Raw genomic sequence first — 57,202 nt, 5'->3', positions numbered from 1 at the left:
CCGCCGCCTGTGCACTCAACCCGCAGCGCGACGAGATCGAGATCGCCAGAAAGATCCGCGCGGCCTCGCCGATCGCCTCGCCGAACCGGCGCATTGTCAGCCTTGCCGACCGCGCGTTGGGGCGCAACGGCCGCATGTTGCGCGCGCTCGACGAGATGGGACCGGGCGCGATGATGGTCGAGGGCCGCCCTTTCGCGATCGCGCTCGAATGACAGTGGCGCGCCACATCGTAAGTGCGCTCCCTCTCCCGCTTGCGGGGGAGGGTTGGGGTGGGGGTGCTTCCGCAATGAACGCTCCCCGAGTGGAGAGAGCCCCCACCCGGATCGCATCTTGCGATGCGATCCGACCTCCCCCGCAAGCGGGAGAGGTGCAGCGAGTTCGTGGACAAGCCGTTCCAACGAATCGGCGAACTGTTCTCATGACCTTCGCGACATCAGCCGCATGAGCGACAAGCTGCTGACGCCGATCGAGATCGGCCTGACCGCCGCGATCGTCGCGATCGAGGACCATGAGCCGCGGATCCTTACCGCGCGCGGCGACGACGGGCTTATCGGCCTGCCGTTCGGTCCGTTCGATGCGCTGAGCCATCGCACCTTCGAGATCGGCCTGCGCGCCTGGGTCGAGGCGCAGACGGCCTTGAGGCTCGGCTATGTCGAGCAGCTCTACACGTTCGGCGATCGCGGCCGCCATGCGGAGGCAGCCGACACCGGCGCGCACATCGTGTCGATCGGCTATCTCGCGCTCACGCGCGCCGTCGACGGCGCGGTCGCCGCGACGGCGGCGAGCTTCGAGCCCTGGTACCGGTTCTTTCCCTGGGAGGACTGGCGCGAGGCGCCGCCCGCGATCATCGCCCGCGACATCATCCCGGCGCTGAGCGCCTGGGCCGAGGCAGAGACGCCGGAGACGACGCGCGCGCTGCCGCGCAAGGATCGCGTGCGGCTCTATTTCGGCCTCGACGGCGCGGCCTGGGACGAGGAGCGCGTGCTCGACCGCTACGAGCTGCTCTATGAAGCCGGCCTGATCGAGGAAGCGCGGCGCGACGGCCGTCCTGCGGCATTAGCACGCAAGACGCTTCCCGCGCTCGGCACCTCGATGCGGTACGACCACCGCCGGATCCTCGCCACCGCCATTGCGCGGCTGCGCGCAAAACTGAAGTATCGTCCTGTCGTCTTTGAACTTTTGCCTGCCGAGTTCACACTCACGGAATTGCAGCACACGGTGGAGGCGATCTCCGGCCGGCACCTGCACAAGCAGAATTTCCGCCGCCTGGTCGAGACGGAAGCCCTGGTCGAACCAACTGGGGTGATGTCGACACAGACCGGCGGACGGCCGGCAGCGCTCTATCGCTTCCGCCGCGAAGTGCTCCAGGAGCGGCCGGCGCCCGGCTTGCGCATGCGCTCCCGGCGCTAGACCAAGATTTGCGCGATCGGTTGATTGCGCGCCGATCGCCTGGAGGCCTTATGTTCGACGCCCCGTTCGACGTCTTTGCGGTGATGCTCGCGGTCGCCGCCTTCCTGATCGCGATGAAGGCCTCCAATCAGGCGACCGAATTGCGCAGGCGGCTGAGCACGCTGGAAGCCGCGCTGCAAGGCCAACGGCCAGCGCAGCCGCCGCCGCTGATGCCTTTCCAGGAGGAAGCCTCGGCGCCTGGGGAAGCCACGCCAGAGCCGCCGCCCATCACGTCCGAGGCCGAACTGGCACCGCCGCTCGTTGCCGATCCCGTCGCACCGCCGCCGCTCGAGCCAAGCGCTGAGGCGCCGCCGCCGATACCGGCCTCCGCACCCGGATTCGAGGAGCGCCTCGGCACGCGCTGGGTGGTGTGGATCGGCGGGCTTGCGCTCGCGCTCGGCGGATTCTTCATGGTGCGCTATTCGATCGAGGCCGGCCTCGTCGGCCCAGGCGTGCGCGTCGCGCTCGGCGGCCTGTTCGCGCTGGCGCTGCTCGGCGCCGGGGAGTGGACGCGCCGCAAGGAGAGCATCTCCAACATCCAGGCGCTGCCGATCGCCAACATTCCGGCGATCCTCACCGCGGCCGGAACGGCGGTGGCGTTTGCGACCATCTACGCTGCCTACGCGCTCTACGACTTCCTTGTTCCCGCCACCGCCTTCGTGCTGCTCGGCCTCGTCGCGCTCGGCACGCTCGCCGCTGCGCTGCTACATGGAGCCGCGCTCGCCGGCCTTGGCGTGGTCGGCGCGTTCATCACGCCTGCCCTCGTCTCCAGCGGCAAGCCGGACTTCTGGGCGCTCTACGTCTACCTCGCGATCGTCACCGCCGCGAGTTTCGGCCTCGCGCGTATCCGGCTGTGGCGCTGGCTCGCGGTAACGACCATCGTCTTCGCCGTGCTCTGGACCTTCCCGGGCCTCGATACCGGCGACTTGCAGGTCGCTCCGCACGCCTTCCATGTGATCGCGGGCTTCGTGCTCGCCGCGCTCCTCGTTGTCTGTGGCTTCATGTTCGGCCCCACAATCGAGGACGGACAGATCGAGCCGGTCTCGTCGAGCGCGCTCGCAGCCTATTTGTTCGGCGCGATGCTGATCGTACTGTCGAGCGCGCATGCCGATCTCGCGCTGATCGCCTTCACCCTTCTCGTCGGTGCGACGCTGTTCGTTGCCTGGCGCGCACCCGCGGCGACCGGTGCGCTGGGAGCGGCCAGCGCGACGGTCTTCATCGTGTTCGCGGAATGGGCCGTGCGCGCCAATCCGGACATGCTGGTGCTGCCGGGCGGCCCCCTGCCCGGCATCGGGCCGACCTCGACCGACAGCGCGGTGACGCTGCATCTCGTGATGGCGGCGATCTTCGCCGCCGGCCTCGGCATCGCCGGCTTCCTTGCGCAGGGCCGGTCGGGCTCGGCGATCATCGCGGTCGTGTGGTCGTCCACCGCGGTCGCGACGCCAATCGCGCTTCTCGTCGCGCTCTACGCACGCATTGCCCATCTTGACCGCTCGATCCCGTTTGCAATCCTCGCCGTATTGCTCGCCGCGGCGTTCGGCGCCGCTACCGAAGCCCTCACCCGCCGCGAGACCCGGCCGGGTGTTGCGATCTCCACCGCGCTGTTCGCTACCGGCACACTCGGTGCGCTGGCGCTGGCGCTGACCTTCGCGCTGGAGAAGGGTTGGCTCACGATTGCGCTGGCGCTGATGTCGCTCGGTACCGCCTGGATCTCGATGCAGCGGCCGATCCCGTTCCTGCGCTGGCTCGCCGCCATCTTCGCGGCGATCGTCACTGCGCGCATCGCCTATGATCCGCGCATCGTCGGCAGCGCCATCGGCACCACGCCAATCTTCAATTGGCTGCTGTGGGGCTACGGCCTGCCGGCGCTGTCGTTCTGGGCGGCGAGCCGCTTCCTGCGCCGCCGCGGCGACGACGCACCGCTGCGCATGGTGGAGGCCGCCGCGATCCTGTTCACCGCGCTGCTCGCCTTCATGGAGATCCGTCATCTCGCGACCGGCGGCCGCATGACGTCGCCGCCCTCGCTGCTCGAGTTCGCGCTCCAGGTCTGCATCACGCTCGCGATGGCGATCGGGCTGGAGCGGCTGCGGCTGAGGAGCCGCAGCGTCGTGCACAATGTCGGCGCGGTCGTGCTCACGGTGATCGCGGGACTTATCAGCGTGTTTGGCCTCCTGATCCTGGAGAACCCGTGGCTGCTCAGCAGCGTCGACGTCGGCGGCCTCGTGTTCAACCTGCTGTTGCTCGGCTACGCGCTGCCGGCGGTGCTGATGTTGCTGCTCTCCTATGCGGTGGCAGGGCATCGTCCCGTCGCCTACGCCAACACAATTGCGGGCGGCGCGCTGGTGTTCGCTCTCGCATACGTGACGCTGGAGATCCGCCGATTCTATCACGGACCGGTCCTGCTTTACGGCGGGACCACGGGCGCCGAGCAATACACCTATTCGATCGGCTGGCTCGCCTTCGGCGTGGCTCTGCTCGGCGTCGGCATCCTCGTCAATTCGGAGCGTGCGCGGCTCGCCTCCGCCATCGTGATCGCGCTCACGATCCTGAAAGCCTTCGTCGTCGACATGTCGACGCTGACGGGCGTCTACCGCGCGCTATCGTTCATGTGCCTCGGCATCGTTCTGGTCGCGATCGGCTGGCTCTACCAGCGCATCCTGTTCCGGCGGCAGGCCACGCCGCCGGCCGCACAGACAAGCGCGTAGGCGGCTACAAGTCTGTCGCCTGGGCGTTCACCTCTCCCCAACGGAGAGAGGTCGGATTGCAATGCAATCCGGGTGAGGGGCCGCGGCGCTCAGAGAGACTGTAGCCCTCACCCGAATCGCATCTTGCGATGCGATCCGACCTCTCCCTACGGGAGAGGTGAATCACAATCCTGGGCTTGCACCGATTAAATCAAGATTGATCCTGCTCAGGCCGCGCGGACCGACTCCAGGAACTGCGCGACTTCGACCTTGAGCCGCGTGCTGTCGCTCGCGAGCGACTTGGCGGCCGACAGCACCTGCGTCGAGGCCGAGCCGGTCTCGATCGCACCGCGCTGCACGTCGGTGATGTTCGACGAAACCTCCTGCGTGCCGAGCGACGCCTGCTGCACGTTGCGCGAAATCTCCTGCGTGGCTGCGCCCTGCTCCTCGACGGCCGCAGCAATGGCGGAGGACACCTCGGACAGCCTTTCGATGGTGCCGCCGATCTCCTGGATGGCGCTGACGGACTCCTGCGTCGCCGCCTGGATGCCCGCGACCTGCTGGCCGATCTCGCCGGTCGCCTTCGCGGTCTGCTCGGCCAACGCCTTGACCTCGGAGGCGACCACGGCGAAGCCGCGACCGGCTTCGCCCGCGCGGGCCGCCTCGATGGTCGCGTTCAGAGCGAGGAGGTTGGTCTGACCCGCGATCGTGTTGATGAGCTCGACGACATCGCCGATGCGGGACGCCGCCTGCGACAGCGCATTGACGCGCTCGTTGGTGCGGGTCGCCTGTTCGACGGCCTCCGCTGCCATCCGCGCCGAGTCCTGCACGCGGCGGCTGATCTCGGTGATCGAGGATGACAGCTCTTCTGACGCAGACGCCACGGACTGGACGTTGGTGGATGCCTCTTCGGAAGCCGCGGCGACGACGGTCGCGAGTTCCCTTCCGCGCTGCGCAGTGCCGCTCAGGGTGGCGGCGGACGCCTCGAGTTCGGTCGAGGCCGAGGACACAGTCTCGACGACCTCGCCGATCATGATCTCGAAATTGCGGGTGATGGCGTCGACACGGCGCCCGCGCTCGATCTTGGCCTCGGCATCGCGCGCCGCGGCCTCGTCGGCTGCCTTCTTGGCGATCAGTGCCTCCTTGAAGATCTGGAGCGCATCGGCCATCGAGCCGATCTCGGTGTTCTCGCCGCGATGCGGCACCTCGGCCGAGAGCTCACCGTCGCCGAGCGCCTGCATGGGACGGATGATCGAGGCGATGCCGTGCGAGACGTCGCGCACGAGATAGTAGGCGGCGCCGATCGCGATGACGACGGAAGCCACGATGATGCCGACCAGCACGCGGAAGATGGTGGCGTAGCTGTTGGCCGCCTCCTTCGTTTCCATCTCGGCGCCCTGGTTGTTGAGCTCGATGTCCTTCAGAAGCAGCGGATCTGCCGCCTGGGCCATCTTCGCGACTTTGGTCTGCAACAGCTCATTTGCGTCAGCCGGGAAGTGGCCGGTGCCCTTGCGCGACAGCGCCATCACGTCCTGCACGCCGTTCAGATATTCCGCCCACGCCTTCGTCCATTGCTCATAGAGGGCACGCTCTTCGGGCGACGCGATGAGGGGCTCGTAGACCTTGCGCGTCTTCTCGATGCGCTCACGCAGCGAGGCGAGCCGCTTCTCGGCGGCGTCCTTGCCCTCAGCGGTATCCTGCATCAGGTGCAGGCGAAGCGCGACGCGCAGCTCGTTGATGTCGGCGCGGAGCGAGCCCAGCGCGCGCACACTCGGCAGCCAGCTCTGCGCGATCTCGACAGTGTGGGCATTGATGCTCTGCATGGTGCTGATCGCCATCACGCCGACGCCGGCGAGCGAGAGCACGAGGACTGACAATACGGTCAGAATCTTGAAACGGATCGACAACTTCGACATCACAAAAGTCCCCGCAGATGAACGATACCTAGCAACGCGCAAATCACCTGCGCCGCGATCGCCACGACGGGCGACGCGACGGAAGTCGGTTCAACAATGCTGGCTGGTTCTTATCCGGTAAGATTGCCCCGATAGTTGCAAACAGCCGTTAACGGGAACCTCCGTAAAATTACCGACATTTCTCGCCTCAGGCCGCGCGCACCGAGTCCAGGAGCGCGCAACCTCGCTCTTGAGCCGGCTGCGCTCGCGCGACGGCGATTGCGCGGCCGTCTTGGAGGAAGCGGGAAAGACGAAGCCAACGACGAGTTGTCAGCGTCGCGCCACGCGCGCGACGCCGCGCGCTCAGTCGATGCGGTTGGGAAGCGGCTGCGTCTCGCCGACGAGGCTGATACGAAAGACGGGCCTCTTGTTCTCGTCGAGCAGCTCCATGCGCCAATTCGCGTTCGGTTTCAGGTTGCGCGCAATGCCGCCGAGCAGGTTGGCGCAGACCTCGGTCATCTCGGTCCAGGCGGCTGCGCGATCCTCGAACTCGTACGGCTGATCGGCGGCGCCGGAATAGCGGCCGGTACTGATGCGAAAGAAATAAAGCGGCATCGTTGAACCCATTCATCGGGCCACGCCTCCGGCCGTCACGCAACCTGTGGCGCCAGTCGCTACCAAGACATGAAAGCCGCCGCCCGTATGACTACGGCGCGGCGGCTTGATGGCTGCTGGATGTTGTCAACAGGAAGCGCGCAATCGCCGGTGCGCGCGGCCAAACATTCAGTCGGTCGAACGGCGCAGTTCGAGCGGCCCTTCGTTCTTGGCGGGCTCCGACTTCACCGGCTCGAGCCGGCCGCTCTCGACGCGCGGCGTCTCGACGCGTGCGGCGACTTCGGTGCTCGACGTGCCGGCCGAACCGGTACGCTCCGACGAGCGCAGCGAGCGCGGCCGCGCAACGGCGCGCACCATCAGCATCTGGTTGCCGCCCTGGTGATGGAAGTCGCAATAGGCGAAGCCCATGCCCGACACCGAGCCGCGGAAGCTGCGCTCATCGGTCTTTTCGAGGTTGAAACACGGCTCGAACGGAATGCCCTTGATCGAGGCGCAGACGTTCTGGCCGCGGATCTGGAGCGTGTTGCCGGGCAGGCGGATGTGGCGCACCGGACCTGCGCCTGAGAACTGCACCGCGCCGGCGGCGCCGAGATCGTCGAGAATGCGGCCTGCGCCGCGGGTGCCGTCGAAGCAGGTGAAGGCGAAGACCTTGCCGGCAACGAAACGGCGCGCCTCATCGGCATTCATGCTTCCAGCAATGGCCGGCGCAAACGTCGCTGCCGCCGTGACAGCCCCCAACACAATACGCGCAAGCATGCTCAAACTCCGAACAACCCCAACAGCGGGCGAGCCTGATCTCTTTACCCGCTGCTTACCATACTAACCATGGCAACATTGGAGCAGCTTGGTTGGTAAAGTCTGAACGCCGTTAGACAATTTTTACCACGATCCGGCCGCGGACCTGGCCCGCGAGAATTTTCGGACCCCATTCGATGGCCTCGCCGAGCGAAATTTCATTAGTGATTTCAGATAGTTTTGTCCGATCTAGATCGGAGGCCAGGCGCTGCCAGGCGGCCTTCCGCGGCGGCAGCGGGCACATCACCGAATCGATGCCGAGAAGGCACACTCCGCGCAAAATAAACGGCGCGACCGAGGATGGCAGGTCCATGCCGGCGGCGAGGCCGCAGGCCGCGATCGCTCCGCCATACTTGGTCATCGACAGGAGGTTGGCGAGCGTGGTCGAGCCGACGCTGTCGACGCCGCCCGCCCAGCGCTCCTTGGCGAGGGGCTTTGCGGGTGCCGACAATTCGTTGCGGTCGATGACTTCGGCTGCTCCGAGGTCCTTGAGATAATCGGCCTCGGAGGCGCGGCCGGTTGAGGCGATGACATGATAGCCGAGCTTCGACAGCACGGCCGTTGCGACCGAGCCGACACCGCCGGCCGCACCGGTCACCACTATCGGGCCGCTCTTCGGCGAAAGCCCGTGCTTCTCCAGAGCCAGCACCGAGAGCATCGCGGTAAAGCCCGCGGTGCCGATCGCCATGGCGTCGCGCGCCGACAGGCCTTGCGGCAGGGCGACCAGCCAGTCGCCTTTCACCCGCGCTTTCTCGGCATAGGCGCCGAGATGGGTCTCGCTCATGCCCCAGCCGGTGCAGACCACCTTGTCGCCCGCCTTCCATTGCGGATGGGAGGATTGCTCGACCGTGCCGGCAAAGTCGATGCCTGCTATCATCGGGAAACGCCGCACCACCGGCGCCTTGCCGGTGAGCGCGAGCCCGTCCTTGTAATTCAGCGTCGACCATTCCACGCGGACGGTGACGTCGCCGTCCATCAGTTCGGCTTCGTCAAACTGCGTGAGCGCGGCGGTGGTGCCCTTGTCCGCCTTGTCGATCCGGATCGCCTTGAACGTTGCCACGACTGAACTCCCTGGCTTGTTTCAGGGATGTTTAGCCGATCAGGCAGGCTGCGCAACCGCTCTGGAGACAGGTTTCTCCACGATCGGAAGGTTGATCAGCGCCGAGAGCACGCCGAACAGGATCGAGAGCCACCAGATCGGCGTATAGGAACCGAACCGCTCGAACACGATGCCGCCGAGCCAGACGCCGAGGAAGCCGCCGACCTGATGGCTGACGAAGGCAAAGCCGTAGAGCGTTGCAAGCCAGCGCGTGCCGAACATCAACGCCACCAGTGCCGAGGTCGGCGGCACCGTCGACAGCCAGGTGAGTCCGGAGATCGCGCCGAATGCGATCGCCGAGAACGGCGTGATCGGGAATGAGATGAAGGCGAACGTCGCGAGCGCCCGGGTGAGGTAGATCGTGGAGAGGATGTAGCGCTTGGGCAGGTAGTTCTGGAGATAGCCGACGCTGAGCGAGCCCATGATGTTGAACAGGCCAATCGCCGCGATGACCCAGCCGCCGGTTTGCGTCGAGATGCCGCGGTCGACCAGGAAGGCCGGCAAATGCACCGTGATGAAAGCGAGCTGGAAGCCGCAGGTGAAGAAGCCGAGCACCAGCAGCACATAGGAGCGATGACCGAAGGCCTCGGCGAGCGCCTTCGTGAAGGACTGCTCGTCCGCAGGCGCCGCGCTGGCGGAGCTTTCGACCGGTGGCGTGGAGAGCGCCAGCGATAGCGGAATGATCAGGAGCATCAGGAAGCCGAACACGGTGAGCGCCTGCTGCCAGCCGAAATTATCGATCAGCGCCACGCCGATCGGCGCGAACAGGAACTGGCCGAACGATCCCGCCGCGGTGCCGGCGCCGAGCGCCAAGCCGCGCTTTTCGGCCGGCAACAGCTTGCTGAATGCCGACAGCACCAGATTGAACGAGCAGCCGGCGAGACCAAAGCCGACCATCACGCCCGCGCCGATATTGAGCGACAGCGGCGTCGACGAATAGCGCATCAGCAACAGGCCGCCGGCGTAAAGCACGGCGCCGACGCACATCACCCGGAACAGGCCGAAGCGGTCGGCGATCGCGCCGGCGAACGGCTGACCCAGTCCCCACAACAGATTCTGCACCGCGATCGCAAGGCCGAACACGTCGCGGCCCCAGGCGAACTCATGGCTCATCGGCTGCACGAAGAAGCCGAGCGCTGAGCGCGGACCAAATCCAAGCGTGCCGATCGCGCAGCCGCAGAGAATGATGACGGCCGGCGTGCGCCAGCTGGAGGAACGTGAAGCCGAACCGAGCTCGCCCACTTGTGTCGACATGGAGTTCCTTATCTGTCGCTGGCCGATCCGGGATAGGCGGCCGCGCACAGCGCGTTTAATGCAATTGCATGAAAATCCCAAGTCGAAAATGATTGCGTCCTACGAAGAGCTTCCGCAGGAGCATTGCGTTTCAACGAGGCCTCGCCCGACGCGCGAGGCGCAACTTGACGAGAATGTGTGCGGCAGGACCTAGCAGCTCTCCGCGCGACGTGTTATCTTAGATTTACTCAGTTTGAGCATATTGGCGCTGGGATGAAAATCCAACCCGGCCTCTCGGCCGGATTTCTCAGGCTCTATATATACTCATACTGAGTATAATTAACATGCACGGGAGGCTTCGATGCCGATCACTGGAATTTACGGCCCCGACGATTTCACCAACCGGCCGCAGGGCCAGTCCACCACCGCCGCCCGCCCCGCGCCTGTTCGCACAGGGGCCGCGCTGCCGACGCCGTCGCTGGAATGGACGGCCGAGGTCGAAGCGGCCACCGCGCATCTCTACGACCGCGTCAAGCACGTCATCCCGCCGATAGAGTGGCCGCTGATGGCGCCGACCATCAAGGCGATCAACGAGCTGAAGAAGGCGCGCAACGCGGTGATCCTCGCGCACAACTACCAGGCGCCGGAGATCTTCCACTGCGTCGCCGACATCGGCGGCGACTCGCTCCAGCTCGCGGTCGAAGCGACCAAGGTGAAGGCCGACACCATCGTCCAGTGCGGCGTGCACTTCATGGCCGAGACCTCGAAACTGCTCAATCCCGACAAGACGGTTCTGATCCCCGACCCCCGTGCCGGCTGCTCGCTCGCCGCCAGCATCGCGGGTGCCGACGTGCGGCTGCTCCGCGGAAAATTTCCCGGCGTGCCCGTGGTCGCCTATGTCAACACGTCGGCGGAGGTGAAGGCCGAGGTCGACATCTGCTGCACCTCGTCGAACGCGGTGCAAGTGGTCGAGAGCCTGAACGCGCCAAGCGTGATTTTCCTGCCCGACCGCTATCTCGCGACCTATGTGGCCTCAAAAACCGACGTAAAGATCATCGCATGGAAGGGCGCGTGCGAGGTCCATGAGCGCTTCACCGGCGAGGAGCTGCGCGCCTTTCGCGAGGCCGATCCAACCGTGCAGATCATCGCGCATCCGGAATGTCCGCCGGACGTGTTGGCGGAAGCCGACTTCACAGGCTCGACCGCGCACATGATCAACTGGGTGCGCAACAAGCGGCCGCGACGGCTCGTGATGATCACCGAATGCTCGATGGCCGACAATGTGCGCGCCGAGCTCCCCGAGGTCGAGATGCTGCGTCCCTGCAATCTCTGCCCGCACATGAAGCGCATCACGCTCGCCAACATCTTGGACAGCCTGCTGACGCTCCGCGAGGAGGTGACGATCGATCCCGCGCTTGCGGAGCGCGCACGGAGATCGGTCGAGCGGATGATCAATCTGAAGAATTGAAGGCAACAAGCAGCAGCGAACAAAGCTGTCGTCCCGGGACCCATAACCACAGGGAAATGTCGTCGCGAAGAACGACGTCAAACAGCTTCGCACAACAACTACCGCCGCGGGTTATGGGTCCCGGCCTTCGCCGGGACGACGGTGGAGAACTCGGAGACGGCCATGACAAACAACATCCACAACCTCACCCGCACTACCGACGACGTCGTCATCGTCGGCGGCGGCCTTGCCGGGCTGTTCTGCGCGCTGAAGCTGGCACCACGTCCGGTGACGCTGATCTCGGTGGCGCCGCTCGGACAGGGCGCATCGTCTGCGTGGGCGCAAGGCGGCATCGCCGCGGCCGTTGCTGAAGGCGACAGCCCCGAGGCGCATGCCGCGGATACCGTCGCGGTCGGCGGCGGCCTCGTCGATGAAGCGGTCGCACTCGGGATCGCGCGCGAGGCCGCGCCGCGGATCCGCGACCTTCTCGCTTATGGCGTGCCGTTCGACCGGGACCTCGAAGGTAAACTCGCCGTCGGCCGCGAAGCGGCGCATTCGGCTCGGCGCATCGTGCATGTGCGCGGCGACGGGGCGGGCGCGGCGATCATCGCCGCCTTGAGCGAAGCCGTGCGCCGCACACCGTCGATCCGCATCATCGAGGGCTTTGCTGCCGAGGCGCTGCTGACCGAGGACGGTTACGTCACCGGCCTTCAGTTGCGGGAGGCCGGCAATTTCGCGGCCAGGCCGATGATGATCGCCTCGCGCGCAGTGGTGCTCGCAACCGGCGGCATCGGCCATCTCTATGGCGTCACCACCAACCCGGTCGAGGCCAGCGGTTCGGGCCTTGCGATCGCCGCGCGCGCCGGTGCGGTGATCGCCGACCCCGAATTCATGCAGTTCCATCCCACCGCCATCATGGTCGGGCGCGACCCGGCGCCGCTCGCAACCGAAGCGCTGCGCGGCGAAGGTGCGACGCTGATCAACGGCAATGGCGAGCGCTTCATGCTGGCGCGCCATCCGCTCGCCGAGCTCGCGCCGCGCGACATCGTAGCCCGCGGCGTGTTCGCCGAGATCGCGGCCGGGCGCGGTGCGTTCCTCGACGCGCGAGAGGCGCTGGGAGCGCGGTTCGCCGAGAAATTTCCGGCCGTGCATGCGAGCTGCATCGCCGCCGGCATCGATCCCGCCACCCAAGCAATCCCGATCGCACCGGCCGCGCACTACCACATGGGCGGCATCGCGGTGGACGCGCGCGGCCGCAGCTCGATCGACGGGCTCTGGGCCGGCGGCGAGGTATCCTCGACCGGCGCGCATGGCGCCAACCGGCTCGCCTCCAATTCGCTGCTTGAGGCGGTGGTCTATGCCGCGCGCATTGCCGACGACATTGCCGGCTGCGCGATCCCCTCGCCTGCCCGCCTTCCTGATGTGGTGGTGACGCCGCGCGGCGGAGCACCCGACATTCAAACCGTGAAGCGGCTGCGGTCGATGATGAGCTCGCGCGTCGGCGTCATCCGCGACGGCGATGGGCTTGCGGAGGCGGTGCGCCACTTTAGCGCGCTCGAGCGCGAGGCCACCAGCATCGCGCTGCGCAACATGGCGACAGCAGCCCTGCTCGTGGCGGCCGCGGCATGGACCCGGCGCGAGAGCCGCGGCGCGCACTTCCGCTCCGACCATCCGGCGGACGTTACCTCGCGCGCGCAACGGACCATGACCACGCTCTCAGCGGCGCGCGAGGTGGCCGAAAGCTTTGCCGAACATCCGCTGCCGCGAGTCGCGCAACCCATGATCGCCTGATGGAGCTCTTGATGATTTCGCCCACCTCTCTACTCAATCCCGACGCCTTCCTCTCGCCGCTCGCGATTGACGAAGCCGTGCACCGCGCACTCGATGAGGATCTCGGCCGCGCCGGAGACATCACCTCGCTTGCGACGATCCCGGAGGTTACGACGGCACAGGCCATCCTGGTCGCACGCCAGTCCGGCGTCATCGCCGGATTGCCGTTGGCGCTCGCGACGCTGCAAAAACTCTCGCCCGACGTCGAGGTCCGGGCGCATGTCCGCGACGCCGCGCGCGTTGCTCGCGGACAGCACGTGCTGACGATCACCGGTCCCGCGCGCGCCATTCTCACCGCGGAGCGAACCGCGCTGAACTTCGTCGGCCGCCTGTCGGGCATCGCGACGCTCACGGCCGACTACGTCCGCCGGACCGAGGGCACGAAGATGCGCATCTGTTGCACACGAAAGACCACACCGGGACTTCGGGCGCTGGAGAAATATGCCGTGCGCTGCGGCGGCGGCTTCAATCACCGCTTCGGCCTCGACGATGCGATCCTGATCAAGGACAACCACATCGCCGTCGCCGGCGGCATCCGCCCCGTGCTGGAGCGCGCCCGCGCCCATGCCGGCCATCTCGTCAAGATCGAGATCGAGGTCGATACGCTCGCGCAATTGCGCGAAGTGCTCGACACCAGTCTTGCCGACGCCGTGCTGCTCGACAACATGGACCTCGCGACGCTGCGCGAGGCAGTGAAGCTTGCGGCCGGCCGCGTCGCGCTGGAAGCGTCGGGCGGTGTAACGCAGGAGTCGATCGCGGCAATCGCAGCGACCGGCGTCGACTACGTCTCATCGGGTGCGCTGACGCATTCCGCGCCGAATTTCGACTGCGCGCTGGATATCGAGGCGTGAGGTTGTTTTTGCCTCTCCCCGCTTGCGGGCCGCTTGCGGGGAGAGGCCGGAATACGCGCGGCACGCGCGGATTCCGGGTGAGGGGGAGTCTCCACGAGTCCAGCCGCCCCTGTGGAGACTCCCCCTCACCCCAACCCTCTCCCCGCAAGCGGGGCGAGGGAGCGGACCTACACTGCGGCAAGTCTGATCGCACTACCGCCGCTCGCTCACACCCATCTCGGCGGAGCTCTTGGCTTCCTGGGCGAGCTCGGCCGACAGCGCGGCGGTCTGCGCCGGCGTGCCCCAGCTCGGCTCCTCGCTGCCATCGCCCCAGGCGCGCGGGCGGTAGAAGGTGTGCACGCCGAACTTGTACATCTTCTTCATCTCGGCGACCCAGGACGGGCGCACCCAATAGGCGTGATAATGCGTGGACTTGCCAACTTCGGGCAGCCAGATCTGGCCATCCAGCATCGCCTTCGCGATCCTCTTGGCGCGCTCCCACATCTCGGGCTCGCGGATCACGTCGGGATTGTTGTCGCAGGCAAAGGTGAACTGGCAGGCGAAGTGGCGGTACTTGTTCTGGTAGACCACGCCGCACACCGTGTCCGGATATTTGCCGGAGAACACGCGGTTCATCACGACTTGCGCCACCGCGATCTGGCCACGCACGGCTTCGCCGCGGGACTCGAAGTAGACGGCTTCCGCGAGACACTTCTCGGATTTCGCGCGCGCCTTCTCGTCGAGGGCGAGACGCTCGGCCGGAGACCTTGCGCGCTGGTCGTCGGCGTTGACCTCGCCCTTCGGCGCGACGCTCTCGCCGCCTTCGGTGACCTTGGCAACGTCCTCCGACGGCGGCGGCAGCGAGGCCATCACCTTCATGTCGGGATCGGGCACCACGATCAGCGGCTCGGCGCCGGGTTGCCAGCTCTCGATGCTCCCCAGGCTGCCGCCGAGCGAGGAACTGCCGAAAAACAGGTTCGACGTCTTCACGCTGAAAGGATCACGCGACGGCGCGGCCGCCACCGAAACTTGCTTCAGCGCGTCGAGCGGCTGGGCCGCCAGCGACAACGCAGTGTCGCCGGCTTTCGGCGGGTTGGAATATTGCGGCAGCGGCGGGGCGCGCAGCGCCTCCTGGAGCTCGGGATCGAGCGCAGCCGCGGACTCCGGTGACATCGGCTGTGGCAGCGCCGCGGTCTTGGCGCCGAACACCGAACTGTTGAAGGTCGCGGGATCTTCCTGCGCAGGCGGCGTCACCGTCTCGGGCGTCGGCGTTGGTGCCACGGTGACGAGGCGGTCACCCTTCAGCGATCGGTCGACCTTGGGAAAATCGGAGGCCTGATAGCGCGGCGGCGTCTGGAGCGCCGGATTGCGGGTGACCGTACCGGTGATGTCGCGGCCATCCAGGCTCGCGAGGCGATACATCGCGCTCTGCGGCACCGAGGTTCCGATCGGACGGGCAAAGCTGTAGGTGGCGAGTTGGATCGAGGACGCCGCCGAAAACACCTGCTTCTGCCAGCGCTCGGCGACGCCGGGTTGGCGCGCCAGCAACGAAGCAATGTCCTGATAGCCGGTCTCTCTCGGCATCAATGCGAAGATGCAGAGACCGATGCCGAAGGACGCGAACCGCGCGCCCCTCGGATGGTTACGCAACATAAACATCGATACGCTCACGCAACGCTTACGCTCGTTTGATCGAAGTCGGCACATCCGTGCAATTCGATCTTTATCGTCAGTATCCAATTTAGGTTGCCGGGGCGTTAATCGACGTTGCGCGCGCAACACACTCAAGCAATCGCAGGTGTTTTCACGGGGCGTTCGCGCCTGTTGGTAAATGCCCGCTCACGTGAAGCGGTAAACATTCGGTCAATGCGAATGGTGAAGGAACTCTTGACGGCACGTCTCATTGCGGGACAGACGCGGTTCCGTCGTCGCAGGTGTGCGCGCGTCCACATCATCACCGCTGTCATGCCCCGGCTTGACCGGGGCATCCAGTACGCCGCGGCCTATCCGTATCCTCGCGCTGTCTCTGGAATACTGGATCGCCCGCTCCAGTGCGCAATTGCGCACAAGGCGGGCGATGACACTGAGCGTGTGGCGCGTGTGTGCACCAATCTCGTCATTGCGAGCGCAGCGAAGCAATCCAGACTGTCTCCGCGGAGAGACTCTGGATTGCTTTGCTGCGCTCGCAATGACGCATGGATAGAGTGTCGCCTCAAAATAAAAGAGGCGGGGTTTGCCCCCGCCTCTCTCGCATCTCAAGTCTCAGTCTTCGCTCACGCCTGGCTCGCGACGGCCTTGCCGAGCGCGGCCTGCGCGCCGGCAAGGCGGGCGATCGGCACGCGATAGGGCGAGCAGGAGACATAGTCGAGACCGACCGCGTGGCAGAACGCGACGGAGGCGGGATCGCCGCCGTGCTCGCCGCAGATGCCGACCTTGAGCGAAGTGCGCGTCTTGCGGCCGCGCGCGACGCCGATCTTGACGAGCTCGCCGACGCCTTCCTGATCGAGCGCGATGAAGGGATCGATCTGCAGGATGCCCTTCGTCACGTAAGGCCCGAGGAAGCTCGCGGCGTCGTCGCGGCTGATGCCGTAGGTGGTCTGCGTGAGGTCGTTGGTGCCGAAGGAGAAGAACTCGGCGCTCTCCGCGATCTCGGCCGCGAGCAGGCAGGCGCGGGGCAACTCGATCATGGTGCCGACCTGATAGGCGAGCTTGGTGTTGGTCTCGCGCATCACGGACTTGGCGGTCGCATCGATCCGCGCCTTGACGAGGTCGAGCTCGGCCTTGGTCGCGATCAGCGGCACCATCACCTCGAGGCCAACGGCCTTGCCGGTGCGCTTCTCAGCCTCGACGGCGGCCTCGAAGATCGCGCGCGCCTGCATCTCTGCGATCTCCGGATAGGCGATCGCGATGCGGCAGCCGCGGAAGCCGAGCATCGGATTGAACTCCGAGAGCTCGCGCGCACGGTCAGCCAGGCGCCGCGGATCGGTGTTCATGGCACGCGCCACTTCTTCGATCTCGGCATGGGTGTGCGGCAGGAACTCATGGAGCGGGGGATCCAAAAGCCGGATCGTGACGGGCAGACCCTTCATGATCTCGAACAGCTCGACGAAGTCGGCGCGCTGCATCGGCAGGAGCTTGGCGAGCGCGGCACGGCGCGACTGCTCGTCCTCGGAGAGGATCATCTCGCGCACCGTGCGGATGCGCGTCTCCTCGAAGAACATGTGCTCGGTGCGGCAGAGACCGATGCCCTGCGCGCCGAATTTGAGCGCGGTGCGCGCGTCTTCCGGCGTGTCGGCATTGACGCGCACACCGATCTTGCGGACCTGGTCGGCCCAGTTCATCAGCGTGCCGAATTCGCCGGAGAGCTCCGGCTCGATCATCGGCATGCGGCCGGCCAGCACCTGGCCGAGCGAGCCGTCGATGGTGATGACGTCGCCGGTCTTGAAGGTGCGCGAGCCGATGCTCATGGTGCCGCGGCCGTAATCGACGCGGATCGTGCCGCAGCCGGAGACACAGGGCTTGCCCATGCCGCGCGCGACCACCGCGGCGTGCGAGGTCATGCCGCCGCGCGTGGTCAGGATGCCTTCGGCGGCGTGCATGCCGTGGATGTCTTCGGGGCTGGTCTCGATACGGACCAGGATGACCTTGCGCCCGTCGGCCTGCAGCTTGGCCGCCTCATCCGAGGAGAACACGATCTCGCCGGAGGCAGCACCCGGCGAAGCCGGCAGGCCGGTCGCGATCACGTCGCGCTTGGCGTTGGGATCGATGGTCGGATGCAGGAGCTGGTCGAGCGAGGCCGGGTCGATCCGCGTCACGGCTTCCTTCTTGGAGATCAGGCCCTCGTTGGCGAGCTCGACCGCGATGCGCAGCGCCGCCTTCGCGGTGCGCTTGCCGCCACGGGTCTGGAGCATCCAGAGCTTGCCCTGCTCAACCGTGAACTCCATGTCCTGCATGTCACGGTAGTGCTTCTCGAGCAGCGTGTAGATGCGCGTCAGCTCCTTGAACGCCTCCGGCATCGCCGATTCCATCGACGCCTTGTCGGAGCCCGACTCCTTCCGCGCCTCCTCGGTGATGTCCTGCGGCGTGCGGATGCCCGCCACCACGTCCTCGCCCTGCGCGTTGATCAGGAACTCGCCGTAGAGCTTGCTCTCGCCGGTCGAGGGGTTGCGCGTGAAGGCGACGCCGGTCGCCGACGTCTCGCCCATGTTGCCGAACACCATGGCCTGCACGTTGACCGCGGTGCCCCAGGATTCCGGAATGTCGTGCAGCTTGCGGTAGGTCACCGCGCGCGCGTTCATCCAGGAGGAAAACACCGCGCCGATCGCGCCCCAGAGCTGGTCGTGCGGATCCTGCGGGAAGTCCTTGCCGGTCTCGCGCGCGACTGCGTCCTTGTACTTGCCGACCAGATCGACCCAGTCCTCGGCGGACAAGTCGGTGTCGAGCGAATAGCCCTGGCTGTCCTTGAAGGTGTCGAGGATTTCCTCGAAGTGATGATGCTCGAAGCCGAGCACCACGTCCGAATACATGGTGATGAAGCGGCGATAGCTGTCATAGGCGAAGCGGCGATCGCCCGACAGTTCCGCCAGCGCTTCCACGGTCTGGTCGTTGAGGCCGAGATTGAGGACGGTATCCATCATGCCCGGCATCGAGGCACGCGCACCGGACCGCACGGACACGAGCAGCGGGTTCTTGGTGTCGCCGAAAACCTTGCCGGTCAACTTGCCGACATAGTCGAGCGCCTTCTCAACCTGCGACTGCAACTCCTTCGGATAGGTCTTGTCGTGTGCGTAGAAGTAGGTGCAGACCGAGCTCGGGATGGTGAAGCCCGGAGGCACCGGCAGGCCGAGATTGGCCATCTCGGCGAGGTTGGCGCCCTTGCCGCCGAGCAGGTCGCGCATGTCGGCCTTGCCCTCGGCCTTGCCGTCGCCGAACGTGAAGACCCACTTGCCGGCCTTGACCGCGCTTGGCGCCGGCTTGGCGGCAGCCTTCGGCGCAACCGGCTTGCTCACCGCCTTCGCGGCGGGCTTGGCGACCGGCTTGGCGACGGATTTGGCGGCCGGCTTCGCGGCGCTCTTGGGAAGCGTCTTTCGGGCTGGCGGGGCGGCTTTCGCCTTGGCAGAGGACTTTGATTTCGCTGGCATTTTCTTAGGCTTCGAGGCGGCTTTGGCCATGGCTTGCACACAACCTGCGAGAGGGACGGGAAATCGCGGGCCTTACACCATTTTGGGCGGGTCCGCGCAAGTCGAACTGTTCCGGAAAATGAACGCCTAGAGGTGGAGCCACTTCAGGAGCCCAAGCCCGATCGCGCCGTTCACGATCAGGAAAATCGCGACGATCAGGTTGAGGAGCCGCGGCATGATCAGGATGAGCACACCCGCAATCAACGACAGGATCGGCGAAATGTGGGCGACGGTGATGTGCATGAATCTCTTTCTGTAGCGTTGGACTAGGGGCGAATCGCGGGCGGATCATAGCGGGGCGGGTTCCGCGAGTAGAGACGCGTTGGGGCCGTTGCAAGTTCCCGCCTTCGCGAAAACTGCCCGAAATTGCCGCGAATGCGGCGGCGCTTTTCTCGGAACATTGCAATGGCGCATGCATTGGCAACCGGTCGCGCTACTTGCGCTTCCGAAAATATCACGTCGAAGGAGTTGTCCATGCGGAACAGGATTCTTGCTCTTGCAGCGCTCGCGGCCGCGATCGGCTCGCCCGTCGCGGCGCAGGCGCAAACGGTGGGACGCGCTCCCGTCGTGGTCGATAGCGGCCCGACCATTGCGGTCGAGCAGCGGCCGGCCTTCCGCGCATACGTGGCCGAGCAACGTGTACCGGCCTTTACCGTGCCCGATCGCATCGTGGTCGGCGCCACCTTACCCGAAAGCGGTGTGACCTATTATGACGTGCCGCAACGTTTCGGCGCGACGACTTATCGCTACACGGTCGTAAACGGCGAGACCGTGCTGGTCGAGCCGCGCTCGCGGCGCATCGTCGAGGTGCTCGACTAGCAGCATTCAACTGGATGTCCGGCGCGCCGATCGTGACTGGCGCGAGCAGTGTAAAATCGGACATCAAGTCAGTTGCACGCGGCATGGGCCCTGGCTCTGCAGCGCACCCCTGAAGAAGCGCTGCGCTGCGTCCGGGGCACGAGAGTTCAATCCTGGATCTTCGAGAAGTCCGCGACCGCACGCGTCGCGCTGCGGATCTCGTTCAAGAGCTTCAGGCGGTTCTCGCGCACCTTCGGATCATCGTCGTTGACGCGGACCTTGTCGAAGAACGCATCGACCGGCGGACGCAGCTTCGCCATCGCGCTCATGGCGGCGGCGAAGTCTTCCTTGGCGACGGCGGCGCTTGCCTCCGCCTTCACCTCGTCGATCGCCTTGGCCAGCACTTTCTCCTCGCCGAGGCTGTAAAGCGCAGGCTCCGGCGCGCCGTCGAACGTGCGCTTGTCCTTCTTCTCCTCGATCGCAAGGATGTTGCTGGCGCGCTTGGTGCCGGCGAGCAGGTTCTTGCCGTCGTCAGTATCGAGGAATTTGCCGAGCGCCTCGACGCGGCGGACGATCATCAGCAGATCATCCTGGTCGCCGAGCGCGAACACCGCGTCAACGAGATCGTGCCGCGCGCCCTGCTCGCGGAGCTGAACTTTCAGGCGGTCGGCGAAGAAGACCAGAAGCGATGGCGCAATCGCAATTGGGCTTTCTGCAGACTTTACCGCGTCGCCCTCAAGCAATGTCACGACAAATTTCGGAATCACCTTCAACAAATTCAAGCGAATATTGTTTTCAGCAATCAGCCGGATCACACCCAGCGCCGCGCGACGCAGCGCATACGGGTCTTTGCTACCCGTCGGCTTTTCATCGATCGCCCAAAAGCCGACGAGCGTGTCGATCTTGTCGGCGAGTGCGACCGCAACGCTGACCGGATCGGTCGGCACGCGATCCGCGGGGCCTTGCGGCTTGTAGTGCTCTTCGCAGGCCGCGGCGACGGAGGGGTCCTCGCCTTGCGCCAGCGCATAATACTTGCCCATCAGGCCCTGGACTTCCGGGAATTCGCCGACGACTTCCGTTAGCAGGTCTGCCTTCGCGAGCTTTGCGGCGCGCTTCGCCTTCTCGACATCGGCGCCGACCAGCGGCGCGATCTCTGCGGCCAGGCGCTCGATGCGCTTGATCCGTTCCGCCTGCGTGCCGAGCTTCTCGTGGAACACGATCTGCTCGAACTTCGGCAGACGATCCTCGAGCTTGGTCTTCAGATCCGTCTCGTAGAAGAACTTTGCGTCCGACAGGCGCGCGCGGATGACGCGCTCGTTGCCGGCAATGATGGTCTTGCCGCCATCGGTCGCCTCGATATTGGCAACCAGGATGAACTTGTTGGCGAGCTTGCCGGTCTTCGGATCGCTCACCACAAAGCATTTTTGGTTGTTGCGGATGGTGGCGCGGATCACTTCCGCCGGTGTCGCCAAGAATTCCTGATCGAACGAACCCATCAGCACGACCGGCCATTCGACGAGGCCCGCGACCTCGTCGAGCAGGTTCTGGTCCTCGACGAGCTCAAACCCTTGCGCGAACGCAAGCTGCTTGGCGTCGGTGAGGATCGCATCCTTGCGCCGCTCCGGATCGAGCACGACTTTCGCGTTCAGCAGCTTCGCCTCGTAGTCCTCGAACCGGCGCACCTGGATCGCGGCAGGCGCGAGGAAGCGATGGCCATACGTGGTGTTGCCGGTCTCGATGCCATCCACCGAGAATTTCACAATGTCCGGCTCTTCGGTCTCGAGCCCGAACGTCGCGGTGATCGCGTGCAGCGGACGCACCCAGTTGAGCGAGCCGGGCTTTGCCGAACGCGCGCCCCACCGCATCGATTTCGGCCAGGGGAAGGTACGAATGATGACGGGCAGGATCTCGGCGAGCACGTCGATCGCGGCACGGCCGGGCTTTTCGATCAGCGCGATGTAGAAGTCACCCTTCTTGTCGCTCTGGATTTTTGCATCGCTCAGCGAGGCAAGGCCCGTGGCTTTCAGAAAGCCCTGAATCGCAGGCTCGGGGCCGCCGACGCGCGGGCCGCGGCGCTCTTCCTTGAGGTCGGGCTGGCGCACGGGGATGCCGTGCACGGTCAGCGCAAGCCGGCGCGGCGTCGCGAACGCCTTGGCGCCCTCATAGACGAGGCCTTCGGCGACCAGCTTGTCGGTCACCATGCGGCGCAGATCGTCCGCCGCCTTGGCCTGCATGCGCGCGGGGATTTCTTCCGAGAAGAGTTCGAGCAACAAATCGGGCATCAGGCCGCTCCACCGGCTTCGGTGTGCACCCAGGCTTCGCCGCAGGCCTTTGCCAGCTCGCGCACCCGAAAGATGTAGCTCTGCCGCTCCGTCACCGAGATCACGCCGCGCGCATCGAGCAGGTTGAAGACATGGCTCGCCTTGATGCACTGGTCATAGGCGGGCAGCGCCATCAGGTGCTGCTTCTGATTGCCGCCTTCGCGCCAGCCGGCGGCGAGATATTTCTTGCAAGCCTCCTCGGCCATCTTGAACTGCTCGAACAACATCGCGGTGTCAGCGTATTCAAAGTTGTGCCGCGAATATTCCTGCTCGGCCTGGAGGAAGACGTCGCCATAGGTGACCTTGTCGGCGCCGTCGCGGCCGTTGAAGTTGAGGTCATAGACGCGGTCGACGCCCTGCACATACATTGCGAGACGCTCGAGCCCGTAGGTGAGCTCGCCCGCAACCGGCGCGCATTCGAAGCCCGCGACCTGCTGGAAGTAGGTGAACTGCGACACCTCCATGCCGTCGCACCAGCATTCCCAGCCGAGGCCCCAGGCACCCAACGTCGGGCTTTCCCAATCGTCCTCGACGAAGCGGATGTCGTGCACGGCGGAATCAATGCCGATCGCGGCGAGCGACTTCAGGTACAGCTGCTGCAGGTTCGGCGGCGACGGCTTCATGATCACCTGGAACTGGTAGTAGTGCTGCATACGGTTCGGGTTCTCGCCATAGCGGCCATCTTTGGGCCGGCGCGAGGGCTGCACATAGGCCGCGTTCCAGGGCTTTGGCCCGAGCGCGCGCAGGGTGGTGGCCGGATGGAAGGTACCCGCGCCCATCTCCATGTCGTAGGGCTGCAGGATCACGCAGCCCTGCTCGGCCCAGAAGCGCTGGAGCGCGAGGATGAAGCCCTGGAACGAGCGTTCCGGGCGCATATGGGCGGGCAATGAGGCGTCCATCGTGAGATCGGGCTCTCGCGGGGGGGTTGAATCGCGCGGGACCGTATCGACGGCGGGGATGGGAATCAAGGCAAAGGGGCTGGAAAGCAGCGCAACTTCCGTCATGGCCGGGCATAGCCGTCCGAAGGACGGCGTCGCTTCCGCTCGCCTATGTCCCGGCCATCCACGCCTTTGTCACCTCACGAAGAACGTGGATGCCCGGGACAAGCCCGGCATGACAGCTAGCCCGGGCGATAAGCTCCGGTCACGGGGTCACGCTTCAGCGTCTGGATTTCCCCCATGCGGGCGGATTCGGCGACGCGCGACAGGCGCATCTCCTCCAGCTCCTGATTGATCCGGACGGCGGTCTTATAGGCCCAGCGGACCATGGCAAGCCCGCCCAGGACGCCCGCGAATGCGACGAACGGCATCGGTCGATCCTTGTTCAATGCTCAGCCCCCGCAGATATTCTCGCGCAGACGGGGCTGCACCGCAATTGGCTCGGTTTGGACCAAATGGCGCGGGCTAGCCGTCGCTAAAACCCGAATTTCGCCCAAATCGCCCTGGTTTCCAGCGCCGAGATCAGATCATCCGGCAGGCCGGTCACCGATTCCAGGGCCGAAAGCTGGCCCGCGCCGGGCGATCTCCGCCCAAACAGGCCCGAGAACAGTCCAGTCGGCTGCGCGATCACAGGCGTGAGAACCTTCTCGCCATAGCGGGCACGAAGAGTTGAGCGGAGATCGCCGATCCCGTCGGCCAGCCCCAGCGCGATCGCGCTCTCGCCGGCCCAGTATTCGCCGGTAAACAGGGTGTCATCGGCGCCCTTCAGCCGCGCGCCGCGGCTCTCCTTCACCAGCGCGATGAAGATGTCGTGGATCTCGCGCTGGATCGACTTCAGCCGCGCCACGTCATCGGGGTTTTCGGGCAGGAACGGATCGAGCATCGCCTTGTGCGCACCGGCCGTGTAGAGGCGCCGCTCGATGCCGAGCCGCCTGATCGCCTCCTGGAAGCCGAAACTGCCGCCGACCACACCGATCGAGCCGAGGATCGAGGAGGGATCGCAGAAGATCTCGTCGCCCGCGCAGGCGATCATGTAGCCGCCGGAAGCCGCGACGTCCTCGACGAATACCAGCACCGGCAGCTTCTTCTCCGCCGCGAGCTGCTTGATGCGCAAGAATATCTGGCGCGACTGCACCGGCGAGCCGCCGGGCGAATTGATCACCAGCGCCACCGCCTTGGCGTTGCGGACCGCGAAGGCGCGCTCCAGCACCCGGGCGACGCCCGCGAGCGTCATGCCCGGACGCAGCGGCGTCACCGCGCCGATCACACCCGACAGCCGCACCACCGGCACGACTGCCGCACCTGGGCGGAAGCGGGCCGGCAGATATTCCATGAGTTTGTCGACCAGGCCGGAGCCTCCGCGATCGTTCAATTGCTCGGCCATGCCGTTACCTCTGATTTACCATTTCTTATCACGCGACTGTCATTGAAAGTGGCTGGAACGTGTTTTGCAAAGCAGCCGTCGGGAGGCTGCAATAAAGCAGCGGAGAAAAAGACCATGAAGATCTATCTGCTGTTGATGCTGATGGGTGCGCTTCTCACGGCGATTCGCTTCACGTCCCCGCAGGAACAGCAATCGGAATCGGCTTCCCAGTAAGCCGTCATGGCTCCGCCAGCGGCAAAACCGCCCTCCCCTCCAGAATCTCTTTCACCTCTTTATTAGGCACGCCTGACTCTTCGTTGAGCATCAGGCCCGGCAGGATCCGCGCTGGCGCGCGGCCGCCTTTGACCGCCCGCACCAGGACGCGGATCGCGGGCCTTCCCGCCTCGCCATGAACGGGCAGGATGGACAGGCTGCCGAAGCCGCGCGACAGCGCTGCCAAGACCTCGGCGATTCCATCGGCGCGCCAGATCAGGGTCAGCGCACCGCCTGTCTTGAGGATGCGCCGCGCTGCATGCACCCACGCATGCAGTGTCTCGGCCGTCGCTACATGCGCCGTGTGGCGCGCCTGATCCGGCGAGCCGCGATGCCGCGCCGGATCGTTGAAAGGCGGGTTCATCAGCACCACGTCGACACTGTCCGGCGGAAGCCCGTTCGCCGCAAAGACTGATGCGTCAGCCGTGACGTCGAGCACGATCGCATCGGCGGAAATCGCGTTCGCTGCAGCATTGGCGCGCGCGAGCGCTGCCTGCTCCGGATCGATCTCGACCAGGCTGAGCCTGATTCCGGCGACCCGCCGGGCGAGCGCAAGCCCGGCGGCGCCGATGCCGGCGCCGAGATCGACCACCCGCTCGCCGGCCTCGGCCCGCGTCGCCGCGGCGAGCAGGATGGCGTCGTGTCCGGCGCGGTGCCCGGACCGCTTCTGCTTCAGCAGCAACTGTCCGCCGAGAAAGGCGTCTTCGGTGATATCGAGCAAGAGCTCAGTCATCGCCGCGCAATTCGTGACTGAGCCCGGCCTCCGCCAGGAGCTCCCGCGCCGCGCGGGCATCCTCCTCATGGACCAGGATGCGCCGCGGCAGGATGCCGAGCGAGCCCTCGATGATGCTCATGTTCTGGTCCAGCACCAGATGATGGATGTTCGCGCCGTCGAGCAGCGCGCCGATCGCCGACACCAGCACCATATCGTTGGTCCGAACCAGTTCGCGCAAATTAGCCTCCTGCCTGAAGGGGATTAAGCGGCAAATGTCAATGGTTCCGCAGCCCTTGCCGCATCCACCAGCAGTTTCTATTGTCTTTCCATCAGAATAGCCCTTCCGGGGCAAATATTGGAGACCGGCGTGGCCGTCATCGTACCTTTCGAAACTCCCGGCGCGTCGATCGAAGAGCTGGTTGCCCTTGTCGCCCCCGACATGGAGCGCGTCAACGCGACCATTCTGTCGCGGACCGGCTCCGAGGTGACCATGATCCCGGAGGTGGCCAACCACCTGATCTCCTCCGGCGGCAAGCGCCTGCGGCCGATGCTGACGCTCGCCATGGCCAACCTCGCCGGTTACACCGGCGACGGCCATATCAAGCTCGCTGCCTCCGTCGAATTCATGCATACCGCCACGCTGCTCCACGACGACGTCGTCGACGAGAGCGAGATGCGCCGCGGCAAGCTGTCGGCGCGCATGCTCTGGGGCAATGAGGCGAGCGTCCTGGTCGGCGACTTCCTGCTCGGCCAGGCCTTCCGCATGATGGTCGAGGTCGGCTCGCTCCGGGCGCTCGACATCCTCTCCGCGGCCGCAGCGACCATCGCCGAAGGCGAAGTGATGCAGCTTGCCGCCGCCAAGAATACCGCGACCACCGAGGACGAATATCTCGCCGTGATCCGCGGCAAGACGGCCGAGCTGTTCGCCGCCGCCTGCGAGGTCGGCCCCGTGATCGCCAACCGCCCGAAGGCGGAGCAGACCGCCTGCCGCTCGGTCGGCATGAATCTCGGCATCGCCTTCCAGCTTGTCGACGACGTGCTCGACTATGGCGGCAAGAGCGCCAAGCTCGGCAAGAACATCGGCGACGATTTCCGCGAAGGCAAGATCACGCTGCCGGTCGTGCTTGCCTTCCGCCGCGGCAATGACTCTGAGCGCGGCTTCTGGGTGCGTGCGCTCGAGCGCGGCGAGATCGGCGATTCCGACCTCGACCATGCCATCGGCCTCATGAACAAGCACCGCGCGCTCGAAGACACGCTCAGCCGCGCCCAGCATTACGGCGCCATGGCCGTCGACGCGCTGGCGCTGTTCCCGTCCTCCCCGATGAAAAGCGCGCTCGAGCAGGTCGTGGCGTTCTGCCTGGCACGGTCGCATTAAGTCTTCGCGTTCTTACGTTTCGGCGCACGCTGCCGCCACACCCTCGCTGTCGTCCCTGCGAAGGCCGGGACCCATACCGCGTGATCTATCGATGGAGCGCAGGTCTTAGTACCGTGGGAAGACTGAATGACCACCAGTCTCCCCCAAACTTCTCCCTGTGATTATGGGTCCCGGCCTTCGCCGGGACGACGACGCTGAGGTAGCGCACGACTGCATCCACACCGTCATTGCGAGCGCAGCGAAGCAATCCAGTCTTTGGCTGCGGAAAGGCTCTGGATTGTTTCACGGAGTCTGTCATCGGGTCGCGCTTCGCGCGGACCTGTTGGCGCGCAATGACCGAGCACGGTGCGCGGACGTCACTCTCCAACACATATTTCAAATCACGGACACGGCTTCCATTCTCCCGGCTCGTTCCAGCCGCGCTATGAGCTGTCGACCTAGTCACTTGCATTTTGCAAGTAACTTGCCTAGCATGGCGCCATGCAGCCCAAATCCCCCTCCGTCATGGAATGCCCGGTGGGCCGCGCCGTGGAAACGGTCGGCGAATGGTGGAGCATCCTGATCCTGCGGGATGCGTTTCAGGGCGCGACGCGCTTCGACGAGTTTTCGCAAAGCCTCGGGATCGCGCCGAACATCCTGTCGCGGCGCCTTGCCCATCTCACCGAGACCGGCATGTTCGTCCGCCGCCGCTACAACGACCGACCGCCTCGCTACGAATATGTCCTGACGCCGAAGGCGCGGGATTTCTTCCCCGTGGTCGTGGCGCTGCTCGCCTGGGGCAACAAACATCTCGCGCCGAAGGGCGAGGCCATTGTGCTGGCGAACCGAGACGACACTCGCCCGCTCGATCCGGTCGTCGTCGACGCCGTCAATATGCATCCGATCACGCTTGCCAATGCGGTCGTCATTCCCGGGCCGCGCGCGAGCCGCGGGATGCGCCGGCGCCTCGCCTCGCTCAAGGCCATGAACCCGGCCGTTGCGCCGGCTGGAGATTAGTATGCGTCGTATCGTCGTGACGGGGATGGGAGCGGTGTCTCCGCTCGCCTGCGGTGTCGAACTGTCCTGGCGCCGGCTGCTCGCCGGACACAGCGGACTGCGCGCCCTGCCCGAGTGGTCGCAGCCTCTGCCGGCGCGAATTGCCGGGCTCGTGCCCGACAAGGCCGAGGATACGGAAGGCGGCTTCGACCCAGCGCAAGCAGCCGTGCCAAAAGATCAGCGCAAGATGGACCGCTTCATCCTGTTTGCGCTGCTTGCCGCCGCAGAAGCGATCGCGCAGGCCAAATGGGCGCCGCAGGATACGACCGCGCTGGAACGGACCGCGACGATCATCGCCTCCGGCGTCGGCGGATTCCCGGCGATGGTGGAGGCGGTGCGCACCACCGACCAGCGCGGCGTGCGCCGGCTCTCGCCATTCACCATTCCGTCGTTTCTCGCCAATCTCGCCGCGGGCCACGTCTCGATCAAACATGGCTACAAGGGACCGCTGGGAACGCCTGTCACGGCCTGCGCCGCCGGCGTGCAGGCGATCGGCGATGCCGCGCGCATCATCCGCGCCGGCGAGGCCGACGTCGCGATCTGCGGCGGCACTGAAGCCTGCATCGATCTCGTCAGCCTTGGTGGCTTCGCCGCGGCACGCGCGCTGTCCAGCCGGTTCAACGACGAGCCCATGCGCGCCTCGCGACCGTTCGACCGCGACCGCGACGGCTTTGTCATGGGCGAAGGCGCAGGAATCCTGGTGATCGAGGAATTCGAGCATGCGCTCGCCCGCGGCGCTGCGCCGATCGCGGAGATCGTGGGATATGGCACGACGGCGGACGCCTATCACATGACGTCGGGTCCGCCCGACGGCGACGGCGCCCGCCGCGCCATGGAGATTGCGCTACGGCAGGCCCATCTGGAGCCGGCCGACCTGCAGCACCTGAATGCGCATGCGACATCGACACCGGCCGGCGACGAGGGCGAGCTTGCCGCGATCGGCGCGTTGTTCGGCCGCGATCGGCGCATTGCCGTGAGCGCGACCAAATCGGCAACCGGTCATCTGCTCGGCGCCGCGGGCGGCCTGGAAGCAATCTTCACCATTCTCGCCCTGCGCGACCAGATCGCGCCGCCGACGCTCAACCTCGAAAATCCCGATCCCGGCGCCGAGGGCATCGACATCGTGTCCGGCGCGGCGCGGCCGATGACCATCCGAAACGCCATCTCCAACGGGTTCGGTTTCGGCGGCGTCAACGCCAGCGTGGTCTTCCAGCGGATGGGCTAGGCGATCTCGTCAAGACCCTAAGATTGCGACGATCCTCCGCTTGCGCGCGGCCGGACTTGTTGGCAAGCAGGTGATGCACAAGCCGACCCGCCAAGCATGGATGCGCGCGCGTGATGAGCGAAACGAATTTCTGGCTGTTTCTGGCCGCGGCTTTTCTCATTGCCGCCGTTCCCGGCCCCGGCATCTTCTACGTCGCGGCGCGAACCTTGTCGGAAGGGCGCGCAAGCGGCTTCGCCTCGACCGCGGGCACGGCGCTGGGCGGCCTGGTTCACGTGATAGCGGGCAGCCTCGGCATATCAGCGATCATCCTTGCGAGCGCCGAGCTGTTTGGCGTCGTGAAGTTCGTCGGCGCGCTGTATCTGGTCTGGCTCGGAATTCGCACCTTCCGCAGCGCCGGCCGCGCGTTGCGGCTGGAGAGCGAGGCGGTCGGCGACAAGCGCGCCTTTCGCGACGGTGTCCTGGTCGAGGCGCTGAACCCGAAGACCGCGGCGTTCTTCCTCGCGTTCATTCCGCAGTTCCTGGATCCGGCGGCATCGAGCCCCACGCTGCAATTCATCATGCTGGGCGCGATCTCCGTGGCGTTGAACACGCTCGCTGACGTCATCGTCGTGCTGATGGCATCCGCGACACGTAGACACCTGATCGGCCGGCCGCGCCTGATGCAACGCCTCACGCAAGGTTCGGGCGTGTTCATCGCAGGCCTCGGCCTGTCGCTCGCGCTGGCGCGACGGCCGGTGCATGGTTAGCGAGCCGCCAGCCAAGGAGGAGCGCGGCACGATGCTCGTCCCGCAAAGTCGCTACTATGAGTCTCACGGCCTACGGCTGCATTATGCGGACTGGGGCAACGAGGGCGCGCCAACGGTCATCCTGGTTCACGGCGGCCGGGATCACTGCCGGAGCTGGGACGTCATCGCCCGATCGTTGCAGCCGCATTTTCACGTGCTCGCGCCCGACCTGCGCGGACACGGCGATTCCGACTGGACCAAGGGCGGCAGCTACGCGCTGACGGAATTTGTCTACGACCTCGCGCAGCTCGTCCGCGCCATCGCGGAGCCCCAGGTGACTCTCATCGGCCACTCGATGGGCGGGATGGTGAGCCTGATCTATTCCGGATCATTTCCAGAGCAGATGTCAGCACTGGTGGTCCTCGACGGTGTGACCGTCCTGCCAGATGCGCCAAAACCGCCGGTGCACGAGCGCATCACCAGATGGATCGGCCAGCTCGACAAGCTGCATGACCGCGCACCGCGCCGCTATCGCACGATTGAAGACGCGGCGGCGCAGATGATCACCTACAACAAACGGCTGTCCCGCGAACTGGCGCTGCACCTCGCGACGCACGGGGCGCGGCAAAACGAGGATGGCAGCTATAGCTGGAAGTTCGACCCCTACCAGCGCGCCAGCTCGCCGCATCGGCTCTGGCCGGACGATCACGTCGCGCTGTGGTCGCGCATCGCCTGTCCGACGCTATTGCTGAATGCCGGCGAAAGCTTCCTTGCCGGCTCCAAGGCGGCAGGCCTGGAGAGCTACTTCCAACAGGCGCGCATCGAGACCATCTCCGGCGCCGGACACTGGCTGCATCACGATCGGCCACGCGAAGTGCTCGGCGCGATCCGGCGGTTTCTGGGGCTGGCCGAGGAAGGCGGAAGCTAGCTCAGTCGCGGTGGGCAAAGGCGCGACAGCGCCGTGCCCACCATGCATTCGGATCGGGCGACAGACGTGGGCCACGCTTCCGCCTTCGCTCTTCGAGCTACGGCGGACAAGTCGCTTTGCCCACCCTACGGCGGCGCGCTTAACTCAACGTCCCCGCATGCACCCACCAGCCGGGATGATCGCTGCGGATCTTTTCGGCGGCGGCGTGCGCCTCGGCGGGCGCACCGAAGATCGCAAAGCACGTCGCTCCTGAGCCTGACATGCGAGCGAGCTTGACGCCGACAGAGGCGTGCAATGCTTCCAGCACATTGCCGATCACGGGCTCGATACGCATCGCAGGGGCCTCGAGGTCGTTGGCCACCGTTTCGAGAACCTCGACCCAATCGGCGATCGACGCGCCCTCCTCCGGCCAGGCCGGGGCTTCGATGACGTCGGTGGCACCGACCAGCAGCTCGCCGCTACGCAGGCCCAGCGCCTGGAACACGTCCTTGGTCGCGACCGGCACACGCGGATTGACCATGACGCAAGGCATGCTCGGCAGCTTCAGCGGCAGGAGCTGCTCGCCGACGCCGGTCATGTCGCAGGCGCGCGAGAGCAGACACACCGGCACGTCCGCGCCGGTCGCAAGCGCAACCTGCTGCAAGCGGGGATCGTCGAGCGCGAGATCGTTGAGACGGGCAAGCAGCCGCAGCGCCGCCGCGGCATCGGCCGAGCCACCACCAATGCCGGCTGCGACCGGCAGCACCTTGTCGAGCGCGAAGGCGCCTAACTTCAGGTTCGGCACGGCTTCGGCAAGCAGCTTGGCTGCCTTGAACACGAGATTATCGGCGGCATCGCCGCAGGCGGCCGCGAGCGGCCCGGTGGTGGTGAGCCTGAGCTCGCCGCCCGGCTCCAGCGTGAGTCGGTCGGCGCAGTCGGCAAACGCAACCACGCTTTCGAGATCATGATAGCCGTCGGCACGACGGCCGACCACGCGAAGGCTCAAATTGACCTTCGCACGTCCCTCTTCAATCAACGCCGGCATTCGCGACGACCCCCTGCCCCTTTTGGATCAACCGCCCTTGCCGTCGTCCTTCTTCTTCTCGGCCTGCGCGGCCGAAGAGTTCGAATTGTCCTCGGTGAGGCCGTTGGCGATCTTGGCCTCGATCTTCGGCAGGTCGTCCGGCTCGGGCTTGAGATCGCGGGCGTGCGACCACTGGAATTTGGCTTCGAGCGTGCGGCCGACGCGCCAATACGCGTCGCCAAGGTGATCGTTGATGGTGGGGTCCTCGGGCTTCAGGTCGATCGCGCGCTCGAGGTTCTTCACCGCCTCCTCGTAATTGCCGATGCGGTAATAGGCCCAGCCAAGGGAATCGACGATGTAGCCGTCATCGGGGCGCTGCTCGACGGCACGCTTGATCATCTTCATGCCTTCGTCGAGGTTGATGCCCTGGTCGATCCAGGAATAGCCGAGATAGTTGAGCACGTGCGGCTGATCGGGCTGGAGCTCGAGCGCCTTCTTCATGTCGGCTTCGGCCTTGCTCCACTGCTTGGAGCGCTCCTCGCAGATGCCGCGATAATAGTACCAGACGCTGTTGGCCTTGTCGTTACCGGCCGGCAGCACGTCGATGCCTTGCGAATAGGTCGCGCCGCAGTCGCCGAACTTCTTGCGGCCGCGCTCGATATTGCCGAGCGCCATGATCGCTTCGATATCCTTGGGATCGTCGCTCACGACGCCCTTGAGGATCTTGATCGACTCGTCGGTGCGGTCGGCGGAATCGAGGTCGACGGCGAGCTGGATCTGCGCATTGCGCTTCAAGGGCGAGGACGACGGCACGCGCTCATAGACCTTGATCGCCATCTGCGGCCGCTTCACCGATTCATAGAGGTCGGCGAGCGAGAGCAGCGCCAGCGGGTGGCTGGGCTGGAGATAAAGCGAGAGCTGGAGATAGACCAGCGCCAGGTCCTCGCCGCCGCGGCGGGTCAGCGTGGCGCCGATGCCGTAGAGCGCCTCGGCGGCACCGGCCTGCGCGGAATCGACCAGCGGCGGCATCTTCTTGCCGGCACGGGTCTCGCGCAGACCTTCCTGGATCAGCGGATGACGGGCGAGCTTCTTGTCGAAGTTCTCGTAAACGGCGGTGGCGGCGGCTGCATCCTTGTTGCGCGACAGCCAGCGCGCATAGGCCTCGGCGACGCGCAGCATGGAATCGTCGAGCTTGTAGGCGCGCTCGAAGCGCGTGCCGGCGTCCTTCTCCTTGCCGGCGAGCTCGAGGATCATGCCGGTGTGCAGATCCTTGAACAGCGGATACCATTCGGGGCCGGCCAGCTTGTCGATGCTGGCGACTGCACCCTTGGCATCGCCGGCGCCATAGGCGGCCCAGCCCGAGAGCAGCGTGGCGACCAGATCGGTGATCGGTCCGCGGATCGACTGGTTGATGTTGCTCTGCGCGGTCGAATATTTCTTCACCTTGAGATCATGCACGCCGACGACGAGGCGCGCGACGCGGTTGCTCTTGTCGATGGTGAGGATGCGCTCGGCGAGCTTGACCGCTTCATCGATGTCGCCGTCGGCGACCGAGGAGATGAAGGCGCGGTCAAGCAGCTCGTTGTTCTTGGGATCGGTACGCAGCGCCGAGCGGTAGAAGGCGGCGGCGGACGCGGCATCGCGCTCGACGCTGGCGTGGCGGGCGGCGAGATAGCTGCCGGAGGTGGTCAGCGACTTCAGATCGTTTCGGGTCGGAAACTGCGCCGCCGTGTTCTCCGGATGATCCGGCGTCTGCGCCAGGCCCGCGCCTGGGACCGCCACAAGCGCAGTGCCCATGAGGGCGATGGCAGCAACAGTCCAGCGGTTGAAACGATTTGAAAACATCAGGGCTCGCCTTGAGTTGGTAGTGCCTGGGTTTGCAGCAGAAGGCCGCATGCGAACGCGGCCAGTGGCATCGGGACCCGGAACCGTCAGGTCGGACAATGCCGCGTTTGGCGCCTCACCGCAAGGATTCGGACCGGGCGTCCCCTCCGCTCACCCCAAATCGGCCAAGAGCGCCCCAAGACGCTCCTACTATGGCCTTATCGTGGCCGCGGGCGAGCTCCCGCGGCCCATTCCTCACGCGAACGTGCGTCAGATTGCCTTTTCGACCTTCCCTTACATCGCCTCGTAGTTCGGGCCGCCGCCGCCCTCCGGGGGAACCCAGGTGATGTTGCCGTTGGGGTCCTTCACGTCACAGGTTTTGCAGTGGACGCAGTTCTGGGCGTTGATGACGTAGCGCGGGCTTGCGCCCTCCTCCACCCACTCGTAGACGCCGGCCGGGCAATAGCGGTTCGAGGGGCCGGCGAAGACGTCATGCTCGGACGTCTTCTGGAGGTTCATGTCGGTCACCTTCAGATGGACCGGCTGGTCCTCTTCATGGTTGGTGTTGGACAGGAACACCGAGGACAGCTTGTCGAAGGAAATCTTGCCGTCCGGCTTCGGGTAGTTCTTCGGCGTGTGCTGCTTGGCCGGATCGAGCGTGGCGCGGTCGGGCTTGGCGTGCGACTGGGTGCCGAACAACGAGGTGCCGAACAGCGTGTTGCACCACATGTCGAAGCCGCCCAGGGCGACGCCGAGCACGGTGCCGAACTTCGACCACAGCGGCTTGACGTTGCGGACCAGGAACAGGTCCCTGCCGACCGACGAGGAGCGCCAGGCGTTCTCGTAGTCGACGAGCTCGTCGTTGGCGCGCTCGGCGGCGATGGCAGCCGCGACATGCTCGGCGGCAAGCATTCCGGTGCCCATCGCATTGTGCACGCCCTTGATGCGGGGCACGTTGACGAAGCCGGCCGCGCAGCCGATCAGCGCGCCGCCGGGGAAGCTGAGCTTCGGCACCGACTGGTAGCCGCCTTCGGTGATGGCGCGCGCGCCATAGGCGAGCCGCTTGCCGCCTTCGAAGGTGCCGCGGATCGCGGGATGAGTCTTGAAGCGCTGGAACTCGTCGAACGGCGACAGATACGGGTCGTCGTAGTTGAGATGCACCACGAAGCCGACGGCGACGAGGTTGTCGTCGTAGTGATAGAGGAACGAGCCGCCGCCGGTCTTCGTGTCGAGCGGCCAGCCGAAGGAATGCTGGATCATGCCCTTCTGATGCTTGGACGGATCGATCTGCCAGACCTCCTTGAGGCCGATGCCGAATTTCGGCGGCTCGGCCTTGGCATCGAGCGCGAACTTGTTGATGAGCTGCTTGGTCAGGCTGCCGCGGGCGCCTTCGGCGAACAGCGTGTACTTGCCGAGCAATTCCATGCCACGGGTAAAGGAGTCCTTCGGCTTGCCGTCCCTGCCGATGCCCATGTCGCCGGTGGCGATGCCCTTGACCTTGCCCTCGTCGTCATAGAGCACCTCGGCCGCGGCAAAGCCCGGGTAAATCTCGACGCCGAGCGCTTCGGCCTTGCGCGCCAGCCAGCGGCAGACATTGCCGAGCGAGCCGATATAGCAGTGATGGTTGTACATCAGCGGCGGCATGATGAAGTTCGGCAGCTTGATCGCGCCGCTGCCCGTCATCCAGTAGAAGCGGTCGTCCTTGACCTGCGTCTTCAGCGGGCAGTCGGAATCCTCGCGCCAGTCCGGGATCAGCTTGTCGAGCCCGGCCGGATCGATCACGGCGCCCGACAGGATGTGCGCGCCGACCTCGGAGCCTTTCTCCACCACGACGACGTTGAGATCGGCCTTGAGCTGCTTCAGCCGGATCGCGGCCGACAGGCCCGAGGGGCCGGCGCCGACGATGACGACGTCGAATTCCATGGATTCGCGCGGGGGGAGTTCTTCGGTGCTCATCTGATCTCAGCCCTTGAGACGGTTCCTTGTCATTTGCGCCCCCTTGTTTCCGATTTTTCCGGGTAGGACAACCTCGGAAATGCGTTCCGCTGGGATGCAAGGTGGCCCAAACGGGACCTCCCCGGTTGTGGTACGCAAGAACCGGGGAAGTCCCGATCTTTTTTGACGCGTTTTCTTCACGCGAACCGGTGTCCACTTCGCTCGAAAACGATATGCTATAAAAGTCAGACTTTCCAAATGATCCCCGAACCCACACCCACCGTCCGCGAGCTACTGGCCTTCTATCTGGAGGCCGGTGTCGACTGCGCGCTCGCGGAGGAACCGATCGACCGGCTGGCCGAGGTCGACGCCCCGCCACCGGCCCCACGCATGGCACCGCCCGTCGAAGCGCCGCGGCCGGTCGCCGCGCCGGCGGTCATGCGGGGCGAGGCCGCGCCTGCACCCGACGTTGCGATTGCTTCGGCGCGCGAGGCCGCGCGCACCGCGCCGACGCTGGAGGGGCTGCGCGAGCTGATGCAAAGCTTTGAGGGCTGTGCGCTCAAGCACACCGCGACAAGGCTGGTCTTCGCCGACGGCAATCCGCAGGCGCGCATCATGTTCGTCGGCGAGGCGCCCGGGCGCGATGAAGACATCGAAGGGCTGCCCTTCGTCGGACGAAGCGGAAAACTGCTCGACCGCATGATCGGCGCGATCGGGCTCGACCGCAGCAAGGCCTACATCGCCAACGTCATCCCGTGGCGGCCGCCCGGCAACCGCACACCGACGCCGCAGGAAACGCAGATCTGCCTGCCCTTCATCCAGCGCCAGATCGAGCTCGTGAATCCCGACGTGCTGGTGACGCTGGGCAATCCATCGACGCAGACGCTGCTGTCGACGCGCGAAGGCATCATGCGCACCCGCGGGCGCTGGTTCGACTACGACACGGGTGCGCGCACGATCCGCGCGCTGCCGACCTTCCACCCGGCCTATCTGTTGCGCTCGCCATCCTACAAGCGGCTGGCCTGGCAGGATCTGCGCACGATCGCGAAGGTGCTGGCGGGCTAATCCTCTCGTGTCCCGGACGTGATGCAGCGCGTAAGCGCTGCGTCGCAGAGCCGGGACCCATGCGTTCGCGGAAAGATGGGCCCCGGCTCAGCAGCGCAGCATTTCATTCCGCGCTGCGTCCGGGGCACGAGAGCTACGTCCCCTTCGGCCGCACGATGGCCCAGCCGATGCGGAGGAGTTGCTGGCGTCCGGTCACCAGCCATTCGAAGGCGCGCGGCACCTCGGGCACGATGCCGGGAAAGCGCTTGAGGATGTCGGGCGGCGGCGTGCCGGCAGTGTCGGAGGCGCGCCAGACCACGACGCCGCCGGTCTCGCTGAATTTCGCCGATATCATCCACGGCGTCCGCGCGGGATCGGCATCGATGAAGAGATGCGGCCGGCCGGAATGCAGCGCGATCAGGCTCGCAAGCTGCGTCTCGCCGGCGACCGCGCGCAGGCGATGGTTGGTGCGCCGGGCAAAGCTCTCGTCGAAGAAGTCGGAGATCGCACGCGCCGGCATCGAGGTCGCGATCTCGCCGGTGCCGGTCCAGGGCATGGCCAGGACCGCCAGCACAACGCCCGCCGCCGGCGCCACGACGGCTGCGGCCCACACCCTGCGCAGCATCCGTGCGCGCCGCATCGCGATCAGGTCGCCGGCCGTCACGACCACGGCAAGGCCCGCCATCACCAGCACGACGCCGGCGCCGCCGAGGACGCCGTCGAGGCCGAACAAGCTCGAGATCAGAACCGCACCGAGGGCGGGCGCGAGCGCGAAGAAGTAGACGAAGTTGCGCGCCAGCGGCGCGACCGGCGGCCGGTAGATGATCGGCGGCTCCTCGGTCCTGCCGGCGAACCAGCCGGTGTTGAGGAAGCTCAAGGCCAGGATCGCCGCCGCGCCGAGCACCAGCCCGCCGAGCAGCCAGGCCGCATTCAGCGCACGCGCGTTCAGTTCCGCGACTTGCGGCAGGGGCGGCAGGATGAACGTCTCGGCACGCATCAGCCAGACGGCATAGGGGAGCGCCAACACGGCGACGACGACGAGCGCAAACAGCGGATCGAGCGCGCGCAGCGTCTTGCGGCCGCCGGCGGTGGAAACCGCGAAGATGACGAGCAGCGAGAGGAGAAAGATCGCCGCGGGCGTGGTCAGCAGCAACAGCCCCGCCTCGATCGACCAGGCGAACCAGGCATTGCCGCGGCGCTGGCCGATGATCTGCCAGGAATGCAGCAGAAGCAGCGTCCAGAGCGGCCGCGCCAGCACAAGCGGACCGAAATCGAGCGCGGACGAGGAGAAGGCAAGCACCGTCATGGTCAGCAGCACGGCGAGCACCGCCTGCTGGCTGCCGACCACGGCGCGCGCCAGATGATAGAGCGCGATGAAGGTCGCGATCTCGCAGAGCTCGGCGAGGACGTAGACGCCGAACATGTGATTGCCGGCGGCGCGATAGGCAATGTCGGCAAGCCAGATCGGCAGCGGCGGGCCGAGGTCGGTGCCGACCCGATATTCACGGCCGAAGGCAAGCAGGGTTGCGAGGCTGCCGGGCGGGCTGCGGTAGAACACGAGCGCCACGAACAGCCACATCGCGGCTTGCATCAGCACCACGATCCAAACGATCAGCCGCGGCCGGGCGCGAATGAGCTCGATGACCAGGGAGGTAAACCGCATGCAGCGTCCGAAAGATGCAGCCAACCCGTCCAAGCCGGCCCTATTCGCTCTGACTTGATTTGATAAAGCGCGCTGCGCGTCGTGGCAACGACAGTCTGCTCCCTCTCCCCGTTCTTACGGGGAGTGAGGCGCGTATGCTCACGCGCAACAGTCTCTCCCCACAGGGCGGGGAGAGACGAAGAAGGAACGCGGCGAGCGTGCTAGATATTCGCCGAGGCGTCGATCTCGATTCCGGCGTCCACCTGCACTTCGACCTCCGTCACAGAGAACAAATCCCGCACCGGCTCAACAGTCCAGGGCATGTGCTTGGCGCGGGCGGCGACGACGGGGGCGAAGAAGCTGCGGTGGTGGATGGAGGGGCCGAGGCGGTCGAGAGCCTCGAGGTGCTCCGGAACGGCGTAGCCCTTGTGCTGCTCAAAACCGTAGCCCGGACAGTCCTGCGCCAGCGCGCACATCAGCCGGTCCCGCGTCACCTTGGCGACGATCGAGGCCGCGGCGATCGACAGGACGAGGCCGTCGCCGCCGATCACCGCCTCGCAGTCGCAAGCCGTGTCGAGNGCCGGTCGCGACCGTCGACGAAGACATGACGGGGCGCCTCGGGCAGCGCGTCCACCGCCCGCTTCAGCGCCCACAGCGAGGCGCGCAGGATGTTGTCACGGTCGATGCGGGAGGGTGATGCGACGGCAACCGAGACCTGCGCGGTCGCGCAGATCTTGTCGAACAGTCTTTCGCGCTCTTCCGCCGTCAGCCGCTTGGAATCGTCGATGCCGCGCGGAATGCGGTTGGGGTCGAGGATCACCGCGGCCGCCACCACGGGGCCGGCGAGCGGCCCGCGGCCGGCCTCATCGCAGCCCGCCACCGGCCAGACGCCGCGCTTGATCAGCGCCCGCTCGCGGCGAAAGCTCGGCGGGGCGACGGCGATGACGCCGCTTTTGGTCTCGCTCTTAGCGGCCTCGACCTTGCCGGCCTCAGCTGAAGCTTTGCCAGCCGACGTCTTCGCGTTTTGAGGTGCAGCCTTCCTGGCGGCATCCTTCTTTGGCGCGTCCTTGGCCGGCTTGCTGGCGGATTTGTCCCGAATCATGGCCGGGATCGTGCGCAAGCTGTCCGGCCCACGCAACAGGGAACCCCGGGTAATTCCCGTTATTCAAGTGGGCAAGTGGGCCGCCTCACTCCGCCAGGTGCACCCGCCGGTCGTCGCCGACCTCAATGCCGGGCGCGACCACCACCTCCCAGGGATGACCGTCGGGATCGGTAAAATAACCTGAGTAACCGCCATAATCGGTCTCGTGCGCGGCCTTCAGCAAGCCGGCTCCCTCACCGACGGCGAACTCCAGCACCGCGTCAACTTCCTCGCGCGTCCGGCAGTTCCAGGCGAGCGTCATGCCGCGGAAGGTCGATGGCCTCGGCTTGTCCGCGAGGTTGGCGTCCGCCGCGAGTTGGTCCCAGGGAAACAGTGCGAGTACCGGGCCGCCAGTGTCGAAGAAGGCGACAGCCTCGCCTGTCGCCTTCAGCCTGCGCGCAAAGCCCAGCGCCGTGTAGAAAGCGATGCTGGCGCGGATGTCGCTCACGCCCAGCGTGATGACGGTGAGCCGCGGCACCGGGGCCGGCAATTCTCTACTCATGTTACGCCTCATTCGCTTCGCCGCTTAAAACAGGCTGAGCTGCTCGCCGGTCTGCTTCGGCTTCGCAAAATGATCCGTCGTCAGCTTCGAACGCCGCTTGTTGAGCCCGAGCTTGTCGCAGGCGATCTCGAAGCGGCGGCCGATGGTCCAGGCCATCGGGCCGGTGCCCTTCATCCGCTCGCCCCATTTCGAGTCGTAGTCGCGACCGCCGCGCATGTCGCGGATCAGGGTGAAGACGTGGCGATAGCGGTCCGGATAGTTGGCCATCAGCCACTCGCGGAAGAGATCGCGCACCTCGAGCGGCAGCCGGAGCAGCACGTAGGATGCTTCCTTGACGCCGGCATGGGCGGCAGCATCGAGAATGCGCTCGATCTCGGAATCGTTCAGCGCGGGGATCACGGGCGCGACCATGACGGTGGTCGGAATGCCGGCGTCTGACAACTGCTTCAGCGCCTCCAGTCGCTTCGGCGGCGTGGACGCGCGCGGCTCCATGGTGCGCGCGAGCTTCGGATCGAGCGTCGTGACGGATATCGCCACCTTGGCGAGATTGCGCCTTGCCATGCGCGAGAGAATGTCGATGTCGCGCACCGCCAGCGCCGACTTGGTGACGATGCCGACGGGATGGCCGGCGCGCTCCAGCACCTCGAGGATGCCCCGCATGATTTTGCGCTCGCGCTCGATCGGCTGATAGGGATCGGTGTTGGTGCCGATCGCGATCATCCGCGGCTCGTAGCCGGGCGCGGCGAGCTCCTTCTCCAGCAGCGACGGCGCCTCGGGCTTGGCGAACAGCTTTGATTCAAAGTCGAGCCCCGGCGACAGGCCAAGATAGGCGTGGGTCGGCCGCGCGAAGCAATAGACGCAGCCGTGCTCGCAGCCGCGATAGGGATTGATCGAGCGGTCGAAGCCGATATCGGGAGAATCGTTGCGGGTTATCACCTTGCGCGAGGTGTCGACCGCGACGGTGGTCTTGAATGGCGGCAGGTCTTCCAGACTCTGCCAGCCGTCATCGAAGGCGACGCGTGCCTCGGCCTCATAGCGGCCGCTGGCGTTGGACTGCGCGCCCCGCCCTCGCCTGCGCTGGCGGTCGATGGCGACCGCCAGCTCAGGGAAAGCGGAAGGCGCACCCNNGAGGGCGCCGTGACCGGCGGGTGCTTGAGAGCATGAGAGGATGCTGGACTCATGAAGCCAAGATAGCACGGCAAAGGAACAAATCAAGAACAAGAACGAAAAACTGAAAAACAACCCCATGCAAAGTAGCTGCCCAAACTTCGGGCGCACTCCTTTGACCTCACGCAACACTGGCGCCCCCGCCATCCCGTTTGATGCCGGCCAGGGATCGATCGTCGCGGAACACGGTTGGTGACGATCGTCGCGTGAAGGGTCGGCAGAACATGACAAATAAACAACAGGCGAGCGCCGCGGCCGGCGACCTCGATCTCCTCGATCGCTACTGGCGCGCCGCAAACTACTTATCGGTCGGGCAAATCTATCTTTTGGACAATCCGCTACTGCGCGAGCCGTTGCGGCCCGAGCACATCAAGCCGCGCCTGCTCGGCCATTGGGGCACGACGCCGGGGCTCAACTTCATCTACGCCCATCTCAACCGCGTCATCCGCGCGCTCGACCTCGACGTCCTCTATGTCTGCGGTCCCGGCCATGGCGGCCCGGGCATGGTCGCCAACACGTATCTCGAAGGCAGCTACAGCGAGATCTATCCAAATGTCGGGCGCGACGCGGACGGATTGCGCAAGCTTTTCCGGCAGTTCTCCTTCCCCGGTGGCATTCCGAGCCACGCCGCGCCGGAAACGCCGGGCTCGATCCACGAAGGCGGCGAGCTCGGCTACGCACTGGTGCACGCGTATGGAGCGGCGTTCGACAATCCGGACCTGATCGTCGCCTGCGTCATCGGCGACGGCGAAGCCGAGACCGGCCCGCTCGCGGCGTCCTGGCAGTCCAACAAGTTCTTGAATCCCGTGCATGACGGCGCGGTGCTGCCGATCCTGCATCTTAACGGCTACAAGATCGCCAACCCGACCGTGCTCGGGCGGATGCGCGACGACGAGATCCGGGAGCTGTTCCGTGGCTACGGCCACGAGCCGCTGTTCGTCGAGGGCGACGATCCCAAACTGATGCACCGAACCATGGCGGATGCGCTCGACGTCGCGCTCGCCAGCATCCGCTCGATCCAGCAGCATGCGCGAGACGGGCGCAAGACGGTCGAGCGGCCGCGCTGGCCGATGATCGTGCTGCGCAGCCCGAAGGGCTGGACCGGGCCCAAGGAGGTCGACGGCCTCAAGGTCGAAGGCTTTTGGCGCGCGCATCAGGTGCCGGTTGCCAGTTGCCGGGAAAATCCGGCGCATCTGAAAGTGCTCGAAGACTGGATGCGCAGCTACGAGCCGGAAAAGTTGTTCGACACCAACGGCGCGCTCATCCCAGAGCTCCAGACGCTCGCGCCCGACGGCGACCGTCGCATGGGCGCCAATCCGCACGCCAATGGCGGCTTGTTGAAGAAGGAGCTGAAGCTGCCGGACTACCGCAGCTTCGCGGTCGAGCTGCAGCGGCCCCGCGGCGTGGCGGCGGAGGCGACACGGGAGCTCGGAAAATTCCTGCGCGACGTCGTCCGCCTCAATGCGGAGGCGCGCAACTTCCGCATCATGGGGCCGGACGAGACCGCCTCAAACCGGCTCGACGCGGTGTTCGAGGCCACCGAGCGGGTGTGGATGGAGACAACCGAGCCCTACGACGTACACCTCGCGCAGGACGGCCGCGTCATGGAGGTCCTGAGCGAGCATCTCTGCCAGGGCTGGCTCGAAGGCTACCTCCTCACCGGGCGCCACGGTTTCTTCTCCTGCTACGAGGCCTTCATCCACATCGTGGATTCCATGTTCAACCAGCACGCCAAATGGCTGAAGGTCTCGCGCGACCTGGCGTGGCGGCGCCCGATCGCCTCCCTCAACTACCTCCTGACCTCGCATGTCTGGCGCCAGGACCATAACGGCTTCAGCCATCAGGACCCCGGCTTCGTCGATCTCGTCACCAACAAGAAGGCCGACATCGTCCGCGTCTATTTCCCGCCGGATGCCAACACGTTGCTGTGGATCGCCGATCACTGCCTGCGCACCTATGACCGCATCAACGTGATCGTCGCCGGCAAGCAGCCGGCGCCACAATGGCTGTCGATGCAAGAGGCCGCCACTCATTGCGATGCCGGCATCGGCATCTGGACATGGGCAGGGACGGAAGATGCGGCCAGCGAGCCCGACGTGGTGATGTCCTGCGCCGGCGATGTGCCGACGCTGGAGACGCTCGCCGCCGTCGACCTGCTGCGCAAGGCGCTGCCGGATTTGAAAATCCGCGTCGTCAACGTCGTCGACCTGATGACGCTGCAACCGAAGGAGCAGCATCCGCATGGCCTGTCCGATCGCGACTTCGACAGCCTGTTCACGCGCGACAAGCCGGTGATCTTCGCCTATCACGGCTATCCCCATCTGATCCATCGCCTGACCTATAGCCGCACCAACCATGCCGGCATGCATGTACGCGGCTTCGCCGAGGAAGGCACCACGACGACGCCGTTCGACATGGTCGTCCTCAACGGGCTCGACCGCTATCACCTCGCGATCGAGGCGATCGAGCGCGTGCCTGGGCTCGCGACCAAAGCCGCGCATGTGAAGCAGCAATTCCGCGACGCGCTGATCAGGCATTCGCGCTATGTGCGCGAGCATGGCGAGGACATGCCGGAGATCCGCGACTGGGTCTGGCCGGGCAGCGCGGGCGGCAAGACGCCTGCAGAAGCCGGCGATTGACGTCAAGCCATGTCGGAAACAGCTCTCGTCCTCAATGCCGGCTCATCGAGCATCAAGTTCGGCCTGTTCGAGATGTCGGCGGCCGCGCCCGTCCTGCTCTGCAAGGGCGCACTCGACGAGCACGAGGCAAGGCCCCGGCTGGTCGTGAAAGGCCCCGCGGGCGAAGATCTGTTCGAGAAGCAGAGGGCGGATACAGACGACGATCATCTGTTCGCCGACGTACTGACCTTCGTCGACGAGTCCTTTGGCGATCGTCACCTGCGCTGCATCGGACACCGCATCGTCCACGGTGGCCCCGACTATTCAGGCCCGGTCGAGGTGACGGAAGATGTCTACGCGAAGCTGGACGCGCTGACGCCGCTCGCGCCGCTGCATCAGCCGCGGTGCCTGGCGCCGGTCCGCGCCGTCAGCGCGATACGGCCCGAGCTGACGCAGATCGCCTGTTTCGATACCGCCTTTCACCACAGCCTCGCGCCGCCCGCGAGCCGCTTCGCCATTCCGAGGCGCTATGACGAGCGCGGCGTCCGGCGCTATGGCTTCCACGGTCTCTCCTTCGAATATGTCGCGGGGCGTCTCGCCGGGATCGCGCCGCATCTTGTCGCGGGGCGCACCGTCATCGCGCATCTCGGCAACGGCGCGAGCCTTTGCGCGCTCCGCAACAATCGCAGCCTCGACACCACGATGGGACTGACGCCGCTCGACGGGCTGGTGATGGGCACGCGCTGCGGCACCATCGACCCGGGCGTCCTGCTCTATCTGCAACAGCACGAGAGGATGTCCGCCGAGGATGTCCAGCACCTGCTCTATCAGGAGTCCGGCCTGCTCGGCGTCTCCGGCATCTCCGCGGACATGCGCACGCTGCTCGCAAGCGGCGAGGCCGCGGCGCGGGAGGCGATCGATCTCTTCACCATCCGCGTCGCGCAGCAGGTCGCGGCAATGGCGAGCACGCTCCAGGGGCTGGACTGCCTGGTCTTCACCGGCGGCATCGGCGAGCATGCCAAGGAGATCCGCAGCGAGATTTGTGCGCGGCTCGCCTGGCTCGGCGTGCGCATCGATCCCGTCGCGAATGACAAGGCACATGAGGCTATCCGCGGCCGCGACAGTGCCGTCGACGTCTTCATCATCCCGACCAACGAGGAACTGACCATCGCGCAACATTGCGCGGCGGTGCTGCAACGAGCTCAGTGAATCCCGGACAGGATCTGGATGCAGCCGATCACGACCTCGATCACGATCAGCACCACCACCGCCACTTCGAGGCGCAGCGAACGCTGGGTGTCGATGATGTCGGTCAGCGCATTGGCAGTCGTCGACACGGCCGTGAGCTTGCGTTCGAGCGTGTCGAGGCGCTCCTTCAGCTCGTATTCGTCTTCGAGACGGGCATAGAGCCGGTCGAGCTCCGGCTTCTCCCAGAGCACGTCGGGTTTCTCGGCAACGGCGACGCGACCGGCCACGCGCTGCTGGACGAGAAGCGCATTGCCGATCAGTTGCAACATGCCCTTGCGCTGGCGCGGCGTGCGGCCCTGCTCGGCAAGCTTGCGCGCGAAGGGCTCGATCACATCAAAGACCGCAGCGACGCGACGCTCGTCGCGCGCCAGCGACGTGCTCTTGGCCAGCGCGTCCGCAATCAGGAGCAGCCGGTCGTCGGAGAATTTTGCCAGGCAGATCGGCCCGCCCGGCTGGATCGCCTCGGCGTTTTCGTCGTGGCAGAGCTGCGCCTGCGCGGTCTCCTCCTCATATGGGCTGAACTCGCCGGTCACCCGCGGCTTCAGGCGGTCGATCAGGACCTTCTCCTCCGAAGGGAGGAGACCGATCAACACCACCACGCCGTAACGAAAGATCACAGCAAGGCCGGCATGAACGCGGAAGGCGGCGGGCATCGAGGAAACGATCGGGCCGATCTCGAGGCCTGAGGCGTTGATGCGGTCGCCCAGCATCAGCGCGCGGATCCGCAAGGTCGGCGCGGCGTCCTGCTTCGACGATGTTGCAGCCGTGCCAATGGTGAGTTGATCGGCGTTCACGCGAGTATCCTGCTCGGGGCCACGGTGAGGCGATAGGCAACCGCGTGAGAACCGTCACGGACCTCCAGCACCTCATTACAGATGGTGCAGCGGAATTCACCGCGTTCGCCGGCGAGGGATGATAGCGTAATCCGGCGGAAACCGGCTCCACATTTAGGACAGGTGATGTCGCCTTTTTCCATGGTTGCACGCCCTCCTGTCTGAACGACCGATCCGACAACTCGTCTTGCGGAAAAGTGATCGGCCAATGCTCGACAATCGCGACGGCGATATCCGGTTTCCTACGGTGATCGCACCCATTTTGCCGAAACATTCGGCAATATTACCATCCCGCACACGACACATTTGGATGCGATGAGCCCGGGCAGTTTACCATCGGGCACCGAGCCTCCCACCGGAAAGTTGCGCTCGGCATCGCGCCATGTTTATGACAACATCACAACAAGGCACGCTTCTCCCGAAATTTGAGACACTGAAGCCTCGATCATGCTGAGCGTCATCATCCCGACCGAAGGCGTCGAACAGACGGCGGTCGCAACTCTGGCCGCGTTGGTACCAGGCGCCGCTGCGGGCATCATTCGGGAGGTTCTCCTGGTCGACGGGACCCGCAACGGCGTCATCGAACGCGTTGCCGACGTCGCAGGCTGCCGTTTCATCGGTTTCGAAGGATCCTCGCAGGGCGCGGCGCTTGCCGCCGGTGCGCTCCAGGCCCGCTCGCCCTGGCTGATGTTCCTGCCCGCCGGCGCCGTGCTCGAGACCGGTTGGATCGAGGAGACCACCCAGTTCATCCAGACCGTCTCGGCCAGCGGCCGCGACCGGGCGGCGGTGTTCCGCTACGCGCGCTCGCCCTACTCCGATACCGGCTTGCGCGACGTCCTCCGCTCCGTGGTGCGAAGGCTCCTCGGCCCACTCGGCGATCAGGGACTTTTGATCGCGCGCGATCATTACGACCGGATCGGAGGCTATCCGCCCCACGCCCGCCGGTCCGAGGCCCGGTTGCTGCGGCGGCTCGGCCGCTCCTCCCGGACGCTGCTCCGCAGCCGGATCGTCATGGTCGGGTGAGCCTCGAAGATGCTTGCCAAAGTCAAATAATTAATTGACAATGGCAAGTATCGAGGTGGCCCATGACCGCAAGCCCGACGCAATCGACCGCACTGGTCTCCGACGACGAGGTCCAGGCTGTTCGCGCCTTCAACCGCTTCTACACGCACAAGCTCGGCGTGCTCGACCAGCAGCTTCTGAAGAGCCCGTTCTCGCTGAGCGAGGCGCGCGTGCTCTACGAGCTCGCCCATGGCGGCGAGCAACCGGCCAAGGAGATCGGCGGCGCGCTCGGGCTCGATCCCGGCTATCTCAGCCGCATCGTGCAGAGTTTTGACGAGAGTGGCCTGATCGTGCGCAAGCCGCTCCCCAGCGACCGCCGGCAGTACCAGCTCAGCCTGACCGCAAAGGGCCGCCAGGCCTTCGCCAGGCTCGAGCGGCTGACGCAGGAGGACGTCGCCGCGATGCTGCGCCCCCTGTCGGGCGAGGATCGCCGACGGCTGACCGGCGCAATGGAGACGATCGAGCGGCTGCTCGGCCTGCCGCGCACGCCGCCGCCGCGCGCGATCCTGCGCGAGCCCCGTCCCGGCGACATGGGCTGGGTGGTGCAGAGCCACGGCGCGCTCTATGCCAGCGAATACGGCTTCGATTCCGGGTTCGAGGCGCTGGTGGCCGAGATCGTCGCCAAATACATGACGTCCTACGACGCCTCGCGCGAGCGCTGCTGGATCGCCGACATCGAGGGCCGCCCGGTCGGCTCGGTGTTTCTGGTGAAGGCGAGCGACGACGTCGCCAAGCTGCGCCTGCTCCTGCTCGATCCCGCCGCGCGCGGCCAGGGTCTCGGCCAGCGCCTCGTCGCCGAATGCGTCTCCTTCGCGCGCGCATGCGGCTATCGCCGGATGACGCTGTGGACGCAGAGCATCCTGGTCGCCGCGCGGAAAATCTACCAGGACGCCGGCTTCGAGCTGGTCGCCACCGAGCCGCATCGCAGCTTTGGGCAGAACCTGACCGGCGAGACCTGGGAGCGGGATCTCTAACAATCTCGCAAGAGGCGAGATGCGTGTGATTGTGCCCCTCTCCCCTTGTGGAAGAGGGCAGCTCCGCTCGCAGACACGGGCTCATTCGGGTGAGGGGTCTCTCTCCACACTGACCGTGCCGAGAGAGACCCCTCACCCGGCTTCGCGTTCCGCGAAGCCACCCTCTCCCACAAGGGGAGAGGGTGAAGCATCAGCTGTGATTACAATTACACCGTCGCGCCTTGCGCCTTCGGTCTTCGCAGGTGCTCGTCGAGACGCGGCATGATCTCGACGAAATTGCAGGGACGGGTGCGGTAGTCGAGCTGGCTCGCAAGGATGCCGTCCCAGCCGTCGCGGCAGGCGCCGGGGGAGCCGGGCAGGCAGAAGATGTAGGTCGCGCCCGCGACGCCGGCAGTGGCGCGGCTCTGGATCGTCGACGTGCCGATCTTGGCGTGGCTCATCATGTGGAACGCGATCGAGAAGCCGTCCATGCGCTTCTCGAACAGCGGCTCGATCGCCTCCGGCGTGACGTCGCGTCCCGTAAAACCGGTGCCGCCGGTGGTGATGACAACGTCGACGCCGCTATCCGCGATCCAGCGGCGGATCACGGCGCGGATCGCCTCGATGTCGTCGGTGACGATCTCGCGCGCGGCGAGATGATGGCCGACCGCGGTGATCCGGTCGGCCAGCGTCTGGCCCGACTTGTCGTCGGCAAGCGATCGCGTGTCCGAGACCGTCAGCACCGCGATGTTGAGCGGGATGAATTGCTTTGACTCGTCGATGGACGCCATCGCGCTTTCCTCTTGTGTCCCGGACGCGGTGCAGCGCCATAAGCGCGTTCACGCGCGTCTTCGACGCGCTATGGATGCGCCGCAGAGCCGGGACCCACTTCTGAGACCTGTGAGTGCCCGGCATTGTGGGCCCCGGATCAGCAGCGCAGCATTTCATGCCGCGCAGCGTCCGGAGCACGAGCTCTCCCGCTTACAGCGACCCGTTGTTGCCGAACGTGTTGCAGGACTGCACCGTGCCTTGCTGATATCCGGTCATGAACCATCGCTTGCGCTGCTCGGCCGAGCCGTGGGTGAAGGAATCAGGTACGACGCGTCCCGTGGCCTGGCGCTGCAGCGTGTCGTCGCCGATCGCGCTCGCCGTGGTCAGCGCCGCGTCGATGTCGCCCGGTTCCAGGAAGTTCGGACGCTTCTTCGCCTCGCGGTTGACCCAGACGCCGGACAGGCAGTCCGCCTGGAGCTCCACCTTCACCTGCAATGCATTGGCCTCCGCCTTGCTGCCGACCTGCTGCTGAAGCCGCGTCACGCGCGGAATGATGCCAAGCAGGTTCTGGATGTGATGGCCGGCCTCATGCGCGATGATGTAGGCGGTGGTGAAATTGCACGCCGACTTGCCGGAGCAGCCGCGGAAGCGCGTCTCGACCTCGCGGAAGAACGAGGTGTCGAGGAAGATCGTGCGATCCGGCGGGCAGTAGAACGGGCCCATCGCCGACTGCGCCATGCCACAGCGGCCGCCATTGGTGGCGTTGCGGAACAGCACGATCTTCGGACCTGTGTAGGACTGGCCGCTGGCCTGAAAAATCTCGCTCCAGCGATCGTCGATCTCGCCGAGGATGCCGGAGATCATACTGCCCATCTCGTCGGTCGGAGCACCGCGCTTGGCGGAGGTCGACTGGCGATCGGTCTGGTAGGTCGGTGCCTGATTGCCGCCGGTGAGGATCTCGGCGCCGCCGATCAGGATGCGGGGATCGATGCCGAAGGCGTAGCCGATCAGGCCGAGCACGATGATGGTGCCGATGCCGAGCCCGCCGCCGCCCATCGGCAGGCCGAACCCGCCGCCTCCGCCGCCGCCAAACCCACCACCTTCGTCGCGACGATCCTCGATGTCGTCGCTGCGGCGGAAGTCATCGTAACGCATGGCGGCCTTCCCTTGGGGTCCTTGATGGCATTTCGTGGGCACGCAAAAGCGCGAAAGCTCAACGCGCCACATACGTAAAATTTCCGTTGCGTTAATCAATATCCCGCTCGGCAAAAATTGCCTAGTGCGGTAGCATGCCCGTGCCAGCAATTTTTTCCGACCCTCGTGCAATTTTTTCCGAGGGAAATTTGCAGCCGGCGCGGCTCCCGCAAGGCGAGCAGATGCGAAATATACCGCAAAACACAGCGAATGCGCACAACACGCTGCGCGCGGCGCGCGATGCAGCGCCTGCTCACAAGAGCAGCGGATTAAGTCGATTTTTACTTTGCGCCGTCAATGTAACGGCCAGTCGGTTGTTTGGTCCCGCGTCGCCGACAGCGTCGCCTGAGTCAGAGTCCTTGAGTCATGGTTGTGTCGCGTCGCGGGGCGTCTGCAAGGGCGCCCCGCACAAATTTTGAGTCCGCTTCGCACAGCATCATCGTCGGCGATTGCGTCGCCGAGATGTCGAAGCTTCAGGCTGGCACCGTCGATCTGGTGTTCGCCGATCCTCCGTACAATCTTCAGCTCAAGGGCGATCTCAAGCGTCCCGACGAGTCCCATGTCGACGCCGTCGACGACGCCTGGGACAAGTTCGAGTCGTTCTCCGCCTATGACGATTTCACCCGCGCCTGGCTGCTCGCCTGCCGCCGCGTGATGAAGCCGTCGGCGACGATCTGGGTGATCGGTTCCTATCACAACATCTTCCGCGTCGGCGCGATCATGCAGGACCTCGGCTTCTGGCTCCTGAACGACATCGTCTGGCGCAAATCCAACCCGATGCCGAATTTCCGCGGCCGTCGTTTCACCAACGCGCACGAGACCATGATCTGGGCCGCGCGTGACGAGAAGGCCAAGGGCTACACGTTCAACTATGAAACGCTGAAGGCGGCCAATGAGGACGTGCAGGCGCGTTCCGACTGGCTGATTCCACTCTGCACCGGCGAGGAGCGCCTCAAGGGCGCCGACGGCAAGAAGGTTCACCCGACGCAGAAGCCGGAAGGCCTGCTCGCGCGCGTGCTGCTATCGTCGTCAAAACCCGGCGATCTCGTGATCGATCCCTTCAACGGCACCGGCACCACAGGCGCGGTCGCCAAGCGTCTCGGCCGCTCCTATATCGGCTTCGAGCGCGACAAGGTCTATGCCAAGGCCGCCGAAGCCCGCATCGCCGCGGTCGAACCGCTGCCGGAGGAGAGCCTCGCCCCGTTCATGACCGCGCGCGAGGCGCCGCGGGTCGCGTTCTCCGAGCTGATCGAGCGCGGCATGATCATGCCCGGCACAAAACTGTTCGACGCCAAGAAGAAGCTCGGCGCCCTCGTCCGCGCCGACGGCGCCATCATGCTCGGCGACAAGGTCGGCTCGATCCATCGCATCGGCGCCGTGGCGCAGGGCTCGGCCGCCTGCAACGGCTGGACCTATTGGCACGTCGAGACCAAGAAGGGCCTCAAGCTGATCGACGAGCTGCGCGCCGAGATCCGCGCCGGCATGGCGGCGGAGTAGTCTTCCTCGCCATCGTCATTCCGGGGCGCGAGCCCAGCGAGCGAACCCGGAATCCATCGGGCCGCGGGACAAGCGGCGCAATGGATTCCGGACTCGCGCCAAGAGGCGCGCCCCGGAATGACAAGGGTGGTTGAACGGCGCCGCCGCCAGGACTAGGATCACGCCATCAGTTCTCGTCTTGATCGGTCGATCCCGTGCGACGTCAGTCCGAGAGTTTGCTGTTTCTGCCGCTGCTGCCGATCTTCCTCGCCGGCATGTTTCCGATGCTGTTGATCGGGCTTCTGGGATTTTTCGGCCTCGCCCTGTTCGGTGTGCTGCTGATCTGCGCCGGGCTCGCCTGCGGCAATGAAGCCCACGACACCTTCCATCACGACGTCATCGTTCACGGCTACGCGCGGGGACCGGAGCGCGCCGCGCAAGCCTCCAGCATGCATGCGGCGACGCGGCTGGGGCTGCGGATGGAGGCGATAGGCGCTGCCATGGTCATCGCAGCGGTGATCGGCTTCTTCTACGCTGGCTGATCTGCGCTGTGCGCAGATACCGCCCGGCAAACTCGCCGGTTGTGCCGTCAGGCGCGGTTCGGGCAAGAGAGGGCCGCCCGCGGCAATGACGTTGCATTCGCTCTCGGCAACAGACACTGGAGAGACATCTGATGCTCAAATTCTACTTCAACGGATCGCCGAACCCGACCAAGGTCGCGCTGTTTCTGGAGGAATCCGGGCTGCCCTTCGAGCCGGTGGCGATCGACACCCGCAAGGGCGAGCAGTTCACGCCGGAATTCCTGAAGATCAATCCGAACGCCAAGGTGCCGGCAATCGACGACAATGGCACGATCGTGTTCGACTCGAACGCCATCCTGCTCTATCTCGCCGAGAAGACCGGCAAATTCCTGCCCGCTCCCGCCGTGCGCGGCCAGACGCTGTCATGGCTGATGTTCATCGCCACCGGCCTCGGCCCCTTTTCGGGGCAGGCGGTGCATTTCAAGCACTTCTCGCCCAAGGACCAGGACTACGCGCATAACCGCTACCAGTTCGAAGGCCACCGCCACTACCAGGTCCTCGACGATCACCTCGCCGGGAACCGCTACATGGTCGGCGACAGCTACTCCATTGTCGACATGGCGCTGTGGGGCTGGGCGCGCATGGCCGCCTTCGTGCTCGGCGAGGATGCCCCTAGCAAGTACCCGAACGTCAAGCGGCTGGTCGACGAGATCTCGGCGCGCCCCGCGGCTGCGCGCGCGATCGCGCTGAAGGACAAGTTCACCTTCAAGGCCGAGATGGACGACGAGGCCCGCCGCAACATGTTCAAGCACATGACGACCAAGGTGGCCTGAGCGCCACCGCATCGCCCTGCCGGTCCACGCGCGCGCGTGGACCTATGATTAGCGGCCGCAAAGCAGGTGCGCTCCCTCTCCCGCTTGCGGGGGAGGGCTGGGGTGGGGGTCTCGCCGCAATCGAGACTCCCAATGTGGAGAGAGCCCCCACCCGGCGCTTCGCGCCGACCTCCGCAAGCGGGAGAGGTTGAGCGAGCCCGTGGCTCGATCGATTCAATCTAGATCCATCCCGCTCTAAGGCGTTCGCGCCGGTCAGGCGGCGTGGACCGAGCTCAGGAACTTGCTGACCTCGAGCTTCAGACGGTTGCTGTCGGCCGACAGCGAGCGGGCCGCCGACAGCACCTGCGAGGAGGCCGAGCCGGTCTCGGAGGCGCCGCGCTGCACGTCGCCGATATTGGTCGACACCCGCTGCGTGCCATGAGCGGCCTGCTGGACGTTGCGGGAGATCTCCTGCGTGGCGGCGCCCTGCTCTTCCACCGCGGCGGCGACCGTCGACGATATCTCCGACAGCCGTTCGATGGTGCCGCTGATCTCCCTGATCGCGCCGACCGATTGCTCGGTGGCGGCCTGGATGCTCGAAATCTGCTGGCCGATCTCGCCGGTCGCCTTCGCAGTTTGTTCCGCGAGCGCCTTGACCTCGGAGGCGACCACGGCAAAGCCGCGCCCCGCCTCGCCCGCACGCGCCGCCTCGATGGTGGCGTTCAGCGCCAGGAGGTTGGTCTGGCCGGCGATCGTGCTGATGAGCTCGACCACGTCGCCGATGCGCGCCGCCGCCTTGGAGAGCTCGCTGACCCGTTCGTTGGTCTTACCGGCCTGAGCCACCGCTTCGTTGGCGATGCGGGCGGATTCCTGCACCTGGCGCGCGATCTCGCTGACCGAGGAGGAAAGCTCTTCGGTGGCGGACGCGACTGCTTGTACGTTGGCGGTCGCTTCTTGCGACGCGGAGGCTACTTCGGTCGACAGATCCTGGGCGCGCGTCGCGGTCGCGGTCAGCGTGCCGGCGGAGGCCTCCAGCTCGCCCGATGCCGACGACACGGTGTCGACGATCTCGCCCACCGCCTGCTCGAACTGGTCGGCGAGCCTGACCATGTCGGCCTTGCGGCTCTCCGCCTGCCGCGCCTCGAGCTCTGTCTGCTCCGCGCGCAGGCGCTCGGTGTCGACCATGTTGTCCTTGAACACCTGGATCGCCTTGGCCATGTCGCCGATCTCGTCGGCCTTGCCGCGCCCGGGGATCTCGGCCTCGAGATCGCCGCCGGCAAGGGCGCCCATCGCGCGCGTCATCGAGGTCAACGGCCCAACGATGCTGCGGGCGATCAGGACGGCGACGATCAATCCAAACAGGACGGCAAGGCCGCCGGCGATCTCCTGGACGGATGTGGTGCCGGCGATCACGGTTTCGGCGGTGGTGCGCGAAGCCTGGTAGTCCTTCTTCAAGGCGGTTTCCGCGACCTTGAGCTTGGCGATGCTGTCGACGATGAGGGGAGCGAGGTTCTTGTGGTAGATCTCGTCGGCCTGGAGCATCGCGGCGGACGTCGTCTCGAATGCGGACTTGTAGATTCCGAGCGAGGTCTTCACCGGCGCGAGCACGGCTCGCAATTCCGCCGCCTGCGGGCTCTTTTCGATCGCTGCGAGCCGTTGCACGGCCCTGTCCGCATTGGTCCTGAAATTCGCAGGCCCCTTGGTGTCGCGCAGGGCCAGGAAACGCCAGTTTGCGATCTGAACGAGAAGGAGCCTGGATTCGAGGTCCGCGACCAGGGCCGCGGTGTCTTCATCGGCGGATGCGCGCGCCGCATCGACCAGCTTGCCCATCTTGACGGTCAGCTCGTCGCCGCTCGGCAGCAGTGTCGCCTTTCCGGTCCTCGCCTCATTGACGGCGTCCCCGAGATTGTCGCGCAGGCTGCGCATTTTCGCGATATCGTCGATGAGACCATTGTAAAGCTTTCGCCGCTCCTCCGAGAGTGTTCCCTTGGCCCCGACCTGCAACAGCTCCGTCGCCGCGGCTTCCCGTTCCGAAGCCTCCTTCATCGCAGGCTCACTGGCGTCGTAGATGTATCGCAGATTGGCCCGCTGGATCGCCTGGAGATGGGTCGATATCTCCAGCACCCGTGCGGTACTGTCCGACAGTGCGGACTGTCTTCCGACCTGGTCCTGGACCGCCCACAGATTCCAGACCGCCGTCATGGCCATGGCCACTCCAACCGCGACGAGGGCCGTAAACCCGGCATAGAGACGGCCCCTGATCCGCAAACGAAAGTTCGGCATTCCCACTGTCCACCCAGAGCATGTGAATTCGAGCGGCCGAACGTCCGGCGATCGTCACTGGCCACCCTGGCAGCCGCGCGTCGCGTCTGGCGACTCACGCTGCACCGCGACACAATGGGGGACACTTGTTAATTGAACCTTCTAGTCCTTCGCGCGCATGCGCGAAGCATCGCACAGGGCCTGCTGATTTTATCGGCAGTTGCGCAAGGCTTTGGCACGAATCCGGCACGGCATGCAGATCGCGGCACGAGATGCCTGGATGGATGTTCGTCAGGCCGCCGCCTGCGTCATTTTGCCAAGCGTATTCTCGAATAGAACGGGAGAGGGCGCCGGACCCCTCCCGGTCACTATTTCCGCCGGACGAGCTTCTTCAGCTCGTACGCAATCTCCGAGCGGGTCATCCCGCAATCCAGGAGCTCCCGCTCGCTCATCGCGGTGAGCTGGCAGCGTATCCGAGCGCGCTCTCGCCGGACCCGCACGATCTCCACCAGCTTTCGCCAGACCGACACGACAATCCTCGATAGACGCGGACGGCACTCGTCGGCAGACCAGTTCGGATTCAACCCCGTCAGCCCGCGGCCCTCACGGGCGTTTGCGGAAACGGGCCGAGCGCCTTCTCAGTGAGGACGGAGTCGCAATACTCCCGGATCTCCTTGATCTTGCCGTCCTCGAGACGAAACACCAGGCAGTAGTCGTTGTCGTAGCGCACGCCCTCGGGCGTGACGTTGTCGCCCTTGGCTTCCACCACGACGATGTCGCCGTCGGCGATGAAGCGGTGGGCGACGGTGCGCGTCCGGTCGCGCAGGCGGGTGCGCACATAGCCGTGCAAATCGTTGAGGATCGCCTCCTTGCCGGTGAAGGTGCGCGACCAGGAATACTGGCCGGTCACGACCCATCTGGCATCATCGGCAAGGCTTGCGGTGAACAGGGCCCGATCGCGCGCGGCCGGATCGGGGTTGGCGGCGGCGGCGAAAATGTCCTGCATCAGTTTCTTGTTGGCGCTCGCGCTCATGGCGGCATCTCCGTGTGGTGACATCGCGGAGATCATCGTCGGGCAAGGCGCATTCTTCAAATCGATGGAGAATATGATATCTATTCGTTTCATGAATTTGAATTCCCTTGACCTCAATCTGCTGACCGCACTCGACGCGCTGCTGCGCGAGGCCAGTGTCAGCCGCGCCGCACTTAGGATCGGGCTGTCGCAGCCGGCGGCGAGCCATGCCCTGCAACGCCTGCGCGACATTTTCGGCGACCCGCTGCTGGTGCGCACCGGCGCGCGCATGGAGCTGACGCCGCGGGCACAGGCGCTGCGCGCGCCGCTGGCACAGGCGCTCGACCAGGTGCGCGGACTGTTCGTGCCGGAGGAATTCGACGCCGCACGCAGCGAGCGGCAATTCCGCCTGATGATGCCGGATCTCGCGGTCGAGCTCCTGATGCCGCCCTTGATGGAGAAGGTGACCCGGGCGGCGCCCAATGTCCGCATCGACGTGGTGCCGTGGCGGGGATCCGCGATCTTCCACGCCGAATTCGCCCGCACCATCGATCTCGTGATCTCGATCGGCAACGCCTTCAAGAGCTTTCACCGGCAATTGCTCTACACCGACAGCGATGCGCTCGCGGTGCGACGCGGCCATCCCATGGGCGCGAAGCTGAAGCGGCGCGAGACGTTCCTCGCCGCACGCCATGTCGGCGTGATCATCCGCGGCCAGGCCGAGGATCTGATCGACACCTGGCTGCGCGCCAAGGGCATCGAGCGGCACATCACGCTGGTGGTGTCAGGCTATCTCGAAGCCCTGCACGTCGCCGCCCGCACCGACCTCGTCGCGTTCGTGCCGCGCCGGCTGATCGCGGCGCTGTCGAAGCAGCTCGGCCTCGTCGCGGTGACACCGCCGCTCGATCCGGGCATCGACGAGCAGTTCATGTTCTATCCGACCCGCGCGCAGATGGATCCCGGCTCGATCTGGCTGAGGCGGCTGATGCTGGAGACGGGACGGGAGTTGGAGATGAAAAAGCGGCGCGGTGTGTAGGAAGCGCCTCTGCAATCTCGGTGTCGTCCCGGACAAGCGAAGCGCAGATCCGGGACCCATAACCCCAGGGAGAAGTTTTGGCGAGAGATATCAACCACGATCTCGCCTCACCAACATCGGCTTGTGGTTGATGGTGTGGACGGCCCCCTACGGCATCAGTGTGCCAGAATGAGGTTGTCGAAATCTCAGACAAGGGAGCCGTCCGTGAGCCAGATTATCCGCATTGGGATGGATACGTCGAAGTATATTTTTCAACTGCATGGCGTTGACGCGTCGGAACGCGTGGTGCTTCGCAAGCGGCTGAGCCGCAAGGCGATGCTGGCGTTTTTTGCCAAGCTGCCGCCGACGGTGGTGGCGATCGAGGCCTGTGGGGCCGCCCACCACCTGGCGCGA

The 57,202-nt window shown here is 65.6% G+C and carries 49 protein-coding genes and 2 pseudogenes (1 of these 51 cut by a window edge); 22 read left to right on the top strand and 29 right to left on the bottom strand.

The window, feature by feature from the left end; all coding sequences use genetic code 11:
* The 3 genes from AYJ54_RS34780 to AYJ54_RS34770 all read left to right on the top strand — a co-directional run.
* Positions 1-212, top strand: the final stretch of a protein-coding gene (locus tag AYJ54_RS34780; RefSeq protein ID WP_063706287.1) for a tyrosine phosphatase family protein. The gene continues 295 nt to the left of window position 1, outside the view; only the last 212 of its 507 coding nucleotides appear in the window; its start codon lies off the left edge, out of view; it ends in the stop codon at positions 210-212.
* 229 nt (positions 213-441) lie between these two features.
* Positions 442-1,410, top strand: a complete 969-nt coding sequence (locus tag AYJ54_RS34775; RefSeq protein WP_063706286.1) for an NUDIX hydrolase — start codon at positions 442-444, stop codon at positions 1,408-1,410.
* A gap of 50 nt (positions 1,411-1,460) precedes the next feature.
* Positions 1,461-4,154, top strand: a complete 2,694-nt coding sequence (locus tag AYJ54_RS34770) for a DUF2339 domain-containing protein (protein ID WP_063706284.1) — start codon at positions 1,461-1,463, stop codon at positions 4,152-4,154.
* 206 nt (positions 4,155-4,360) lie between these two features.
* Here the strand turns inward: AYJ54_RS34770 and AYJ54_RS34765 are convergent, their stop codons facing one another.
* The 5 genes from AYJ54_RS34765 to AYJ54_RS34745 all read right to left on the bottom strand — a co-directional run bounded on the left by AYJ54_RS34765 (position 4,361) and on the right by AYJ54_RS34745 (position 9,791).
* Positions 4,361-6,049 (bottom strand): methyl-accepting chemotaxis protein, encoded by a 1,689-nt coding sequence (locus tag AYJ54_RS34765; RefSeq protein WP_063706282.1) that lies wholly within the window; start codon positions 6,047-6,049, stop codon positions 4,361-4,363.
* A 342-nt stretch (positions 6,050-6,391) separates the two neighbouring features.
* Positions 6,392-6,643, bottom strand: a complete 252-nt coding sequence (locus AYJ54_RS34760; RefSeq protein ID WP_063706313.1) for a DUF6894 family protein — start codon at positions 6,641-6,643, stop codon at positions 6,392-6,394.
* A 168-nt stretch (positions 6,644-6,811) separates the two neighbouring features.
* Complete coding sequence (locus AYJ54_RS34755) at positions 6,812-7,399, bottom strand: hypothetical protein (RefSeq protein ID WP_063706280.1); 588 nt, start codon at positions 7,397-7,399, stop codon at positions 6,812-6,814.
* 112 nt (positions 7,400-7,511) lie between these two features.
* The gene (gene acuI, locus AYJ54_RS34750) at positions 7,512-8,498 is read right to left on the bottom strand and encodes an acrylyl-CoA reductase (NADPH) (RefSeq protein ID WP_063706278.1); all 987 of its coding nucleotides are present in this window, start codon (positions 8,496-8,498) and stop codon (positions 7,512-7,514) included.
* 39 nt (positions 8,499-8,537) lie between these two features.
* Complete coding sequence (locus AYJ54_RS34745; protein ID WP_063706276.1) at positions 8,538-9,791, bottom strand: MFS transporter; 1,254 nt, start codon at positions 9,789-9,791, stop codon at positions 8,538-8,540.
* 340 nt (positions 9,792-10,131) lie between these two features.
* On the opposite strand from AYJ54_RS34745, the gene nadA reads away from it, so the two are divergent.
* The 3 genes from nadA to nadC all read left to right on the top strand — a co-directional run bounded on the left by nadA (position 10,132) and on the right by nadC (position 13,898).
* Positions 10,132-11,238 (top strand): quinolinate synthase NadA, encoded by a 1,107-nt coding sequence (gene nadA / locus AYJ54_RS34740; RefSeq protein ID WP_063706274.1) that lies wholly within the window; start codon positions 10,132-10,134, stop codon positions 11,236-11,238.
* A gap of 162 nt (positions 11,239-11,400) precedes the next feature.
* Positions 11,401-13,008, top strand: coding sequence for an L-aspartate oxidase (locus AYJ54_RS34735; protein WP_063706311.1), 1,608 nt, complete (start codon positions 11,401-11,403; stop codon positions 13,006-13,008).
* An 11-nt stretch (positions 13,009-13,019) separates the two neighbouring features.
* Positions 13,020-13,898 carry a carboxylating nicotinate-nucleotide diphosphorylase gene (gene nadC / locus AYJ54_RS34730; RefSeq protein WP_063706309.1) on the top strand — a complete coding sequence of 293 codons (879 nt, stop codon included), beginning with the start codon at positions 13,020-13,022 and terminating at the stop codon, positions 13,896-13,898.
* Between the two features lie 192 nt (positions 13,899-14,090).
* Here the strand turns inward: nadC and AYJ54_RS34725 are convergent, their stop codons facing one another.
* The 3 genes from AYJ54_RS34725 to AYJ54_RS48195 all read right to left on the bottom strand — a co-directional run bounded on the left by AYJ54_RS34725 (position 14,091) and on the right by AYJ54_RS48195 (position 19,300).
* Entirely contained in the window at positions 14,091-15,536 is a 1,446-nt protein-coding gene (locus AYJ54_RS34725; protein ID WP_063706272.1) for a cell wall hydrolase, read from the bottom strand.
* Positions 15,537-16,150: 614 nt separating this feature from the next.
* Positions 16,151-19,048, bottom strand: coding sequence for a pyruvate, phosphate dikinase (gene ppdK, locus AYJ54_RS34720; RefSeq protein ID WP_063706270.1), 2,898 nt, complete (start codon positions 19,046-19,048; stop codon positions 16,151-16,153).
* A 96-nt stretch (positions 19,049-19,144) separates the two neighbouring features.
* Positions 19,145-19,300 (bottom strand): DUF3096 domain-containing protein, encoded by a 156-nt coding sequence (locus AYJ54_RS48195; protein ID WP_018648785.1) that lies wholly within the window; start codon positions 19,298-19,300, stop codon positions 19,145-19,147.
* Between the two features lie 231 nt (positions 19,301-19,531).
* Here AYJ54_RS48195 and AYJ54_RS34715 point away from each other — a divergent pair, with 231 nt between their 5' ends.
* Positions 19,532-19,876, top strand: coding sequence for a DUF1236 domain-containing protein (locus tag AYJ54_RS34715; protein ID WP_063706307.1), 345 nt, complete (start codon positions 19,532-19,534; stop codon positions 19,874-19,876).
* 146 nt (positions 19,877-20,022) lie between these two features.
* On the opposite strand, the gene glyS is transcribed toward AYJ54_RS34715, so the two are convergent.
* The 6 genes from glyS to AYJ54_RS34685 form a co-directional block, all read right to left on the bottom strand.
* Complete coding sequence (glyS, locus tag AYJ54_RS34710) at positions 20,023-22,137, bottom strand: glycine--tRNA ligase subunit beta (protein WP_063706268.1); 2,115 nt, start codon at positions 22,135-22,137, stop codon at positions 20,023-20,025.
* A complete protein-coding gene (locus tag AYJ54_RS34705) occupies positions 22,137-23,075 on the bottom strand; it encodes a glycine--tRNA ligase subunit alpha (protein WP_063706266.1) in 939 nt (312 codons plus the stop codon). Before AYJ54_RS34705 ends, glyS begins: the two co-directional genes overlap by 1 nt.
* A 221-nt stretch (positions 23,076-23,296) precedes the next feature.
* Positions 23,297-23,485, bottom strand: a complete 189-nt coding sequence (locus tag AYJ54_RS34700) for a hypothetical protein (RefSeq protein WP_063706265.1) — start codon at positions 23,483-23,485, stop codon at positions 23,297-23,299.
* A 104-nt stretch (positions 23,486-23,589) separates the two neighbouring features.
* Positions 23,590-24,498, bottom strand: a complete 909-nt coding sequence (locus tag AYJ54_RS34695) for a S49 family peptidase (protein ID WP_063706263.1) — start codon at positions 24,496-24,498, stop codon at positions 23,590-23,592.
* Between the two features lie 217 nt (positions 24,499-24,715).
* Positions 24,716-25,483: a tRNA1(Val) (adenine(37)-N6)-methyltransferase gene (locus tag AYJ54_RS34690; protein ID WP_063706261.1), complete on the bottom strand. Its 768-nt coding sequence runs from the start codon at positions 25,481-25,483 to the stop codon at positions 24,716-24,718.
* Positions 25,476-25,703 carry a putative signal transducing protein gene (locus tag AYJ54_RS34685; protein WP_063706259.1) on the bottom strand — a complete coding sequence of 76 codons (228 nt, stop codon included), beginning with the start codon at positions 25,701-25,703 and terminating at the stop codon, positions 25,476-25,478. The genes AYJ54_RS34690 and AYJ54_RS34685 overlap by 8 nt, the downstream gene beginning before the upstream one ends.
* A 129-nt stretch (positions 25,704-25,832) precedes the next feature.
* Between AYJ54_RS34685 and AYJ54_RS34680 the strand changes: the two genes are divergently transcribed.
* The 5 genes from AYJ54_RS34680 (at position 25,833) to AYJ54_RS34660 (ending at position 30,753) form a co-directional block, all read left to right on the top strand.
* Positions 25,833-26,840: a polyprenyl synthetase family protein gene (locus AYJ54_RS34680; protein ID WP_063706305.1), complete on the top strand. Its 1,008-nt coding sequence runs from the start codon at positions 25,833-25,835 to the stop codon at positions 26,838-26,840.
* Between the two features lie 480 nt (positions 26,841-27,320).
* Positions 27,321-27,836: a winged helix-turn-helix transcriptional regulator gene (locus AYJ54_RS34675; protein ID WP_063706257.1), complete on the top strand. Its 516-nt coding sequence runs from the start codon at positions 27,321-27,323 to the stop codon at positions 27,834-27,836.
* A 1-nt stretch (position 27,837) separates the two neighbouring features.
* Positions 27,838-29,100: a beta-ketoacyl-ACP synthase II gene (fabF, locus tag AYJ54_RS34670; protein ID WP_063706255.1), complete on the top strand. Its 1,263-nt coding sequence runs from the start codon at positions 27,838-27,840 to the stop codon at positions 29,098-29,100.
* A gap of 113 nt (positions 29,101-29,213) precedes the next feature.
* Complete coding sequence (locus AYJ54_RS34665; RefSeq protein WP_063706253.1) at positions 29,214-29,846, top strand: LysE family translocator; 633 nt, start codon at positions 29,214-29,216, stop codon at positions 29,844-29,846.
* 31 nt (positions 29,847-29,877) lie between these two features.
* Positions 29,878-30,753, top strand: coding sequence for an alpha/beta fold hydrolase (locus AYJ54_RS34660; RefSeq protein WP_063706303.1), 876 nt, complete (start codon positions 29,878-29,880; stop codon positions 30,751-30,753).
* A gap of 139 nt (positions 30,754-30,892) precedes the next feature.
* On the opposite strand, the gene AYJ54_RS34655 is transcribed toward AYJ54_RS34660, so the two are convergent.
* The 3 genes from AYJ54_RS34655 to AYJ54_RS34645 all read right to left on the bottom strand — a co-directional run bounded on the left by AYJ54_RS34655 (position 30,893) and on the right by AYJ54_RS34645 (position 35,536).
* Positions 30,893-31,777: a 4-(cytidine 5'-diphospho)-2-C-methyl-D-erythritol kinase gene (locus tag AYJ54_RS34655; RefSeq protein ID WP_063706252.1), complete on the bottom strand. Its 885-nt coding sequence runs from the start codon at positions 31,775-31,777 to the stop codon at positions 30,893-30,895.
* Between the two features lie 27 nt (positions 31,778-31,804).
* A complete protein-coding gene (locus tag AYJ54_RS34650) occupies positions 31,805-33,601 on the bottom strand; it encodes a tetratricopeptide repeat protein (RefSeq protein ID WP_082905998.1) in 1,797 nt (598 codons plus the stop codon).
* A 273-nt stretch (positions 33,602-33,874) separates the two neighbouring features.
* Positions 33,875-35,536 carry an electron transfer flavoprotein-ubiquinone oxidoreductase gene (locus AYJ54_RS34645; RefSeq protein WP_063706250.1) on the bottom strand — a complete coding sequence of 554 codons (1,662 nt, stop codon included), beginning with the start codon at positions 35,534-35,536 and terminating at the stop codon, positions 33,875-33,877.
* A 237-nt stretch (positions 35,537-35,773) separates the two neighbouring features.
* On the opposite strand from AYJ54_RS34645, the gene AYJ54_RS34640 reads away from it, so the two are divergent.
* Positions 35,774-36,580: a uracil-DNA glycosylase gene (locus AYJ54_RS34640; RefSeq protein WP_063706248.1), complete on the top strand. Its 807-nt coding sequence runs from the start codon at positions 35,774-35,776 to the stop codon at positions 36,578-36,580.
* A 133-nt stretch (positions 36,581-36,713) separates the two neighbouring features.
* On the opposite strand, the gene AYJ54_RS34635 is transcribed toward AYJ54_RS34640, so the two are convergent.
* From AYJ54_RS34635 to AYJ54_RS34620, 5 genes and pseudogenes are all read right to left on the bottom strand, one after another.
* Complete coding sequence (locus AYJ54_RS34635) at positions 36,714-38,222, bottom strand: glycosyltransferase family 39 protein (protein WP_063706247.1); 1,509 nt, start codon at positions 38,220-38,222, stop codon at positions 36,714-36,716.
* A 200-nt stretch (positions 38,223-38,422) separates the two neighbouring features.
* Positions 38,423-38,779, bottom strand: a pseudogene (locus AYJ54_RS53025) (ribonuclease H family protein); the annotation flags it as partial.
* Position 38,780: 1 nt separating this feature from the next.
* A partial coding sequence (locus AYJ54_RS53020; protein ID WP_245329204.1) for a ribonuclease HII occupies positions 38,781-39,303 on the bottom strand: 523 nt, incomplete at its 3' end.
* Between the two features lie 85 nt (positions 39,304-39,388).
* Complete coding sequence (locus AYJ54_RS34625) at positions 39,389-39,844, bottom strand: VOC family protein (protein WP_063706245.1); 456 nt, start codon at positions 39,842-39,844, stop codon at positions 39,389-39,391.
* 24 nt (positions 39,845-39,868) lie between these two features.
* Positions 39,869-40,945 carry a PA0069 family radical SAM protein gene (locus tag AYJ54_RS34620; protein ID WP_245329206.1) on the bottom strand — a complete coding sequence of 359 codons (1,077 nt, stop codon included), beginning with the start codon at positions 40,943-40,945 and terminating at the stop codon, positions 39,869-39,871.
* Positions 40,946-41,235: 290 nt separating this feature from the next.
* On the opposite strand from AYJ54_RS34620, the gene AYJ54_RS34615 reads away from it, so the two are divergent.
* The gene (locus tag AYJ54_RS34615; protein ID WP_063706243.1) at positions 41,236-43,650 is read left to right on the top strand and encodes a phosphoketolase family protein; all 2,415 of its coding nucleotides are present in this window, start codon (positions 41,236-41,238) and stop codon (positions 43,648-43,650) included.
* A gap of 9 nt (positions 43,651-43,659) precedes the next feature.
* A complete protein-coding gene (locus tag AYJ54_RS34610; protein WP_063706241.1) occupies positions 43,660-44,838 on the top strand; it encodes an acetate/propionate family kinase in 1,179 nt (392 codons plus the stop codon).
* Here the strand turns inward: AYJ54_RS34610 and AYJ54_RS34605 are convergent.
* Together AYJ54_RS34605 and AYJ54_RS48190 are read right to left on the bottom strand one after the other, a co-directional pair.
* Positions 44,832-45,671 carry an RMD1 family protein gene (locus AYJ54_RS34605; RefSeq protein ID WP_063706239.1) on the bottom strand — a complete coding sequence of 280 codons (840 nt, stop codon included), beginning with the start codon at positions 45,669-45,671 and terminating at the stop codon, positions 44,832-44,834. The two genes, AYJ54_RS34610 and AYJ54_RS34605, sit on opposite strands and share 7 nt — an antisense overlap.
* Complete coding sequence (locus AYJ54_RS48190) at positions 45,668-45,853, bottom strand: MJ0042-type zinc finger domain-containing protein (RefSeq protein ID WP_082905997.1); 186 nt, start codon at positions 45,851-45,853, stop codon at positions 45,668-45,670. Before AYJ54_RS48190 ends, AYJ54_RS34605 begins: the two co-directional genes overlap by 4 nt.
* Before the next feature lie 304 nt (positions 45,854-46,157).
* Here AYJ54_RS48190 and AYJ54_RS34600 point away from each other — a divergent pair, with 304 nt between their 5' ends.
* Both AYJ54_RS34600 and AYJ54_RS34595 read left to right on the top strand, forming a co-directional pair.
* Positions 46,158-46,733: a glycosyltransferase family protein gene (locus tag AYJ54_RS34600; protein ID WP_063706237.1), complete on the top strand. Its 576-nt coding sequence runs from the start codon at positions 46,158-46,160 to the stop codon at positions 46,731-46,733.
* A 62-nt stretch (positions 46,734-46,795) separates the two neighbouring features.
* The gene (locus tag AYJ54_RS34595) at positions 46,796-47,746 is read left to right on the top strand and encodes a bifunctional helix-turn-helix transcriptional regulator/GNAT family N-acetyltransferase (protein ID WP_063706235.1); all 951 of its coding nucleotides are present in this window, start codon (positions 46,796-46,798) and stop codon (positions 47,744-47,746) included.
* Between the two features lie 206 nt (positions 47,747-47,952).
* Here AYJ54_RS34595 and moaB read toward each other — a convergent pair whose 3' ends face one another.
* Together moaB and ypfJ are read right to left on the bottom strand one after the other, a co-directional pair.
* A complete protein-coding gene (gene moaB, locus AYJ54_RS34590) occupies positions 47,953-48,516 on the bottom strand; it encodes a molybdenum cofactor biosynthesis protein B (RefSeq protein WP_063706233.1) in 564 nt (187 codons plus the stop codon).
* 190 nt (positions 48,517-48,706) lie between these two features.
* Complete coding sequence (gene ypfJ, locus AYJ54_RS34585) at positions 48,707-49,651, bottom strand: KPN_02809 family neutral zinc metallopeptidase (protein ID WP_063706232.1); 945 nt, start codon at positions 49,649-49,651, stop codon at positions 48,707-48,709.
* A 405-nt stretch (positions 49,652-50,056) separates the two neighbouring features.
* Here ypfJ and AYJ54_RS34580 point away from each other — a divergent pair, with 405 nt between their 5' ends.
* The 3 genes from AYJ54_RS34580 (at position 50,057) to AYJ54_RS34570 (ending at position 52,520) form a co-directional block, all read left to right on the top strand.
* Positions 50,057-51,187: a site-specific DNA-methyltransferase gene (locus AYJ54_RS34580; protein WP_063706230.1), complete on the top strand. Its 1,131-nt coding sequence runs from the start codon at positions 50,057-50,059 to the stop codon at positions 51,185-51,187.
* Between the two features lie 194 nt (positions 51,188-51,381).
* Positions 51,382-51,708: a hypothetical protein gene (locus AYJ54_RS34575; RefSeq protein ID WP_063706228.1), complete on the top strand. Its 327-nt coding sequence runs from the start codon at positions 51,382-51,384 to the stop codon at positions 51,706-51,708.
* A 131-nt stretch (positions 51,709-51,839) separates the two neighbouring features.
* Positions 51,840-52,520 carry a glutathione S-transferase family protein gene (locus tag AYJ54_RS34570; protein WP_063706226.1) on the top strand — a complete coding sequence of 227 codons (681 nt, stop codon included), beginning with the start codon at positions 51,840-51,842 and terminating at the stop codon, positions 52,518-52,520.
* A gap of 252 nt (positions 52,521-52,772) precedes the next feature.
* Here AYJ54_RS34570 and AYJ54_RS34565 read toward each other — a convergent pair whose 3' ends face one another.
* From AYJ54_RS34565 to AYJ54_RS34555, 3 genes are all read right to left on the bottom strand, one after another.
* The gene (locus tag AYJ54_RS34565; RefSeq protein WP_063706224.1) at positions 52,773-54,782 is read right to left on the bottom strand and encodes a HAMP domain-containing methyl-accepting chemotaxis protein; all 2,010 of its coding nucleotides are present in this window, start codon (positions 54,780-54,782) and stop codon (positions 52,773-52,775) included.
* Positions 54,783-55,129: 347 nt separating this feature from the next.
* The gene (locus AYJ54_RS34560) at positions 55,130-55,261 is read right to left on the bottom strand and encodes a YjiS-like domain-containing protein (RefSeq protein WP_245329205.1); all 132 of its coding nucleotides are present in this window, start codon (positions 55,259-55,261) and stop codon (positions 55,130-55,132) included.
* Between the two features lie 89 nt (positions 55,262-55,350).
* On the bottom strand, positions 55,351-55,794 hold the full coding sequence (locus tag AYJ54_RS34555) for a nuclear transport factor 2 family protein (RefSeq protein ID WP_063706220.1): 444 nt from the start codon (positions 55,792-55,794) through the stop codon (positions 55,351-55,353).
* Positions 55,795-55,885: 91 nt separating this feature from the next.
* On the opposite strand from AYJ54_RS34555, the gene AYJ54_RS34550 reads away from it, so the two are divergent.
* Complete coding sequence (locus AYJ54_RS34550; protein ID WP_063706294.1) at positions 55,886-56,809, top strand: LysR family transcriptional regulator; 924 nt, start codon at positions 55,886-55,888, stop codon at positions 56,807-56,809.
* Between the two features lie 204 nt (positions 56,810-57,013).
* Positions 57,014-57,202: pseudogene (locus AYJ54_RS48185) on the top strand (IS110 family transposase); the annotation flags it as partial.

Origin of the sequence: Bradyrhizobium centrolobii (assembly GCF_001641635.1) — a bacterium.
Lineage (GTDB): Bacteria > Pseudomonadota > Alphaproteobacteria > Rhizobiales > Xanthobacteraceae > Bradyrhizobium > Bradyrhizobium centrolobii.
This window is presented reverse-complemented; position numbering and strand designations above follow the sequence as displayed.

Bases quoted from the DNA above. Each gene is read 5' to 3' on its own strand.
- AYJ54_RS34775 (WP_063706286.1), top strand. From the start codon at position 442: ATGAGCGACAAGCTGCTGACGCCGATCGAGATCGGCCTGACCGCCGCG.
- AYJ54_RS34770 (WP_063706284.1), top strand. From the start codon at position 1,461: ATGTTCGACGCCCCGTTCGACGTCTTTGCGGTGATGCTCGCGGTCGCC.
- AYJ54_RS34765 (WP_063706282.1), bottom strand. From the start codon at position 6,049: ATGTCGAAGTTGTCGATCCGTTTCAAGATTCTGACCGTATTGTCAGTC.
- AYJ54_RS34760 (WP_063706313.1), bottom strand. From the start codon at position 6,643: ATGCCGCTTTATTTCTTTCGCATCAGTACCGGCCGCTATTCCGGCGCC.
- AYJ54_RS34755 (WP_063706280.1), bottom strand. From the start codon at position 7,399: ATGCTTGCGCGTATTGTGTTGGGGGCTGTCACGGCGGCAGCGACGTTT.
- AYJ54_RS34745 (WP_063706276.1), bottom strand. From the start codon at position 9,791: ATGTCGACACAAGTGGGCGAGCTCGGTTCGGCTTCACGTTCCTCCAGC.
- nadA (WP_063706274.1), top strand. From the start codon at position 10,132: ATGCCGATCACTGGAATTTACGGCCCCGACGATTTCACCAACCGGCCG.
- AYJ54_RS34735 (WP_063706311.1), top strand. From the start codon at position 11,401: ATGACAAACAACATCCACAACCTCACCCGCACTACCGACGACGTCGTC.
- nadC (WP_063706309.1), top strand. From the start codon at position 13,020: ATGATTTCGCCCACCTCTCTACTCAATCCCGACGCCTTCCTCTCGCCG.
- AYJ54_RS34725 (WP_063706272.1), bottom strand. From the start codon at position 15,536: ATGTTTATGTTGCGTAACCATCCGAGGGGCGCGCGGTTCGCGTCCTTC.
- ppdK (WP_063706270.1), bottom strand. From the start codon at position 19,048: ATGGCCAAAGCCGCCTCGAAGCCTAAGAAAATGCCAGCGAAATCAAAG.
- AYJ54_RS48195 (WP_018648785.1), bottom strand. From the start codon at position 19,300: ATGCACATCACCGTCGCCCACATTTCGCCGATCCTGTCGTTGATTGCG.
- AYJ54_RS34715 (WP_063706307.1), top strand. From the start codon at position 19,532: ATGCGGAACAGGATTCTTGCTCTTGCAGCGCTCGCGGCCGCGATCGGC.
- glyS (WP_063706268.1), bottom strand. From the start codon at position 22,137: ATGCCCGATTTGTTGCTCGAACTCTTCTCGGAAGAAATCCCCGCGCGC.
- AYJ54_RS34705 (WP_063706266.1), bottom strand. From the start codon at position 23,075: ATGGACGCCTCATTGCCCGCCCATATGCGCCCGGAACGCTCGTTCCAG.
- AYJ54_RS34700 (WP_063706265.1), bottom strand. From the start codon at position 23,485: ATGCCGTTCGTCGCATTCGCGGGCGTCCTGGGCGGGCTTGCCATGGTC.
- AYJ54_RS34695 (WP_063706263.1), bottom strand. From the start codon at position 24,498: ATGGCCGAGCAATTGAACGATCGCGGAGGCTCCGGCCTGGTCGACAAA.
- AYJ54_RS34690 (WP_063706261.1), bottom strand. From the start codon at position 25,483: ATGACTGAGCTCTTGCTCGATATCACCGAAGACGCCTTTCTCGGCGGA.
- AYJ54_RS34675 (WP_063706257.1), top strand. From the start codon at position 27,321: ATGCAGCCCAAATCCCCCTCCGTCATGGAATGCCCGGTGGGCCGCGCC.
- fabF (WP_063706255.1), top strand. From the start codon at position 27,838: ATGCGTCGTATCGTCGTGACGGGGATGGGAGCGGTGTCTCCGCTCGCC.
- AYJ54_RS34665 (WP_063706253.1), top strand. From the start codon at position 29,214: ATGAGCGAAACGAATTTCTGGCTGTTTCTGGCCGCGGCTTTTCTCATT.
- AYJ54_RS34660 (WP_063706303.1), top strand. From the start codon at position 29,878: ATGCTCGTCCCGCAAAGTCGCTACTATGAGTCTCACGGCCTACGGCTG.
- AYJ54_RS34655 (WP_063706252.1), bottom strand. From the start codon at position 31,777: ATGCCGGCGTTGATTGAAGAGGGACGTGCGAAGGTCAATTTGAGCCTT.
- AYJ54_RS34650 (WP_082905998.1), bottom strand. From the start codon at position 33,601: ATGTTTTCAAATCGTTTCAACCGCTGGACTGTTGCTGCCATCGCCCTC.
- AYJ54_RS34645 (WP_063706250.1), bottom strand. From the start codon at position 35,536: ATGAGCACCGAAGAACTCCCCCCGCGCGAATCCATGGAATTCGACGTC.
- AYJ54_RS34640 (WP_063706248.1), top strand. From the start codon at position 35,774: ATGATCCCCGAACCCACACCCACCGTCCGCGAGCTACTGGCCTTCTAT.
- AYJ54_RS34635 (WP_063706247.1), bottom strand. From the start codon at position 38,222: ATGCGGTTTACCTCCCTGGTCATCGAGCTCATTCGCGCCCGGCCGCGG.
- AYJ54_RS34625 (WP_063706245.1), bottom strand. From the start codon at position 39,844: ATGAGTAGAGAATTGCCGGCCCCGGTGCCGCGGCTCACCGTCATCACG.
- AYJ54_RS34615 (WP_063706243.1), top strand. From the start codon at position 41,236: ATGACAAATAAACAACAGGCGAGCGCCGCGGCCGGCGACCTCGATCTC.
- AYJ54_RS34610 (WP_063706241.1), top strand. From the start codon at position 43,660: ATGTCGGAAACAGCTCTCGTCCTCAATGCCGGCTCATCGAGCATCAAG.
- AYJ54_RS48190 (WP_082905997.1), bottom strand. From the start codon at position 45,853: ATGGAAAAAGGCGACATCACCTGTCCTAAATGTGGAGCCGGTTTCCGC.
- AYJ54_RS34600 (WP_063706237.1), top strand. From the start codon at position 46,158: ATGCTGAGCGTCATCATCCCGACCGAAGGCGTCGAACAGACGGCGGTC.
- AYJ54_RS34595 (WP_063706235.1), top strand. From the start codon at position 46,796: ATGACCGCAAGCCCGACGCAATCGACCGCACTGGTCTCCGACGACGAG.
- moaB (WP_063706233.1), bottom strand. From the start codon at position 48,516: ATGGCGTCCATCGACGAGTCAAAGCAATTCATCCCGCTCAACATCGCG.
- ypfJ (WP_063706232.1), bottom strand. From the start codon at position 49,651: ATGCGTTACGATGACTTCCGCCGCAGCGACGACATCGAGGATCGTCGC.
- AYJ54_RS34580 (WP_063706230.1), top strand. From the start codon at position 50,057: ATGGTTGTGTCGCGTCGCGGGGCGTCTGCAAGGGCGCCCCGCACAAAT.
- AYJ54_RS34570 (WP_063706226.1), top strand. From the start codon at position 51,840: ATGCTCAAATTCTACTTCAACGGATCGCCGAACCCGACCAAGGTCGCG.
- AYJ54_RS34565 (WP_063706224.1), bottom strand. From the start codon at position 54,782: ATGCCGAACTTTCGTTTGCGGATCAGGGGCCGTCTCTATGCCGGGTTT.
- AYJ54_RS34555 (WP_063706220.1), bottom strand. From the start codon at position 55,794: ATGAGCGCGAGCGCCAACAAGAAACTGATGCAGGACATTTTCGCCGCC.
- AYJ54_RS34550 (WP_063706294.1), top strand. From the start codon at position 55,886: ATGAATTTGAATTCCCTTGACCTCAATCTGCTGACCGCACTCGACGCG.